The organism is Chelativorans sp. ZYF759, assembly GCF_012911015.1.
GTDB lineage: Bacteria > Pseudomonadota > Alphaproteobacteria > Rhizobiales > Rhizobiaceae > ZYF759.
On record NZ_WVVV01000003.1, the window covers coordinates 279202 to 331670 of the forward strand.

A 52469-nucleotide genomic window follows, 5' to 3' on the forward strand; every position below is an offset into this window, starting at 1 on the left:
GTGGGCCGCCTTGCGCCGGCGGTTGCCGAGGGCCGGTCGAAGCGGGAGGCCGAGCAGGCCGCCGCCGCCGCGCTGCTCAAGCGCGAAAAGGCCTGGAAAGGATGACGGCAATGAATGACGAACCGGCTGCTGTTTCAACGCGCTCGGGCTTCGTGGCGCTGATCGGTGCCCCCAATGCGGGCAAGTCGACCCTTCTCAACCAGCTGGTTGGCGCGAAGGTGTCGATCGTTACCCACAAGGTGCAGACGACGCGTGCCATCGTGCGCGGCATTGCCACGCATGACCAGACGCAGATCGTCTTCATCGACACGCCGGGCATCTTCCGGCCCAAGCGCCGGCTTGACCGCGCCATGGTGACGACCGCATGGGGCGGCGCCCGCGATGCCGATATCGTGCTGGTGCTGATCGACGCCGAGCGTGGGCTGAAGGGCGACGCGGGAGAGATCCTGGCGAGCTTGAAGGACGTTCGCCAGCCCAAGATCCTCGTCCTCAACAAGGTGGATCGGGTGAAACGCGAGATGCTTCTCGAACTCACCGCCAAGGCCAACGAGCAGGCCGAGTTCGCGCGAACCTTCATGGTCTCGGCGCTGACCGGTTCGGGCTGCGCGGACCTCCTGTCCTATCTGGCCGAGGCACTGCCGCACGGGCCCTGGTACTATCCCGAGGATCAGCTCTCCGATCTGCCCATGCGGCAACTGGCAGCCGAGATCACCCGCGAGAAGCTGTTTCTGCGGCTGCACCAGGAACTGCCCTATTCCTCCCATGTCGAGACGGAGAAGTGGGAGGAAAAGAAGGACGGCTCGGTGCGCATCGAGCAGGTCATCTATGTCGAGCGCGACAGCCAGAAGAAGATCGTGCTCGGCCACAAGGGCGAGACCATCCGCGCCATCGGCCAGGCGTCACGCGAGGAAATGGCCGGCATTCTCGAACAGAAGGTCCATCTCTTCCTGTTCGTGAAAGTGCGCGAGAACTGGGGCGACGACCCCGAGCGCTACCGCGAGATGGGGCTGGAATATCCGCGGTAACGACCTCGCCGCTGAATTTCGCCTAGCCCAGCATCTTCTCGTACCAAAAATCCGCATAGGGATTGTCATTGTAGCGGGCGATCCGGCGGTAGCCGGACTTCTCGTAGAGCGTCATGGCTTCGGTAAGCGAGCGGTTGGTGTCGAGCAGCAGCCGCTTCATGCCCGCGCCGCGCGCCTCGCTCTCCAGTGCGTCGAGAAGCCGCCGCGCAATGCCCAGCCCGCGCGTATGAGGCGCCACCCACATCCGCTTGATCTCGCCAGCGCTGGCATCGAAGTCGTAGAGCGCGCCACAGCCCACCGCACGTCCTTCGAGCCGGGCGATCAGGAAGAGGCGCGGGGGTTGCGAGGCGGGCCCTCGCGGCCGGCTTTTCGCTGCGTCGAAGCCGTTTTCGAAACGGCCTTCCAGTTCCCCCACGTAGCTGGCGAGGCAGGCTTTCGCTTCCGTGCTCTCCGGCGAGACCGGGTCAAGTTCGATGGAGGCGGCCGCGACGAGGCGTTCCACCTCGCGCATCGCGCCCACGAGCCGCTGGCGCCGGGCCGGATCGAGCGGGGCGAGGAGCGAGCGGGCAAAGCCGTCCGACAGCTCATCATAGGCGCGCCATTCGTCCAGCCCCGCCGCCGTCAACGTGGCCCGGCGCCGCCGCCCGTCCTCGGGATCGCTGTCGAGGTCGACCAGGCCGTGCTCCACCAGGAGCCCGACGAGCCGGCTCAGATAGCCTGAATCGAGGCCGATCCGATCGCGCAGGCTCTTGAGGTCGCAGCCATCCGGTCCGATCTCGAACAGCAGCCGCGCCTGCCCGAGCGGCCGGCCACGGCCGAGATAGCTCTCGTCCAGCGCCCCGATCCGCCGCGTGAGCGACCGGTTGAAGCGGCGTACATGAGCGATGTCTTCCTGATCCATATATCTGACTTAAGTCAGATAAATAGAGATGGCAACAACCTTCCCCCTTGCTCTTGCGAAGGTGGCGGCATCGGCTACAGATGGGCCATGGAATGGGCTGACGAGGCGATCATCCTGGGCACGCGCCGTCACGGCGAGACGAGTGCCATTGTCGAGACGATGACGCGCCGTCACGGCCGGCATATGGGCCTGGTGCGCGGCGGTCGATCGCGCCGCATGCAGCCGCTCCTGCAGCCGGGCAACAGGGTGCAGGTCACCTGGTGGGCGCGCCTGGACGAGCATCTGGGCACCTTCCAGATCGAGCCCCTCGAGCTCAATGCGGCGCGCCTGATGGGCAGCGCCTGCGCCGTCTATGGCTTGCAGGCGATCGCTGCTCATCTGCGGCTCCTGCCCGAACGTGACCCGCATGAAAGCCTCTACGAGACGCTTGGTCTCCTGATCGCTCATCTCGACGATCCGCAATCGACCGCCGAACTGCTCGTCCGTTTCGAACTGCTGGTTCTGGAGGAGCTGGGTTTCGGGCTCGACCTTGAACGCTGCGCAGCGACCGGCACTACCGAGGATCTCGCCTATGTCTCGCCCAAGAGCGGGCGTGCGGTGAGCCGCGCGGCGGGCCAGCCATGGCATGACCGCATGCTCGCGTTACCGGCCTTCCTGCGACCGGGCGCGGGCGTGCGCGGCAGCCCGGAAGCCATCGACGCCGCCTTCCGGCTCACCGGCTTCTTCATGCATCGTAATCTCTATGAGCCGCGCGGCATCGACGAACCAGCCGCACGGGCCAGCTTCATGGCCGCGCTCGCCCGGACGCGCACCCCATCCAACGGAGAAGACGCAGCATGAGCGAAGTGGAGCTCTATCCCGGCCAGGTCTCGCGGCTTGGGCTTGGAACAATTCCGGCCGCCGACCTCGCCCAGTATTCCGGCCTGGAGTTGCTGCATCGCATGATCGAAGGCCATTATCCGGCCCCGCCCATGGCAGGGCTGATGAATTTCGGCCTGGTGGAGGCGGAAGAGGGCAGGGCCGTCTTCAGGGGCGTGCCCGGCGCACAACACCTCAATCCTCTCGGCTCGGTGCATGGCGGCTGGGCGGCGACCATCATGGATTCGGCGCTGGGCTGCTGCGTGCAGACCGTGCTCGCCAAGGGCGAGGCCTACACGACCGCCGAGTTCAAGGTGAACCTGACCCGGCCGATCTCGCCGCAGACCGGCGAAGTGGTGTGCGAGGCCCGCCTCGTGCACAGGGGCCGCACGCTGGCGGTCTCCGAAGCCTCGCTCAAGGACGCCAGCGGCAAGCTCCTCGCCTTCGGCACGGAAACCTGCTCGATCTTTCCGATGGAGCGGATGGCACGGGGCTGACGGCCGCACGAGGCTGCGATGTCGAATGGTACGCGCCTGCCGTGTCGCTGCGGGACCCCGCCCGAGGGAACAACGCGCCCGCAGATGCGTTTCTCAACGCTGGTTCGAACGCAGCGGTGCGTTCACACCCGATGCGGCACGCCAATGCCGGATCCAGGCGCCGCCGCCGCTGATCGGAGCATCCCATGTCATTTTCGAAATTCGCCCTGCCGCTCGTGTTGCTGGGTGCGATAGGCGCCGGCCCTGCCATGGCCGATTGCAACATTTCCGATGCGCAGCTGGAGGAAGCGATCCTCAAGAAGCCGGAGTTCCAGGATCCGGCCAACCGCATGCTGGTGCGCGACCTGCGCACGCTCAGGGATGCGGCCTATCTGTTGTGGGCCTATGGGATGGAAGAAGACTGCGAGCGGGTGGTCGGCAATGTCCGGCAGCTCATTGCCGCGCCGGAAATGGGTCAGCTCGGGACGAACGACGAGGACGAGGCCGATCAGCAGCTGTCGGCCGCCGAGCCCCTGACGCACCGTCTTGGCCAGGTACAGGGGACCCGCGGCGCGCCGAACGAACGCCCGCTGATCAACATCAACGAGCTTGGTCCCGGGCTTCGGGTCGACGAGATACTGGGTGCCGAGGTGCGCAGTTCCGACGACCAGATCGTCGGTGAGGTGAGAAACGTCGTCATCGGGACGCAAGACAGGTGGGATTACGCCATCGTCGCAGCCAGCGGCTTCTTCATCGCGGGAACCGACAGCATAGTCGTTCCTCTTCGCTATCTGCAGATCAACCAGGAGCGCAGCAGCTTCTTCCTGCGCATTTCAAGCGCGGAGGTCAAAGCCGTGCCGCTCATGCCCGATCAGGAATATCTCTGGCTCGAGGACGACGACTGGCGTGCATCGAACGATGCCGTCTTCCGGAACCTGATTCCGGATGGCGTGCGCTGAGGCCTGCCACGCGCGGGATGGATGGCGCCCGGGAACGGTGGCGCGATAGGCGCGCGAGGCATCGCATCTGGACCCGCTACTCCGCCGCCACGAGCGGCCCGCGTTCCACCGGCGCCTCGCGTATCGGCCAGTGGACCGCCGCGGCGAACAGGCCGAGCGCCACGCCCAGCCACCACACCGGGTCGTAGGTCCCGAAGACATCGTAGAGATAGCCGCCCAGCCATACGCCCAGGAACGAGCCCATCTGGTGCGACAGGAAGACGATGCCGCCCAGCATGCCGAGATATCTGGTGCCGAACATGATGGCGACGAGACCGTTGGTCGGCGCCACCGTCGAAAGCCATAGAAGCCCCATGACGATCGAGAACACGATCACCGAAGTGGGCGTCTGCGGCAGCAGCAGGAAGGCGGTCACGGCGACGGAGCGGGCGAGGTAGATCCACACCAGCAGCATCGGCTTGGAATAGCTCTGCCCGATGAAGCCGGAGGCGAGCGACCCGATGATGTTGAAGAAGCCGATAAAGGCGATGGCCAGCACCGCATAGACGGGCGCGATGCCGAGATCGCCGATATAGGCCGGGAAGTGGGCGGTGATGAAGGCCACCTGGAAACCGCACACGAAGAAGCCGGAAATCAAGAGCACATAGCTCTTGTGGGCGAAGGCTTCGCGCAGTGCCGCGCCCATCGACTGGTCGAACTCGACCTGCGAGACGGTGCCCGATTTCGAGTTGCCGGCGAGCGGGATCGCCAGCACCGGAATGAGCAGCATCAGGATGCCGAGCCAGACCAGCGCATCCGACCAGCCGAGGGCGGAGATGAGCCCCTGGCTGATGGGCGCGAAGAAGAACATGCCGGCCGAGCCCGCCGCCGTGCCGATGCCGAAGACGATCGAGCGCTTGTCGGGCGGGGTGTTGCGGGCAAAGGCGGCCAGCACGATCGAGAACGAGCTGCCGGCCACCGCAATGCCGACCAGAACGCCGCCGCCCAGATGCAGCATGGTCGGCGTCTGCGCCGTCGCCATCATGATCATGCCGATGGCATAGAGGACTGCCGAGAGGCTCAACACACGCCACGTTCCGTACCGGTCCGCCAGTGCGCCGAAGACCGGCTGGCCGAAACCCCACAGCAGGTTCTGGATCGCCATGGCAAGCGCGAAGGTCGTCCGGTCCCAGCCCCGCTCGGCCAGCATCGGAAGCTGAAAGAAGCCCATCGCCGAGCGCGGTCCGAAGTTGAGCGCCGCGATCAGGCAACCGCAGGTGATGATGATCCACAGCGCATAGCGGCGCGCGGGCATGGTCTTGGCGGGGGCGTGCGACATCGGCTGTCCTCGGAGGCGGGCAGCCGGCACATTAGGCCCGTCAGCCGAGCGGAGGAAATGATTTGCGTTGGGCCAAACCATCAAGCCTGTTGATGGATCAGAAGGGCTCCAGGATCGACGGCATGTGGCCGATCAGCGGGCGCTGGATCGCGGGTCCCGTAACGGGTGCCTCCTGCCGGGGAACCCGGACCGTCACTCCCGGCGATGGCGAGATCGACGGCTGGACGCTCACCTGGGACCTGCCATGGCCGAGCTGCGGCGAGGGCAGAGGGCGAGGTGGAACCTGCACCACCTGGCCTGCCCTGATGGTCCGATCGTTCAGCCCGGGGTTGAACTGGCGTAGCGCCTGGGCGTTGACCCCGCATCGCGCGGCCACCTGGGCCACCGTCTCGCCGGAGACGATTGTGCGCCCGCCCTCGCAGGCGACCGCCGGTGGAGCCAGCACAAGCAGGGCAAGGATTCCGGCGATCGGCAGGGCAGCATGGAGCTTCATGCATGCATGATCGCGCGCGCGAATGGCAGGATCAAGACGCCTGGGTTCAGGCCGCGCCGTCCGTGGTGCCGACCGGGCCAGCGCCGCCGCCGATGACGCGCACCTCGCGTTGCGGGAAGGGTATCGAGATGCCGTTCTCCTCCAGCGCCGCCTTGATCGCCTTGCGGAAATGCAGCTTGGTGGCGAACCAGTCTCCCCCCGTGGTCCAGTAGCGTGCCGTGATCACGACCGAACTGTCGCCGAGTTCGGCCACGAACACGCTGGGGGGCGGATCGGCCAGCACGCGGGCATCGGCCGAGACCAGCTCCCGTACGACTTTCAGCGCCAGATCGAGATCGTCTCCGTAGCCGATGCCGGTCGAGATGTCGGTGCTGCGGGTGGGATTGCGCGAGAAATTGGTGACGGCCGTGTTCCAGAGCTGGCTGTTGGGAACCAGCACATAGATGCCATCGAAGGTCTTCAGTTCGGTGGCGAACAGCCCCACTTCCTGCACGCCGCCCGAAACGCTGCCGGCCGTGATGAACTCGCCCACCCGGAATGGCCTCAACACCAGGATCATGATGCCGGCGGCGATATTCTGCAGCGTGCCCTGGAGAGCGAGGCCGATCGCCAGGCCTGCCGCACCCAGCGCGGCGATGATGCTCGCCGTCTGCACTCCGAACTGCGCGAGGACCGTGACCCCAACGAAGACGAGCACGGCATAGCGGACGGCCTTGGAAAAGAAGCGCTTCAGCGTTTCGTCGAAACCGCTGATCCGGCCCATCGCCGCATAGGCCGACCGCTCGGCCACGCCGGCGACCAGATAGCCCGCCACCAAGAGCACAATGGCACCGAGCACGGAGAACGAATAGGCGACTGCCAGCTGTGCCAGCTGGATGAGCGCCATTTCGACAGCGCCCCAAAGGGTGGTCGTGCGTGCGGTGATATTCTCCATTCCGCCTGCATATCTGATTCGCCGGGACAGTTCGAAACACGCCGCAATTCCGCCTCAATGGAGGCGCCTTGGCAAAATCAGGCTTGCGCGGAAGAAGGCCACCCGCAGGCTCCTCTGAGGATGGAGTTTGGCGCGCCTTCGCACAGCTTTGCATCCCCCATGGCGATTTCCGTGCGTCCGGCGCTTGAAGCTGATATCGACCGGCTGGTTGATATCGAGAACGCGGTCTTTGCCGGTGATCGCCTCTCGCGGCGGTCGCTCAGGCGGCTGGTCGCCTCACCGAGCGCGGTGATCATTCTGGCCGAAATCGACGGCAATACGATCGGCTACGCGGTTGTCCTGTTGCGGCGCGGAACATTGGCCGCTCGGCTGTATTCGATCGCCGTGGCCCCCGAACTCGCGGGCAGGCGGGTCGGTGCCGGGCTGCTGGAGGCGGCCGAGAATATCGCGCGCTCGCAGGGTCGCGCGCTGATGCGGCTGGAAGTCAGGACCGACAACGGCCCGGCAATCGGCCTCTACCAGGGGGCGGGCTACCGGATCTTCGGGCGCAAGCCCGGCTATTACCAGGATGGGGAGGATGCGCTGCGAATGGAAAAGATGCTTGCCGAGGCCGTCCGATGAGCTGGGTGATCCTGACCGGCCGCAAGAGCGACCTCGACGAATTCGCCACACCGCACAAGATCATCTCCAGCCGGGATTATCTGTCGCATCCGGCGCTCTTTTCCGGCCAGCGCCCCAAGATCATCAACCTGTCAAACAGCTTCGCCTATCAAAGCCGCGGCTACTACGCATCGCTTCTGGCAGGCTCGCGCGGTCACCGCGTCATCCCGTCGGTCGAGACCATGATCGATCTGACCGAGAAGAAGCTCTACGAGAACGCATTGCCGGAACTCGAGCAGGAGCTGAACAAGGCCCGTGCCCGGCTGGGCGGCACATTTCCAGCCCGCGTGGCGATCTTCTTCGGGGCCGGCCCCGAGGCCGCCTGGGACCGCTTTTCCCGGCTTCTGTTCGACTGGTTCCGTGCGCCTGCCCTGGAGGTCACGATCAAGGACAATGGCCAGTGGGCCGCGATTGCCCGGATCGGCTTTCTGCCGCTTACCCGGCTCAAGGCGGACGACAAGCAGCGCTTCGTGGCGAGCCTTGCGGCCTATACCGGCCGCGAATGGCGCGACACCAAGCTGCGCACGCCGGCACGGTGGTCCTTCGCCACGCTGGTGGATGCCGGCGAGGAACTGGCGCCGTCGAGCATCGCCTCACTGAGGCACTGGTCTCGCGTGGCGGCGCGCATGGGTGTGGAGGTGGAGCCCATCGGCAAGCGCGACCTTGCCAGGCTTGCAAACTACGATGCGCTCTTCATCCGCCAGACGACATCGATCTCCAACCACACCTATCGTTTCGCGCGCCGTGCCGAACAGGAGGGAATGCCGGTCATTGACGATCCCATGTCGATGATCCGTTGCACCAACAAGGTCTATCTCAACGAGCTGATGATCAAGAACAAGGTGCCCGTGCCCCGCAGCGTCATGATCGCGGGCCCTGGCGACCTTCAGCGTGCCGCCGAGACGCTCGGCTTTCCGCTGGTGCTCAAGATCCCCGACAGTTCCTTCTCCCGGGGCGTCAGGCGGGCGAAGGATTTCGAGGAGCTGAAGAAGCTCGCCAGCGAGTGGCTGGAGGAGTCCGACCTGCTCATCGCCCAGGAATATCTGCCGACCGATTTCGACTGGCGTATCGGCGTGCTCGGCGGCGAGCCGCTCTTCGCCGTGCAGTATCTGATGGTCAAGAAGCACTGGCAGATCGTCCAGCACGACCGGCGTGGCGGGCCGGTTCAGGGCGGCTTCCGCTCCTTCCGGCTTGCCGACACGTCGGCGGAGGTCGTTGCCACCGCGGTCAGGGCCGCAAGCTGTATCGGCCAGGGGCTCTACGGCGTCGATCTCAAGGAGACGCCCAACGGCGTGGCCGTCATCGAGATCAACGACAACCCCAATCTCGATCATGGCTGCGAGGATGCCGGTGAGGGCGAAGCCGTCTGGAAACGGCTCACCCAGTGGTTCCTGGACCGGCTGGAGAGGTAGAAAACGCCACCGCCAGCTAGCGCCGCAATTCGTCGATTTGCCCGAACCGCTCCAGGAAAGCCTTCTGCACGGCGATCGCAGGCATCGGCTCCAGCGGGAAAGCGTCGCCGCTGATCCCTCGCGGGCGGCCGAAGAAGCGGGCGGCCTCCGCATCGGCAAATCCCGCCAGCCGCGTGGCCTCCCAGAAGGCTGCAATAGCGTCGGCGCGCTTGATGAAGGCGGTGAGGGCCTTGGGCCGCTCTACGGGCAGCGAGAAGCGCAGATGGATCGCGCCCTGCAGACGCGCTTCCACGCTCTTGTAGCCACCGCCGACCACCGCCTTGAAGGGCGAGATCATGTCGCCGATCACGTATTCGGGGGCATCGTGCAGCAGCCCCGCCAGACGCCAATCAGGGCTGAGGGCCGGCTGCAGCCGCGTCATGATCTCCTCCACCAGCAGGGAATGCTGGGCAACGGAAAAGGCGTGATCACCCCGTGTCTGGCCGTTCCAGCGGGCCACGCGCGCAAGTCCGTGCGCGATATCTGCGATCTCGATGTCGAGCGGGGAGGGGTCGAGCAGATCGAGCCTTCGCCCGGACAGCATCCGTTGCCATGCGCGGGCCGGCTCGCTCGCCCGGCGGCTCATTCGTCAGCGCCGCCCTGCGGCCCGCCGTCGGGGAAGGCAAAGCCTGCCCAGGCCGGGATGGACAGGGCCAGTGCCACGCCCTCCGCCTCGATCGGCGTTCCGGCATCCATCGCAGCCTTGACCCGGTCTATGCGCGCGATGGCGAGCCCTTCGCGGCCGATCACCGTCCCCAACGTGCCGATGCCGCGGCCGCCCGCCTTGATCTCCGTCCCGTAGGCAGGAAGATCCGCGGCCGCCGAAACGATGAGGACGCGGCGCCGCGCGGTACCACGATGCTGCATGCGCGAGACGACCTCCTGGCCGACATAGCACCCCTTGCGCATGCCCACCCCGCCATTCTGGTCGAGCAGGACGTCATGGGGAAAGGCGTCCCCGAGCACATAGTCGGACCCGCTCTCGGCAACGCCGTGCCGGACGCGCAGAACGTCCCAGGCTTCCCGTTCCGCCGTCGCCGGTGGGGTCACGCCGGCTCCGCGCATGACTGTCAATTCGGCAAAACGCATGTCGCGCCGGCCTGTTGAATCTGTTTGGGAGCCGTCGGAATCACCTTCCCAGGCGATCGCTACAGAAGCTTGTTCTTCCACGGAAATTTCGACCTTGGCACGAAGCTTGTAAAGCATCAGCCGTCTTTGGAGATCGCTCGCGATATCGGCCCGGCAATCGATCAGGAACACGTCCGGCGCGTCGTGCGCGACCAGAAAATCGAACATGATCTTGCCCTGCGGCGTGAGCAGCGCGCCAGGCTTCCATATATCCGACGCCATGCCGGCCAGGTCGGTCGTCACGAGGTTCTGCAGGAAATGTTCTGCCTCGGACCCCGCGACCCTGATCATGGCGCGGTCGGCGAGATGAATGACGGGCATGGACTTTGACCCCTTTTCGACCGCCCGCATCTAGGCCGACCGGACGGTCCAGGCAATAGGCCATCGCCGGTTGATCAATGGCCGGCGATGAAGAACGTCCAGTGACCATCGGCCGTTATCCCCGCCCGATAGAACAGGTAGCCGCCATAGGCGCGCATGTCTTCATAGTCGCCCGCCGTCACCAGCTTGAAGAGCTCGACGCGTTGGCGTGCATCGAGTTCCTCGAGCGGCATGACGTAGAAATAGGGCCAGACATAGATGTCCTCTTCGTCGCCGTTCTGGAGGCGCACGAAGCCGGCGGCGAGGACCTCGTAGAGGATGGCGAGTATCTCGTGCCCTTCCGGATCGCCGGAGATCGAGCGCAGATAGGCCACAGGGTCTTCCGCGGCCGGTCCAAGCGAAAGCTGGGTGGCATCGCTGCCCTCGGCGATCAAAGGGCGAAGGCCTTCTATCTCGCCTGCCCGCGCAACCTCCATCAGCGCATCGCGCATGGCGCGCACCGGCTCGGGCAGGAGGGCCGGATCGTAGAAGACTTCCGGCAAGGGCAGGTCTTTGATTTCGGGTTCGCCGAAGCGGGTGTCCTCGACATCGAAGAGCGGCCTGATGGGGTCGGGAAGCGGGACGGTGAAATCGGGCGGCGGCGGCAGGGGTGCGCGTTCGATCACCTCTTCGGTGTCCGGCGCAGGCTCGAGCGGTTCATGCGTGAATTCGGAGAGCGCCTCTGCCGGTCCGACAAGCCAGAGTCCGACAAGGAGACCGCCAAGCCATGCGCGAGGGAGGCGAAGGTGCCTGTCCGATTCGACTGTTCTTGCAGCGTCCCGGCCGGCCATTGCCGCGCTCCAGCGTGCCCTCAGTGGTCGCGACGTTCAGGGTGGAATTCACCGGCGAGCGTCTGGTCGCGGATGCGCTCCAGAAGCGCGACCGCGCTGTCTTCCCCGGAGGTCTTGACGAGTTCGGCCACGGCTGTCGCCAGGGCGGCTTCGGCGATGATCTCCGGCTCGATGCCTGCCAGGATGGCGTCGGCCCAGGCTTCGCCATGATTCTCGGCAGCCTCGAGCCGCTTCTCCTCGCGGATCATCGCGTCGATGTCGACCATGCCATGTTCCATTGATCTACCCGTCTCCCGCCGCGATACCGACAGCTTTAGTCAAAATATTAAGGTCCCTTTAACGCCTTTTAGCACAGTGGCGGGAAGATGCACGCCGCCTTGGCCGCAAAAGTAAATGCTTCGTTAATTGCCGAAGCGCCCTACCACGTCCCGCGTCAGCGTCTCGCCCTCGCTCATGTACCGTCTGATGGCCTCGATCGCGGCCTCGGTGCAGACCGTGTAGTTCTGCTCGAACGCAGCATACCCGTGGTTGAAGCGTCCCACCATACGGGCCCGTCGCGCTTGTTCCGGATTTTCCGATTGCAGCAGCGCGTCCATCTGGCGCCGCCAGCCATCATCCGTCTCGCCGCAGAGATTGCGCAGGAAGTGAAGCGACCCCAGGATCTCGGCCAGACGCAGGAGTTGAGGCTCGTAGGGGGCCTCCGCCGCCCGTGACGGAACCGGCGAAACGATCAGCGAACAGCCGATCGACAGTGCCGCCAGGGTGGATGACGTTCTCATTTCGTCTGGTTTAGCGACAATTCGGGCACAAGCAAGACCGCTGTCATCGCGATCTGCCGCCGGGTTCGGCGACCTGCCGGGCGATGTCCAGTGTCGATTCGGTAATCGGCAGGGCTTCCATTTCGGCCAGCTCATACCACGCGGCCTCAGCCGCATCGTCACCGGCCCGCAGCATGCCGCTGGCCGCGCGCGACAGGAAGACCGACAGCTCGAACGTGGCTTCGGGGCCGGCAAGCAGGATGTCGCTGAAGAGGACGGGATCTTCGACGAGAAGTCCGGTTTCCTCGAAGACTTCCCGAATGGCGGCCTCGACTGCGGTCTCTCCAATCTCCACGCGTCCGCCCGGGAAGGCGTAGAGGCCCTGTGCCGGCGGCCGCGCCCGGCGCACAAGCAGGAAGCGACCTTCCTGCCATACCGCCACCGAAACGGCCCGTATGGGCGATGGAACTGTCACGGCGTCTCCGCGTGTAGCCTTTCGGGAAACCCGATTGACGTTGGGGTAGATTTGGTTGCATGAGCTCCGATAGTCTGCAACTGTTGTTGCTTCACTTCTACTACATTCTCGGGGGCGGGTATGGATGGACTTGTGCGTTTCGGACTGCGGGCAGGTGTGCTCGCCGCCGGTTTGTTGGCGCTGAATGCGTGCGCGACCTTGAACGAGGATCAGTGTCGCGAGGTCAGCTGGCAGCAACTGGGTTATGACGACGGCCAGGCCGGGCGCCATTCTTCCCATGTCGATCTGCACCGCCAGGCCTGCCAGCGCTACAACATCACGGTCGACGCGACGCAATGGCGCGACGGCTGGGAGAGCGGCATCCGGCGCTACTGCACCCCCCAGAATGGCCTGAACGAGGGGCGTGCCGGCCGGTCATATGCCAATTCCTGCCCCGCCGAAGTGCGCGCCGGCTTCGAGGATGCCTACCGGGTCGCCAAGGCGGTGCATGATGCCCGGGCCGCTGTCGAGCGGGAGAACCGCGAGATGGACGACCTCTTGCGCAAGCTGCGGGAAGCAAAGGACCGCGACCAGATCAACCGCCTGCAGACGGAGATCTCGGTGAAACGCGATTCCGTGAGGAACGCCGAGTTCCGGCTGCGCGACGCAGAGCGCAACTACGATTTCTACGTTTACGAAACGCGCGTGCGCGGCTAATTCTGGCGGCCATGTGTGGCCGCTTTGTCCTGACGAGTTCGCCCCAGATGGTCGAGGCCCTGTTCGGCATCGACCATCTGGAACCGCCGCCGCCGCCGCGATACAACATCGCGCCGACGCAGCCGATCCTGATCGTTACGCCCGGACCAACGGCCGCCCCCGGCAGCAACGCGCCGCCGCGTCGCGCCATGCTGGTACGCTGGGGCTTCCTGCCCGGCTGGGTGAAGGACCCCAAGGACTTTCCCCTGCTCATCAACGCGCGTTCGGAGACCGCAGCGTCGAAAAATTCCTTTCGGGCGGCCATGCGCCACAGGCGGGTGCTCATCCCGGCCTCGGGATTCTTCGAGTGGCGGCGGTCAGAGGGACGGAAGTCGCAGGCATATTTCATTCGCCCGCGTGACGGCGGCATCGTGGCATTCGGCGGCCTGCTGGAAACCTATGCCGATGCCGGCGGTTCGGAAATCGACACGGCGGCGATCCTGACCACAGCTGCCAATCGGGCGATCGCCCATATCCATGACCGGATGCCCGTCATCATCCAGCCGGACGACTTTTCGCGCTGGCTGGATTGCATCTCAAACGAACCGGCGGATGTCGCCGACCTGATGCGGCCGGCGCCCGATGATCTGATGGAGGCGATCCCGATTTCCGACAAGGTCAACAAGGTCGCCAATGCGGGCCCCGACATTCTTGAACCGGTTGCCGCCGCGCAGGAGCCCTCGTCCGAAGAGCGCCGCGAGGACGGTCGTGGCGAGCAACTGCCGCTTTTCTGAAACCTGATGGAACCACTGTGGCCGCACACCGTTTCCCATGCTGATATTCTGACAGGGGTTTGACATGAGGCGTTCCACTTCCAGCTACGAAGATATGCGCGACGAGCTGCAGTCCCAGATTGCGGATCTCGGCAGCGAATTGCGCGCCTTGCGCAAGTCTGTGGGTGCGCGCTCGGCGGACCGTTACGAGGAGGTCCGCGATAGCGCCGGTGATCTCTTCGACGATATCTGGACGGGAATCCAGGACTTCATTCCGTCCAAGAAGGAAGTCCGTCGCCACGCGCGCTACGCCAACAAGACGATGCACGACCACCCCGGAACCACGGCCGCCACGGCGGTGGTCGGTGTCGCGGTCATCGGTCTGCTGGCGCTGTTGCTGACCCGGCGCTAGGCCGTCCTTCAATCGCTAAGGGTTCGCCGGACGGCCTCGCGCCATCCGGCGATCTTCTTTTTGCGCGTCGCCGCGTCCATGGTCGGCTCGAACCGGTGCTCGAGCTTCCACGACTTCGCGAAATCCGCCATGCCGGGCCACACGCCCGCCCTTGAGCCCGCCAGCCAGGCGGCGCCCAGCGCCGTCGTCTCGAGAATGGTTGGCCGGTCGACGGGTGCTTCTAGGAAATCGGCCAGCCGCTGCATGGTCCAGTCGGAGGCGACCATGCCGCCATCCACCCTCAGCACCGTTCCCGCCGCCTTGCTCTTCCAGTCCTTGCGCATCGCGTCGAGGAGATCGCGTGTCTGGAAGGCGACCGATTCGAGCGCGGCCTGTGCGAATTCGGCGGGACCGGAATTGCGCGTCAGGCCGAAGATCGCACCGCGCGCCTCCGCGTCCCAGTGCGGCGCCCCGAGCCCCACGAAGGCTGGCACCAGATAGACATTCTGGCTCTCGTCCGCCTGCGCGGCCAGTTCCCCGCTCTCGGCCGCCTTGCCGATCACCTTGATGCCGTCACGCAACCACTGCACCGCCGCGCCGGCCACGAAGATCGAGCCCTCCAGTGCGTAGGTGGTCTTGCCGTCGAGCCGGTAGGCAATGGTCGACAGAAGCCGGTTCTTGGAGCGCACCAGCTTGTCGCCCGTGTTGAGCACGGCAAAACACCCCGTGCCGTAGGTCGATTTCATCATGCCGGGCTCGAAGCAGGCCTGGCCGATCGTGGCGGCCTGCTGGTCGCCGGCGACACCGAGAATGGGGATCTCGGCGCCGAACAGCTTCTTCTCCGTCACGCCGAAATCGTCGGCACTGTCCTTCACCTCCGGAAGCATGGCTTCGGGGATGCCGAGAATGCCGAGCAGTTTGTCGTCCCAGCGATGCGACGAGATGTCGAAGAGGAGCGTGCGCGAGGCGTTGGTCGCGTCGGTGACGTGCTGCTTGCCGCCCGTCAGCCGCCAGATCAGGAAGCTGTCGACGGTGCCCGCCAGCAATTCGCCCTTCTCGGCGCGTCGGCGCGCGCCTTTCACCTTGTCGAGCATCCATGCGAATTTGGTACCGGAAAAATAGGGGTCGAGCAGGAGCCCCGTGGTCTTGGCGAAGAGGGGTTCGTGTCCCGCTTTCTTCAGCTTCTCGCACATGGGGGCGGTACGCCGGTCCTGCCAGACGATGGCGTTGTGGATCGGCTTGCCCGTATCCTTTTCCCAGATCAGGGCGGTCTCGCGCTGATTGGTGATGCCGATGGCGGCGATGTCGCCGGCCTCGAGCTTTGCCTTGCGCAGCGCCGTGCGCACGGTCGAGACGACGCTTTTCCAGATGTCCTCCGGATCGTGCTCGACCCAGCCCGATGCCGGATAGTGTTGCGGAAACTCCTTCTGGCCGACCGCGACGACCTGCATCGTCTTGTCGAAGATGATCGCCCGGCTGGACGTGGTGCCCTGGTCGATGGCCAGAATGTAGCCGCTCATTCGTTCCTCCCTGGGGAATCGTCTCGCAGGAGCCTAAGCTGTCATGCCCCGCGCTTGCCAGCCATGTAGGCGTCGAGCGCCTCGATCTCTTCCGCGCTGAAGCGAAGGCCAAGCTTGGTTCGCCGCCACAGCACGTCCCGCGCATCCCGGGCCCATTCGCACCGCATCAGGAAATCCACTTCAGCCGTGTACAGATCCGCGCCGAAGCGATGTCCGAGGTCGGCCGCGGAGCGGGCGCGGGCGAGCAGTGTCCGCGCGCGCGTTCCGTAGAGCCGGATGAGGCGACGGGCATGGTTTCGTTCGAGAAAGAGATGATCGGACTGCAACATATCGATCTGTCGATCGACTTCGTCGACGCCGAAATCGCCCCCCGGCAGCGGCGCTTCGCCAGTCCAGGGTTTGCCCTTTGGACGGAGCTGCCGTTCGATCTTCTCGAGTGCCGCCTCCGCCAGGCGCCGATAGGTCGTGATCTTGCCGCCGAATATGTTCATCAGCGGCGCGCCGTTCCGGGCGTCGACCTTCAGCACGTAATCGCGGGTGGCCTCCTGCGCGGCACTTGCCCCGTCGTCGAAGAGCGGCCGCACGCCTGCATAGGTCCACACGATGTCCTCACGGCGCACGGGCTCGGCGAAATAGGCGCTGGCCGACTGGCACAGATAGTCGATCTCGGCATCGGAGATCGCCGCGGCGGCCGGATCACCCGGAAAATCCTCGTCGGTGGTGCCGATCAGCGTGAAATCGTCTTCATAGGGGATTGCGAAGAAGATGCGTCCGTCCGAATTCTGGAAGAAGAACGAACGCGTGTCTTCGTACTTGCGGCGGATGACGATGTGACTGCCCTTCACGAGCCGCACATTGTGCGCGTCGTTGCGCCCGAGCGTCTGGCCGAGCACGCGGTCGATCCAGGGGCCGGCCGCGTTGATCAGCATCCGCGCCTGGATTTCCTCGCGGGCACCGGTGGCGAGATCCTCGACCTCCACCACCCAGTGGTCGCCGTCGCGCCGGGCCGCCACGGCCTTGGTGCGCGTGCGGATCTCCGCACCCCTGTCGGCCGCGTCGCGGGCGTTGAGCACCACCAGGCGGGCATCGTCGACCCAGCAATCGGAAAACTCGAAGGCCCGCGCGAAATCGGGCTTCAGCGCCTTGCCCGCCGGGTCGGAGCGAAGATCGATGCTGCGTGTGGTGGGCAGCGATCTGCGGCCGCCTATGTGGTCGTAGAGAAACAGGCCGAGCCTCAGCAGCCAGGCGGGGCGAAGACCCTTGTGGTGCGGCAGGATCAGCCTGAGCGGCCAGATGATGTGCGGCGCGCATTTCCACAGCCGCTCGCGCTCCATCAGCGCCTCGCGCACCAGGCGGAACTCGTAATGCTCCAGATAGCGTAGGCCGCCATGGATGAGTTTCGTCGAACCGGAGGAGGTGCCCTGCGCCAGATCGCCCATCTCCGCCAGATAGACCGAATAACCGCGCCCCGCGGCATCGCGGGCAATGCCGCAGCCATTGATGCCGCCGCCGATGATGAAGATGTCGCGCATGGCCAAAATCCGATGAGGAGGCTTCTCCTACCGCATTTCAGCCGGAGACGAAAGATGATTTGGCCAATATCGAAAGGAAACGAACACTAAACGAAACAGTCATGTCCGTGCCCGCCCTGACGCGCCGGCGCTTTGCGTCGGCCGCCAATCCATGTACATGCTTTCCGCAAGATGGAGGGAAGGGGAAGCCATGTTTCTGTCGCCGCGTCACGCCGAGATCGTCGGAATGGCGAAGGAGCACGGCCGCGTCACGGTCGAGGATCTGTCAACGCATTTTGGTGTCTCGCCCCAGACCATCCGCAAGGACCTCAACGATCTCTGTGCCCAGCGCCAGCTGACCCGCATTCACGGCGGCGCGCTGTTTCCGTCTGGCATCGAAAACCTGGAATACGAGGCAAGGCGCAAGATCGCGGCCGATGAGAAATCGGCCATCGGGCGCGCCGCGGCGCGTATCATCCCCGACGGGGCCTCGCTTTTCATCAACATCGGCACGACCACGGAAGCCGTCGGCGAGGCATTGCTCGATCATGACGGGCTGATGGTCATCACCAACAACATCAATGTCGCCAACCGGCTGCGTATCTATCCCTCGATCGAGGTCGTGATCGCGGGCGGCGTCGTGCGCGGCACCGATGGCGGCATCGTCGGCGAGGCGGCGGTCGACTTCATCCGCCAGTTCAAGGTGGATTTCGCCGTGATCGGCGTCTCCGCGATCGACGATGACGGGGCGCTGCTCGATTTCGATTTCCGGGAGGTCAAGGTGGCGCAGGCCATCATCGCTAATGCGCGCAAGGTGATTCTCGTGGCCGATTCCACCAAGCTGGAGCGCACCGCTCCGGTGCGTATCGGTCATCTCTCGCAGGTCCACTGCTTCGTAACCGACCGCTGTCCGAGCCGCGAAATCAAGCGTATCTGCCAGGAGCACGAGGTCGAACTGGTGGAGACAGCCTGAGCCGCGTCAATCGCGCAGGATCAGCCGCTCGCCGCGCATGTCGAACCCCGACAGCGTGTTGATGAAGTTCATGCCGAGCAGGCTGCGGTCGAGCCGGCCGGGCTCGGCGACCAACGTCGGCAGGTTGAGGCGCGAGATTTCGCCCACCCTGATTTCGTCGGCGGTGACGCGTGCCGCACGCGCCTGCCCGTTGGCGGTCATGACCGCCACATTGTAGTCGAGCGTGGCGGGGTCTATCCCCGCGCGCCCGGCATCTGCAGCGCTCAGCACCGTTGCCGTGGCCCCGGTGTCGACGAGCAGCGTGACGGGCGCGCCGTTGATTTCCGCCCGCACCTCGAAATGTCCGCTCGACATGCGCTCCAGCATGACCGCGGCGCGTCCGTCATCGTCGCGCATGGTGATCGGGCTGCCGGGAATGAGCCCGGCCGTCATCCGGCTGGCGACATCCTGCAGCTCGTAGCGATACTGGTAGCCTCCCATCAGCACGAGCACGATGGCGGCCCAGATCGCCATGCTCCTTATCGCCCGGCCGAAGCCGACGCCGGAGCCGAAGATCGCCACCGCAAAAACCATGGCGAGCACGCCCAGATAGACCATGCGTCCGAAATCGTCGGTCGCGAAACCGGCGACGCTGCCCGAATCGTGATTGGCGACGAGCAGGATCAGACCGCCGCCCAGCACCGCCATGATGATCCAGAAGAACCTGTTCATTGACCTCGTTTCGCCTCGCGGACCATGCGGGCCCGCCTTGTTTCGCGCCTCGGTTTGCGTTCGATCGTTTCCATGCGCGACGGCAGCTGATCCATGACCCAGCGCCGTGCGTCGGGGGACAGGGAAACCCATTCGGCGATCTCGTCGCGGGTGCGCCCGCAGCCGAAGCACAGACCCGACTTGTGGTCGATCGAGCAGACCAGGATGCAGGGGGATTCGATGGCGCTCATGTCTGACCCTGTCGTTGAAAGGCACATGGGTCTTTGCCATTCCGTTTGCAAGCCGGCAACCGGAGGAGCGACACGGCCTGTTGTGCTCGCGCCCGCGGAGCGCTAGAGCCAGCACCGTTCCACGGAGAAGATCATGGTCACAGGCCTGCCGCTCGACGATGTGCGTTCCCTTCTGAAGCGACTTCCAGGGGCGGACGCGACCGCTGCCGGTGAGGCCCGCAGCAAGGCCGAGGCGCTGGCCGTGTCCGGCTTCGCCGTCGCTGGCGCGGGCAGGCTGGGTGAATTCGTGGCAAGCTGGACCGGCCGGTTTCCCCCACGCCCCGGGCGTGCCGTGGTTTCGCTCTTTGCCGGCACTCATGAGATCGCGAGGCGGGACGTCTCGACACATCGGCCGGGCTTCGAACAGCGCTTCGTCGAACATGCCGCGGCGGGCGGGGCGCCCGTCAGCCAGATCTGCGGCACCCATGATCTCGGTCTCAAGATCTTCGACCTCGCACTCGACGTTCCCGTCGCCGACATCACCGAAGGCCCCGCGCTCGACGAGCGCGGCTGTGCGGCCACCATCGCCTTCGGCATGGAGGCGGTTGCCGGGGGTGCCGACCTGATGACCCTCGGCGGGCTGGGGGAGGGGGCCGAGGTCGCAAATGCCGCGCTTCTTTCGGCCCTCGTCGGCGGTTCGCCGGAAGAGTGGCTGGAACAGGCGGATGGGCCGCTCGCAGCGCGTCGTGCCGAACTTGCGCAAAAAGCGCTGGCGCTGCACGGCTCATCCCTGCGCGACCCGCTGGAGGCCATGCGCCGCCTGGGCGGACGCGAACTCGCCGCGATCCTCGGTGCCATACTCGCGGCACGGACCGAAAAGGTGCCGGTCGTGCTCGACGGGCTGACGGCGTTGACCGCAGCCGCCGTCCTGCATGCGGCCCGCCGCGGCAGCATCGACCATTGTATCCTCGCCGACGCAGCGAACCCCGTACAGGCGCGCGCCGCCGCCCATCTCGGCATCGAGACCGTGATGAACCTTGGAATGGGATCGGGCGACGGGACGGCGGGTGCCATGGCCATGGCCGTCATCCGTGATGCGTGCCTGGTGCTCGATCAGACCGTGCCGCTGCCAAAAGGCTAGCGCCGACCACCCGCAGCAGCAATTCTCTCGCTGGTAGGCCAGGCCGGAAGTTCTTCCATCACGCGCGTGGCGGGCAGGATGGCGATGGCCTCCGTTCCCTCACGCAGCCTGGAGTGCAGCTGGAACTCGCCGCCATGCAGGTTGACGAGACCCTGCACGATCGGCAGGCCCAGCCCGGTGCCCTGTTCCGCGCTCTTGATGGCGATGGAGCCCTGTCCGAAGGCCGACAGAACGACCTCGATCTCGTCTTCCGGGATGCCTGGTCCGTTGTCCTTGACCGAGATGTACTGTCCGCCGCCGGCCGTCCAGCCGACGCGCAGCCGAACCTCGCTGCCGCTCGGCGCGAATTTGATGGCGTTGGACAGCAGGTTGAGCGTGATCTGGCGCAGCGAGCGTTCATCGGCGAACATGCGCGGCAGTGCCGGCTCGAACTGCGTGACGAGCCTGATGTCCTTGTTGCGCGCCTTGAGTTCCATCAGGTGGCAGCACTCTTCGGCGACGTTCTCGAGATAGACCGGTTCTTCCTGCAGCTGGTAGCGGCCCGCCTCGATGCGCGAGAGGTCGAGAATCTCGTTGATGAGGTGAAGCAGATGCTGGCCCGACGCGTTGATGTCGCCGGCATAGTCGCGATAGGTCTCGTTGCCCATCGGCCCGAGCACTTCGTTCTTCATCACTTCGGAGAAGCCGAGAATGGCGTTGAGCGGCGTCCGCAATTCGTGGCTCATCGTGGCGAGGAACCGGGACTTGGCAAGGTTCGCCTCCTCGGCGCGCCGGCGCGCCTCGTCCGAGACCGCCTTTGCAGTCTCCAGTTCCGCGATCAGTCCATCCTTCTCCGAGCGGAAGGACAGAAGCATGACGGCCGAACGGTGCAGATGTCCCGCCACGAAGGTGAAGAAGGGCAGGGCCAGGAACAGGAGGGCGACCATGATCGCCTTGGCGAGGTCGAAATCGCGCACCGTCATGGCGGCATAGGTCAGCAGAGGCAGCGCGAAGGTTGCCGTCAGCGCACCGCGCAGGGCGGAGGCGATGATGGCGGTGGCCGCCATGGCCAGAAGCAGCACCGCGCCCTTCATCACCGGGAACTGGTCGATCTGGCAGGCAGCCTGGCATTCGAGGGCAGCGAAATAGGCCCAGCCAAGTCCGCTCGCCACGTGACCCAGCAGAAGCAGGCGATGCGCCGGGCCGGGCTCGATGTCGGCCGGATCGGTGCGGTCGACGCGCCGCGCCATAAGCGCCAGCCCGGCATAGCAGGTGACCGTGATCAGCGCCCAGACGAGGATGCTGGGTCCGATGCCGGCGAACATGCCCGTTGCCGCCAGGATCATCACAAGGACCGGGATGGCGAGTGCGGTGTTGAGAAGCGCGCGCGCGTGCAGCGACAGCATCTCGCGGTCGTAGACCGGATTTCCGGCACGCTGCGAGAGCCGGTCACGCGTGCGCCGCACGGCACGCGCCACGTCGCTGTTGCGATGCGGTTTCGTGCGGTCGACGATATTCTTGTCGGCCGTGGCCGAGGCTCTGGGCGCCATGGAACTTTCGCGATTGCCGGCAGCTTCTTTAGCGCCCTGACGCTAGCGTCGAATGATTAAGAGACCCTTCCCGCCGCGCGGGGCAGAAGCCAAGGGCGCGGCGATTGTCTTCATTAAGCCAGTGGGATAGGTCCAGATGGGAGAACGTCGAACGGGAGGAAGCTCGGGATGAAGCTCTATGATGGCGGGCGCGCGCCCAATCCGCGGCGGGTGAGGGTTTTCCTGGCCGAGAAGGGCATCGAGGTGCCACTCGTGCCGGTCGATATGGGTGCGCTGGCTCACAAGTCGGATGAGGTCACGGCACGCAACCCCTTGCAAAGACTCCCGATCCTGGAACTGGACGACGGCACCGTACTCACGGAAACCGTCGCCATCTGTCGCTATTTCGAGGAACTCTACCCAGAGCCGGCCCTCTTCGGCAGTGATGCGCTTGGCAAGGCGCGGGTGGAGATGTGGCAAAGGCGCATGGAGTTTCACCTGTTGATGCCGGTTGCCCAGGCCTTCCGTCACATCCACCCGGCGATGAAGGAATGGGAAGTGCCGCAGGTCGCCGCGTGGGGCGAGGCCAACAAGCCGAAGGCGGTCGACTTCCTGCGCCTGCTTGACGAGCATCTTGCCGACAGCGAATTTGCCGTGGGCGACAGCCTGTCGATTGCCGACATCACCGGCATGATCGCCATCGACTTCATGAAGCCGGCCCGCATCGAACTGCCGGGGGAATTGGCCAATGTGCGGCGCTGGTATGCGGCCATGAAGGCACGACCCAGCGCGGACGCCTGAGCCACGGCATGGAGGAAGGGCTCGCACGGCTTGCGGACACGATCCGGGCCTGCCGCATCTGCCGCGACGCGCCGCTGGGCCGGCCGTTGCCTCACGAGCCGCGGCCGGTCCTCTCGCCCTCATCCAGCGCACGCATCCTGATCGCGGGCCAGGCGCCCGGCACGCGGGTCCACGCTTCGGGCCTCTCCTTCACCGATCCCTCCGGCGACCGGCTGCGCGGCTGGCTGGGCGTCGATCAGGAGACCTTCTACGACCCGGACCGCTTTGCCATCGCCGCGATGGGGTTCTGTTTTCCCGGCCTCGACGACAAGGGCGGAGACCTGCCGCCCAGGCGGGAATGCGCGCCGGCCTGGCGTGCGCTTCTGATGGCCGAGATGCCGCAGATCGAGATCGTGCTCGCCATCGGCCTTCACGCCCAGCGCTGGCATCTGGGACCCGATTGCGGGAAGAACCTCACCGAAACGGTGAGCGACTGGCGCGCCATCGTGGCCCGCCCCCGGCGACCGAAGGTCTTCCCGCTGCCGCATCCCTCCTGGCGCAACACGGGCTGGCTGAAACGTCATCCCTGGTTCGAGGCGGAACTCGTTCCCGCGCTGCGCCAGGAAATAGGCTCTCGCATCTGACCCTCCAGCAGAACAGAATCCCCGCATCGGCCACTTCCGTGAGAACCAGTTTCTTGCGCCCCGCGCGTCTCGGTGAAATAGTGGCAAAAATTTGCGTGAAGGACTCGAGAAATGGACCGACTGGACAGGAAGATCCTGCGCCTCCTGCAGGAAAACTCCACCCTGGCCGTGGCCGACATCGCCAAGAAGGTCGGCCTGTCGACGACGCCGTGCTGGCGGCGCATCCAGAAGCTCGAGGAAGAGGGCGTCATCCGCAAGCGCGTCGCGCTGCTCGATCCCGTCAAGATCAACGCCCGCGTCACCGTCTTCGTCTCGATCCGCACCAATTCGCACAGCCATGAATGGCTGCGCCGCTTCTCGGAAGTCATTCAGGAATTTCCCGAGGTCGTCGAATTCTACCGCATGAGCGGCGACATCGATTACCTCTTGCGCGTGGTCGTGCCCGACATCGCCGCCTATGACGCCTTCTACAAGCGGCTGATCGCCAAGATCGAGATCCGCGACGTGTCCTCCTCCTTCGCCATGGAGCAGATCAAATACACGACCGAGATGCCGCTCGATTATCTCGTGCTCGATAAGGGGGGCGAGGAAAAGGCGGCGTGATCAGTGCCCGCGGCGCGACCTTCTGCGCGCCGCCATCTCGTCGCGCTTCGCCACCATCGCGAGCGTCTTTTCCGCGCCGAGTTCACGGGCCGCATCCTTGCCGATCCAGCGCGCGGTCTTGTCATCGCTTTCGGCCAGCTTTCGCGCCAGTGCGAGCGCTATGGCATGCAGGCTCGTCGAATTCTTGCCGGTCTGTCGCAGCGCCCAATTGACCGCCTTCTTGACGAAATTGCGCGGGTCGGTGGCATGGCGTTCGATCAGCGGGAAGAAGGTCATCAACACCGCCTCCGACACCTTCTTCCTCGGCACATTGGCCCAGGCCATCATGGCAAAGGCGGCGCGGCGCACGAATTCGCGCTCGTCGTCGGCGAACTGATCGATCAGTTCCAGCCAATAGGGCGTGTCGACGAAGATATCGCCGACCGTGTCGACAATGTCCCAGGAATCGAAATCGTCGGCCCAGCGTCGCGCCTGTTCCCGCGTGAGTTTCTTGGGTTCGGCCGTCAGCGCGGCAAGGACGCGCGCTTCCCGCCAGCCGGACTCCCACAGCTGAATCGCCCTGTCATGGTTTTTCTTCAGGAGCTTGGAAAGCTTGCGCAAATCGGCCTGGGAGATACCGAAGGCATGGTCGGCCTTGATGCCGTAGCGTGCCATGCCGGCCCGGTTTTCCGCCGAGCCGATGGCGCGCAGATGGTCGACGATCTCTTCTGCCGTGGAGGACGGCCCGAGACCGGACACGGCCTATCTCTCCAGCCGTGCCAGCAGGGAAGAGGTGTCCCAGCGCTTGCCGCCCATCTCCTGCACTTCCTTGTAGAACTGGTCGACCAGGGCGACGATCGGCAACTTCGCGCCGTTATTGTCCGCTTCCTCCAGGCAGATGCCGAGGTCCTTGCGCATCCAGTCGACGGCAAAGCCGAAATCGTATTTGCCGTCATTCATCGTCTGGTAGCGGTTCTCCATCTGCCAGGAACCGGCGGCGCCCTTGGAGATGACGTCGATCACCTTGCCGATATCGAGGCCGGCCTTCTTGCCGAAGTGGATGCCCTCCGACAGGCCCTGAAGCAGGCCGGCGATACAGATCTGGTTGACCATCTTGGTAAGCTGTCCCGCACCGGCAGGCCCCATCAGCCCGACCATGCGCGCATAGGAATCGATGATCGGCCTTGCCTTGTCGAAGGTCGCTTGGTCGCCGCCGCACATCACCGTCAGCACGCCGTTCTCCGCGCCCGCCTGGCCGCCCGACACCGGGGCATCGATAAAACCGAAACCCGCCGCCTTCGCGGCCGCGTCCAGTTCGCGCGCGACCTCAGCCGAGGCCGTTGTGTTGTCGATGAAGACAGCGTCCTTCTTCATGGCGGAGAACGCGCCCTCCGGGCCGAGCGTGACGGCGCGCAGATCGTCGTCATTGCCTACGCAGGCGAAAACGAAATCCTTGTCGGCGGCAGCTTCCGCCGGCGTGGCGGCGAAGCCTCCGCCATGCTCAGCCGCCCATTTCTCCGCCTTTGCGGTGGTCCGGTTGTAGACGGTGACCTCGTGGCCGCCCTTGTTCTTCAGGTGACCGGCCATCGGATAGCCCATCACGCCCAGACCCAAAAACGCCACTCTCGCCATCACTGCCTCCTATCCCGCCTTGGGGCGCACCCTATCGGCCCCGCGCACAGGGCCCATTTTGCCCATGTGGGGACGGGCTGCAACCCGCCAGCCTCGACTCCGCCGATTCGCGGCATGCACACGGCCGCGGAGCACGCCCGGACCTGGGTCAGTCGCGGCTCGATATGCGCGGCCTGGTCAGAACGTGATGCTCGTCAGAACCACGAAGAGTATGGCAAGGCCGATGCCGCCCATCATCAGCAGGAGCAGCCAGAGCGATGGGTCGGTCCTGATGCGGTCTCTGTATCTCATCGAGTCTAGCCTTTGCATTCGCAGCGGTTGGGATCAGACCAGACGGTCTTCTTGGGCCGCCTTGCGGCGCAGCGCTGCATCGGCGTCGGACGCCTTGTGCTGCTCCTTCGCGGTCTTGCGAATCTGCTCGAAGCGGTTGTCCTGCCCTTTGCTGGGCTCTTGCGCGGGCGCGGTCTTTTTCGTGAAGGTGATCACCGGTCGAACTCCTGTCGGTAGAAGGGACGCTGCCGGGAAATGCCGGGCTGCATCCATTGAGAACGGTTGCCCATCAGGCCGCGAGTGCGACCGCGCAGCTTTCAGCACCGCGCCTGTCCGGTCGCGCTTCTCCCGGCATCGTGGCCCATCCTCCGGCTTCGATGAACTGGCGTCTTGCCGAGACACTGGTGATGGCCTGAAATTCGGCCTGGCGGGCCGCGGAACCTGGGGCTGCCTGGAACCGCTCGACGCAGATATTGCTCGCCAGTTCGCTGTGCGCCGTAGATCCTGCCGTGGACGCAAGATCACGTGATGTGCCGCCGGTTACCCAGCCGCCCCACGTGAACCCGATGAACATTGTGGCGACGGCGGCGCCGACGCATGCCCAGGCAAGGAGGGATTTTGTCGGCTGATAGTCGTCCCAGCGCTGTTTCAGCGACGTCTTGCTGCTGTTCTGTACGGCCATGAATAGGCTCCTGCCTGATTGGACGACGATCGAGTGACATTGGTGTCACGCGGAAGTTTGAGGCCCATCGGCGATTTCGGCTTGCATCTAGGGATGGGCGTCGTCTGGCCCGGATCTCCTGACGCATGCTCCGCGACGGATGATGACGCGACCGCATGGACGCGGACATTCGGGGCGTGCTCCAGATGCGGAGCGACTCTGTACTTGTAGCGCCTTTTCCACCTCAATGATAGGATTGCCACAAATAGTTGGGAAATTGCCTGAATGTTTTTCAGATCACGGAAAAGAGATTTTTGGCAGAAATGCAAAAACTGTTTTTTCACGCGATGTATCCGTTGGTGATCTTTTTTTGGCAATTTTATCTGCGTGGGCTAGACGACAAATAAAAAGCCGATGCGACTTGCCTTGAAAGGCTTGAAGGCTTATCTTCGATCAAAGATGGCCTTCCTGTTTGACGTCACACGTCGAAGATGGCCCGCCATTTGTCCTGAAATTTTCGACGGCGAGCATAGTGCCGGTACTGTGGCTCGATGGCTGTCCGAATCGTGAACGGTTCGGAGCCTGTTGCGCCGAGCGTGAATCGGGATGCCCGTCGGTAAAGGACGGGGAGAAGGCGGGGAGCAGTTTGACGGCTGCCAGCGGAGGTATCTGATCATGACAGTTCGCACGACACACACGGTGGCCCGCTTCACTTCGCCCTTCCTGCTCCCCGGTTTCGACGCGCCGCAGCCCGCCGGCGAATATCGCGTGGATCAGGATGAGGAATTGATCGAGACGGCGTCGCGCCTTGCATGGCGTCGCACCGGCTCTTTCGTCCACCTGCCGGCCTTGGGAACCGCCAGTCCGATCCACCAGATGGTGCCGGTCGTGCCGGCCGATCTCGACGCCGCTCTCCAGAAAGACAAGGAACAAGAATGACAACAGTATCGACAGGGCAGCGTAATGCCCGATCACTCCGCGAGGATGCCCCCCACGCCTTTGCCGTTGGACAGAGAGTGAGGTTCAAGGCCGGTTTTGGTTTGATGCCGACAAACATCTTCGAGATCACCGCGAAGCTGCCGGCGAGGGCCAATTCGCCCCAGTATCGCATCCGTAACGAAGAAGAGCGCCATGAGCGCGTGACGACCCAGGAAGATCTTGAGCTCGTCATCAATGCGCAAACGGATTCCTCATTGATGGAAAGGACTTTCGGCCGTGGCCAAGGGACAGAAACGAAGTAACAAAGAGATCAGGAAGCCGAAGCAGGAGAAGGGGGCTCCGCCACCCGAGACCACGTTCGCCAACCAGATCAAGACCGCGGCAAACGCCAATGCGCCGCGCGCAAAAGGCAAGCCCTGAGCGCCATCGTCTTTGCCGAGGACAGGCAAGCTTGATGAAGATCGTGATCGAATTCTACCGGACCCGTGATGCGGATGACGCGCACGCCATCGTGGGTCGGGAGATCACGGAGGCCGCCAATGTCGAAAGCGCCATCGAACTCGCCAGTCGCCTCGCACAGAGTCTCGACATGCCGCAGCGTCCTGATGCGATGACGATCATGGATACGGCAGGCGCGACGCTCTACGCCGGCGATATCGAAGGCTGAGCAATCGCCAGGCGGTCCCGGCGGGCGGCGTGCCGACTTTGCCGGTGCCGCCGACTTGCCGGTGCCCTTGAGTTCCAACAGAAAGAGCCCTGATCATGACCCTTCAGTTTCCCAATCCGAGCCGCAGCTTCGACGAGCAACGCAAGGGTGTGCGCTTCACCGGCCATGATGGCATGTTCGAGATTCCGTTCTTTGTCGAGGCGGCTGCGCTGGCCAAGCTGAAACAGGCTGTGCCGTCCGAACGCGATTTTCTTGCGGCCTTCGATGCGGCCCGGAAGACGATTCTTGATGTCGCGCGCGAAGCCTATTCGCACGGCCGCCGCAAATCCTACACCTTGACCGCTGGCGATTTCCGCTAGCCGATCCCGGACCTGGGTTGGGCCGCGGACATTCTATGTGTCGAGAGAGCTGGCCCGGCCCGAGGGGGCTGCCAAGCCACACGCCTTCTCGATGAAATCGGCAATCTTTCCAATATCGTCGAGATCAAAGACGGGCTGCCCCTCGCTCTGAAGGGGATGGTCGGACGCGATCGCCACGATGGTGGGATCGTCCGGCGCCAGCGGAGCCGTGTCGTGGGCATCGCGCCGGCGCACCTCGATCTTCTGGTGCCCCTCGCGCTTGTAGCCTTCCACGATGACGATGTCGCAGGGCGAAAGCCGGGCCAGGATCTCGTCGAGTCCGGGCTCGTCTTCCTCCTCACCGATCTCGTGCACGAGCGCCCAGCGCCGGCCCGAAACGATCGCCACTTCGCCAGCCCCCGCTGCCCGGTGGCGGAAGGAGTCGGTGCCCTCGTGGTCGATGTCGAAGGAATGATGCGCATGCTTGACCGTCGCCACGCTGTAGCCGCGCGCCGACAGAGTGCCCACCAGCCGCTCGACGAGTGTCGTCTTCCCGGAGTTCTTCCAGCCCGCCACCCCGATAATGCGCTGCGTCATTGCGTGTCCGCCTCCAGGATGCGGCGTGCCTCGTCCAACTCGTCCGGCGTGTTGACGTTGAAGAAGGGGTCTCGTCCGTCATCGATGGGAAAGTCAACGCCGCACATTCCGTGAGCTCTGGCGAAGGCCATCACGCTGCGGTCGCGGTCGTTTTCGAGATGGTTTGCGAGCGCCTCGCCCAGCGAGACCGGCCACAGCCCGAACACCGGATGCGTTCGCCCGCCCGATACGGCCAGCGCGATTGCTTGCGGCGAGGTCCCGGTACCCGCGGCAAGCCGGGCGACAAGATCGCGGGGCGTGAAGGGGGTGTCGGCAGCGACTGTGGCGAGATGTGAGGCGCCGGTGTCCGCTGCCCATTCCAGCCCCGCCAGAATGCCCGCCAGCGGCCCCAGCAGGCGCGGATCGCGATCGGCGAGGACAGGAAGGCCGAAATCGGAAAGACGCCCGGCGTCGCGATTGGCGCTGATGGCGAGCGCCCCCACCTGCGGCGCGAAGCGGTCGATCGCATGGGCGATCAACGGCCGCGCGGCGAGAGACACCAGCGCCTTGTTGGCGCCGCCCATGCGCCGCCCCGCGCCGCCCGCCAGAACCAGCCCTGCGATGTCGCGATCCTGCGTCACGGCGTGTTGGTCAAACCTCCCCGACCTTGCGGGCGACATGGACCACATAAAGCGTCGTCACCACCGACAGTACGGCCGAGATCGCCATCACCCACAAGAGGGGATCGGCGCCGCTTTCGCGCGTCAGCAGCGAGCCGGCCAGCGTGGCCAGCCCGGCACCGCCGCCGATCTGCAGCGCGCCGCCGAGCCCGGAGGCGCTGCCGGCCAGATGCGGTCGCACGCTGACAATGCCCGCATTCGCGCTGGGCAGCGTCATACCGTTGCCCAGACCCATCAGTGCCACCGGCATGAAGAAGGCGAGCGGATGCGTATAGCCGAAGGCGAACAGCATGATGCCGCCGGCCAGGCAGATCGAGGAAAACACGCCGCCCGCCACCATCATGCGGTTGACCCCGATCCTTCGCGCATAGCGGCCGGAGATGAAATTACCGATCAGATAACCGCCCGACAAAAGCCCGAAATAGAGCCCGTATTCGGCCGGCTGCAGTCCCAGGATCTCACTCGCCACGAAAGGCCCGCCGCCGAGAAACGCGAAAAAGGAGCCTGACGCAAAGGCCGCCGACAGCGAATAGCCCCAGAAACGGCGCGATGTCAGCAGCTCGGGATAGGCCTTCGCCTGGGCCAGCATGGAGGATGATCGCTGCGGGTTGGTCTCGCCGAGATCGAGCAGCACGATGATGAAACTCACCATGCCGAAGGCGAAGATCAGCAGGAAGGTGGAATGCCAGCCATAGAGCTGGTCCAGGACACCGCCGATCATCGGTGCCACCATCGGCGTAAGCGCCATGCCCATGGTGATATAGCCGATCTTGCTGGCCGCATCGTCGGGCCCGACCGTGTCGCGCGCGATGGCCCGCGACAGGACCAGGCCGGCGACCGAGAAGGCCTGCAGGAAGCGGCAGGCCAGGAAGAGTTCGATGGTGGGCGCATAGATCGCCGCAATCGTGCCGACGAGGAAGATCACGAAGCAGAACAGCATGACCGGTCGGCGGCCGAAGCGGTCCGATGCCGGGCCGATGACGAGTTGCAGGCAGGCCGTGGCAACGAGGTAGAGCGAGACGGCAAGCTGTGCGACGCGGTAGTCGGCCTCGTAGTAGCGGGCGATGCTGGGCAGCGACGGCAGGAATACGTTCATCGCGAGCGCGCCCACCGATGCGGCCATCACGAGGGTGACGATATGGGGCGGGGTGGCTGCCGTGAGGCGTCTGGGGGTCATGTTCATGCTTCAGGTTCCGTCCGGCGCCATGCGCGGCCCCGTCGTCTTGGCCGCGGGCTGCGCGCCAGCAACCTTGCGCTCGCGGTAGAGCGTGTAGAGCCCGGAGCACACGATGACCAGCGCGCCCACGATCATGGCGAAGTCGGGCACCTCGGCGAAGATCAGATAGCCGGCGACCATCGCCCAGATCAACGCGGTGTAGCGGAAGGGCGCAACGAACGAGATTTCGCCGCTCCGCATGGCCGTGATGATGAAATGGTAGCCGAACAGGAGCAGCACCGCCGCGCCGATCAGAAGTCCCGTCGTCTCCAAGGTCATGGGGCTCCAGCCGCCGAGCGGCATCATGAGCACGCCACCGACGAGCGTCACCGCCACGCTGGTCGCGGTGGAGATGAGGAGGGACGGGATGTGGTCGGGAATGCGGCGGGTGGCGATGTCACGGATGGCCGCGAAGACGACGGCCATGAGCGCCAGCAGCGAGAAGGCGTCGAAGCCCTCGAAGCCCGGGCGCACGATGATCATCACCCCGCCGAATCCGATCAGGATCGCCAGCCAGCGCCGCCAGCCCACCGGTTCGGCCAGGAAGAGCGCGGCGCCCATCGTGACCGCCAGCGGCAGGGCCTGCATGATGGCCGCGATATTGGCAAGCGGCAGATAGGCCAGCGCCACGATGAAGCAGAGTGTCGCACACACCTCGGCCCCCACGCGCAGCGCAACCATCGGATGCAGCATCTCGCGCGGCAGCCGCACCGCACCATGGTGCCACGCAAACACCCCAATCAACCCACTCGCAAAAATTCCGCGCACGAGCATGACCTGACCGAAGTTCATGTCGGCCAGGACGAGCTTTATAAGCGCGTCATTCAGCGTGTAGCCCGCCATCGAGATGGACATGAACAATGCGCCGCGCAGATTGGGCGAGAGAGGCAAGGCGTTTCCGGAAGTTTTCTTGATATGTGAAGTAACGGGTTTAGGGCGCGCGGCCTGACATATCAATCGGCACGTGCGTCGTAATGCTAGGCCAACGACGCCGCGGCCGGTCCGGTCGGCCAGAGCGCGCCGCAGGCTTCGAGAATATGCCTGGGGTCTACCCGCCCGTGACGCTCATGTGGCGGGAGACGGCGGGGCGCTTCGTGCGGCGGTCGATGACGAAGTCATGGCCTTTCGGCTTGCGCCCGATCGCCTCGTCGATGGCGTTGGACAGAAGTTCGTTGCCCTCCGAGGCACGCAACGAGTGGCGCAGATCGGCCGCGTCGTCCTGGCCGAGGCACATATACAGGGTGCCGGTGCAGGTCAGCCGCACGCGGTTGCAGCTCTCGCAGAAATTGTGTGTCATCGGCGTGATGAAGCCGAGCCGCCCGCCTGTCTCCGCGACCTCGACATAACGCGCCGGACCGCCCGTCTTGAAGGGAATGTCGGTCAGCGTATAGCGGCGCTCCAGTTCCGCCCGCAGCTGGGAAAGCGGCAGATACTGGTCTGTGCGGTCGGCGTCGATCTCGCCCATCGGCATGGTCTCGATCACCGTCATGTCCATACCCCGCCCATGTGCCCATTCGATCATCGAGGGTATTTCGGTGTCGTTGAAGCCTTTCAGCGCTACTGCGTTGATCTTGATCTTCAAGCCGGCGCGCTCGGCCGCCTCGATGCTCTCCATCACCCGTGAAAGGTCTCCCCAGCGGGTGATTGCGCGGAACTTGTCGGGGTCGAGCGTATCCATCGAGACGTTGATGCGGCGCACCCCGCAATCGGCGAGCTCGTCTGCGAAACGATAGAGCTGCGATCCGTTGGTGGTCAGCGTCAGCTCTTCCAGCGCGCCAGACGCGAGATGGCGCGAAAGCTGGCGGACGAGATGCATGATGTTCTTGCGCACGAGCGGTTCACCACCGGTCAGGCGCAGACGTCGGACGCCCTTTTCGACGAACACCGTGCACAGCCGGTCGAGTTCCTCGAGGCTGAGCAGATCCTTCTTGGGCAGGAAGGTCATGTCTTCCGCCATGCAATAGGTGCAGCGAAAGTCGCAACGGTCGGTGACCGACACGCGCAGATAGCTGACCGAGCGCCCGAACGGGTCGATCATGCTGGTCGGAATGGGCATTGGGGTCATGGGGTCTGGCCTGCTCCTCGTCCCCGATCTCGGTCCGCGCAGCGGCAATTTCAAGGGTCGCGGACAAACTAGCATCGGGGAGCGGCTCCGGCAAAGGGGTATCAGGGGCACGGTTGCCCCCGACGCCACATCTGCGGAAGGCACGGCTTCAACGCATCTTGATGAAATGCTCGAGCTTGCCGAGCGTCTGGTATCCCAGTTCCACGGCACCCATCTCCATGGCTTTCCGGCAATCGTCGGTCGTGCTGAACACCATGCCGAGCGTCACCCTTGTCGCCCCGTCCACATCTTCGAAACTCGCCCAGGCATCCGCATGTTTTGGACCGTTTTCGCCCCAAAGCAGCGAATAGGCGAGCCGCTGCTCGGGCCGCGCCTCGTGGTAGAGGTGGTGGTTCGGGAAGACAGTGCCGTCGGGGCCGATCATGTCGAAGACCCACTCGCCGCCCGCGCGCAGGTCGATCCTTTGCGTGCGGCAGGAGAAGCCGTCCGGTCCCCACCACCGCGGCAGCGTCTCGGCGTTCATCCAGGCGCCCCACACGACCGATCTGGGTGCCTGTATGACCCGTTGCAGGATCATGGTTCTCTCCGCAACGCCCGCGAGATTGGCGAGCCCCGCGCCGAAACCCTGGCGGTAACCTTCCTCCATGTCTTCGGCCAGCGAGGAGAGTTGTACCGTCACGATCAGGCGGCTGCTTTCAGCCGTGCCCGACATATTCGCGGTCACCAGGGCAACCGATTGCGTCACGCCTTCGCAGGAGATCATCTCGTAATTCACGCTGCGCTTTTCCGGCTGCAGCACCAGCCAGCCATTCTCGCATCTGATGTCGGGCTGGCCCTCAACCTTGCACAGCGAGATCTCGCGCCCGCCCACCTTGGTGTCGGCCTCGATGAACTCGACGGTGACCGCGGGCGTTGGCGCGGCCCAGACGGCCCGCGCCGCGGGATCGGTCCAGGCATGCCACAAAGTGGATACCGGCGCGGTTATCTCGCGTTCGAAAGTCAGAGTCGCAAAGCGGGTCATTTCATACTCGTTCGCCGCATCAACCGCGCGGCTGTCAGCCGTAGCCTGTGTCATTTGTCGCTTTCCTTCATCACGTCCATCACGAATGCATCCAGCCGATCCAGCCTGGCCTCCCAGATGGCCCGCTGCTCGTCGAGCCATGTCCGCATAGGGTCCAGTGCCTCCGGCACGAGGGCGCAGGTGCGTATGCGCCCGTCCTTCGACGTGCTTATCAAGCCCGCCTCCTCAAGGACGGAGAGATGCCGCATCACTGTTGGCAGTTTCAGCCCTGTTGGGCCCGCCAAATCCGTCACCCGCGCTGCTTTCTCGGCAAGACTCGTCAGGATCGACCGGCGGGTCGGGTCTGCGAGCGCGTGAAAGAGCAGCGAGAGTTCGTGATAATGCTTAGCCATATAGCTAACTATCATCGGATTTGACGGCGGTGCAAGCGAAAACTTCACCAAGTGGCTAAGTATTTTCGGTGACAGCACGCATGGCAGGAGAGACGGGAAGCCGCCGTTGACAGTCGCGGGGTTCCGGATTCAGCTTGCGCCTGACAATTCGCCGAGGGAAAAAACATGGCTGACGGCATCAAGGGACCCGCTTCGTATTTCCCCTCGATCGAGGCGAAATACGGGCGTCCGATCACCGAATGGAAGGCCCTGATCCGATCCGCACCGGTGACGAAGCACATGGAACTGGTCACCTGGCTGAAGCAGGAACACGGGCTGGGTCACGGACACGCGAATGCGCTGGTGGCCGACACGCTGCGTGAAGACAGGCGCTAGGGGGGCAGGCGATGGCGCGCAGGGATTTCGACCCCGAAACAGTGAGGCCCGATGGCAGGAAGGCCGCCAAGGCAACATTGTTCGATCCGTCCAGGGAAGGGGCGTGGCGCGGTTCGCTCGCCGGGGAGGCGATCGGCGGGACGGTGACGGTGCTCGCCTACGGCAACGACACACCGGGCGAAGGTCCGCGGCTCCACGTCCACCCCTATGACGAGACGTTTGTTGTCATTGCGGGACGCGCAAGATTTTTCGTCGGCGACGAGGTTGTCGAGGCCGGCGCCGGCGAAGCGGTTCTCGGGCCCGCAGGCGTTCCCCACCGCTTCGAGAATATGGGACCCGGGCGGCTGCAGACGATCGACATCCATCATTCGCCCCGCTGGATACAGACCGATCTCGATTGAGGCCGAGCGTCTGTGGTTCGGCAGCGGGCGCGTGAGCCGTTGCCACCTGCGCGCGGCTCGGATACCAACGGCGACAATCCGAAGCCATGGCGAGCATGATGAGCACACCCAAGGAACTGCGCGTCTCCAAGGATCGCCGGACACTGACCGTCACTTTCGTGGCCGACGGCACGTTCGAACTGCCGGCCGAAATGCTACGCGTCATGTCGCCATCGGCCGAGGTGCAGGGGCATGCTCCCGAGGAACGCGTCACCGTGCCCGGCAAGCGCAACGTTGCGATCGCCGCACTGGAGCCCACGGGCAATTACGCGATCCGCGTTCGCTTCGATGATGGACACGACACCGGTATCTTCACCTGGGTCTATCTGCTCGAACTCGGCCGCGACAAGGACGCACGCTGGCAGGCCTATCTCGACGAGCTTGCTGCTGCAGGCCTCTCGCGAGACTGATCCGTTACCACATAGAGGCAGGCGCGGCATGCCGCGAAGCCGCGTTCGGCATGCCATCGGCAGGTCGCCCTGATCGAGCAGCGCGGGATATCGGTCGGTGCGATTTCGACCTGCCTGTCGAGATGGTCGAGAACCTTGGCAACGATCCCGCAGGAGCGGCCTGTCCATTGCTGGCACGCCCCTTCAACGCAGCTGTTCGAAAAGCGGAATCGCGCCTCGGGCGGCCCGTGACGGGAGGCTGACTCGACGAAATCCATATCGACGGGCAAAGGGCGGGCCAGTGGGTGAACCATCCCGTCGTCCCCGACGATACCGATCATGACGGCCCCCGGCGTGGCGGGAGCGCTCGGGCAGGAAAGGCCCGCGCTCTGCGGCGCGGGCATCGCGTTCTTGCTCATGGCCCTGTCTCAGAACCTGATCTGTTCCCGGATCTTCTTGTCGAGATCGGCGAGCGGACCGAAATCCGGATTGATGATCAGCCCCACCCATTCATGGGGAAAGCGGAGCCGGAAATCCGATTCAAGCCGAAGATCGGCAAGGGAGCCGATCACCGCCTTCTGGATGTTGGCTTCGATCTGCTTGCTCTGATCCTTGGTAAGCTTCACGCCTGTCAGGTCTACCACAAAGCGATTGGACATTGCCTTGATCCCTGCGTTCAAGCCCGTCCTCCAAAGTGACGATAGGCGTATTACGTTACGTCACATAGCGGCAGTCGGCGACGTGGTTAGCGGAACCTTAAGGCCGTTCGTCCCCCGGGATTAGACGCGCGACGGTGGACATCGAACTTGCGTTGCCGAACAATGCGGACGAACTCGAATCTCCAGACTCAAGGCATTTCAGATGACCGTCAGCCAGAGCAAGCGCGACAGGCTCTTCATCCATTTGAGGGTGCATTCGGCCTATTCGCTGCTGGAAGGCGCATTGCCGGCGGGAAAGGTGATCGCCCATGCCACGCAGGATGGCGCACCGGCCATCGCCATCACGGATACCAATAACCTCTTCGGAGCGCTGGAGTTCTCCCAATATGCCCTGAAGGCAGGGATCCAGCCCATAGTCGGCTGCCAGCTCGATGTCGCTTTCGAGGAAGTCCTGACGTCGGGCGGCCGCGGTGCCAGACGGCCTGGCGCCGGACTATCGCCGCTGGTCCTGATTGCTGCGACCGAAGCAGGCTATGCCAATCTCGTTCATCTGGTCAGCCAGGCCTACCTGGAGATCCCGGCGGGTGATCCGCCGCATGTCACGGAGGAATGGCTGAAGGGAAAGACGGATGGACTCATCTGCCTGACGGGAGGTCCGGGTGGCCCGATCGGGCGAGCCTTCGGCGAAGACCGCCCCGAGATCGCCGAGGCACGGCTTCTGCGCCTCAAGGCGCTCTTCGGCGACCGGCTCTATGTGGAGTTGCAGCGCCATCGCCGCTACAGCCAGTCGATCGAGGCGGCCACCGTCGAACTCGCCTATCGTCACGATTTGCCGCTGGTGGCCACCAACGAGGCCTTTTTCCCCACCGCCGCCGACTATGACGCCCATGACGCGCTGATGGCGATCGCGGAAGGCTCCGTGGTCGCCGTGGACGAGCGGCGCCGGCTGACGCCGGATCATCACCTCAAGAGCCAGGCCGAGATGGTGACGCTCTTTGCCGATCTGCCGGAGGCGATCGACAACACGGTGGAGATCGCGCGGCGCTGTTCCTTCTATGTCGGCACGCGCGACCCCATCCTGCCGCGCTTCGCCGGCGGCGAGACGGATGACGAGGAGGCGGCGCTCAAAGCCGAGGCGGAGGAGCTTTCCCGGCAGGCGCGCGAGGGGCTTGAGCGGAGGCTCGCCTCATACGGTCTTGCGAGCGGCCATACCGAGGACGAATACCGCGAGCGGCTGGAGCATGAGCTTGGTATCATCGTCGGGATGAAGTTTCCCGGCTACTTCCTGATCGTTGCCGACTTTATCAAATGGGCCAAGCAGCACGACATTCCGGTCGGGCCGGGCCGCGGTTCGGGTGCAGGTTCTCTGGTTGCCTATGCGCTCACCATCACCGACATCGACCCGCTGCGCTTCTCGCTGCTGTTCGAGCGCTTCCTCAATCCCGAGCGCGTCTCGATGCCGGATTTCGACATCGATTTCTGCCAGGAACGTCGCGAGGAGGTGATCCGCTACGTTCAGGAAAAATACGGCCGCGATCAGGTCGGCCAGATCATCACCTTCGGAACGCTGCAGGCGCGAGCGGTGCTGCGCGATGTCGGCCGCGTGCTGCAGATGCCCTATGGCCAGGTCGATCGGCTCTGCAAGATGGTGCCGGCCAACCCGGCCAATCCCGTCAAGCTCAAGGACGCCATCGAGGCCGAGCCGCGCTTTGCCGAAGAGGTGGAGAAGGAGCCGGTCGTCCAGACCCTGCTCGACATTGCACAGAAACTCGAAGGTCTCTATCGCCACGCCTCCACTCACGCCGCCGGCATCGTGATCGGCGACCGGCCGCTGTGGGAACTGGTTCCGATGTATCGAGACCCGCGCTCCGACATGCCGGTCACCCAGTTCAACATGAAATGGGTCGAGCAGGCGGGGCTGGTGAAGTTCGACTTCCTCGGCCTCAAGACGCTGTCCGTGCTGGAGAAGGCCGTACGCTTCATCCGTCGGCGCGGCATCGACATCGATCTCGCCCACGTGCCGCTCGATGACGCGGAAACCTACGCCATGTTGTCGCGCGGCGAGACGGTCGGCATCTTCCAGGTGGAATCGGCCGGCATGCGCAAGGCGCTGATCGGCATGAAGCCCGACTGCCTGGAGGACATCATCGCGCTGGTGGCGCTCTACCGCCCCGGTCCGATGGAGAACATCCCGACCTACAACGCCCGCAAGCATGGCGAGGAGGAGATCGCCTCCATCCATCCCAAGATCGACCATCTGGTGAAGGAGACGCAGGGCGTCATCGTTTACCAGGAGCAGGTGATGCAGATCGCGCAGGAACTGGCCGGCTATTCGCTCGGCGAAGCCGACCTTCTGCGCCGCGCCATGGGCAAGAAGATCCGCGCCGAGATGGACAAGCAGCGCGTGCGCTTCGTCGACGGGGCGGTGGAACGCGGCGTGGCCAAGCCGCAGGCGAATTTCATCTTCGACCTTTTGGCGAAGTTCGCCGATTACGGCTTCAACAAGTCGCACGCGGCGGCCTATGCGCTGGTGTCCTACCACACCGCCTATCTGAAGGCGCACTATCCGACCGAGTTCCTGGCCGCCTCGATGACGTTCGACATGTCGAACACCGACAAGCTGAACGATTTTCGCTCGGACGCCCTGCGTCTCGACATCGCCGTCGAGGCGCCATCAGTGCTGACCGGCCATCGCGATTTTGAGGTCGACGACAAGCGCATCTTCTATTCGCTGGCAGCCCTCAAGGGTGTCGGCGAGGCAGCCGTCGATCATATCGTGGCGGTGCGCAAGGAACGACAGTTCGAGAGCCTGGAGGATTTCTGCTCGCGCATCGACCCGCGAATCGTGGGCAAGCGGGTGTTCGAGAGCCTGATTGCCGCGGGCGCCTTCGACTGCTTCGGCCACGCGCGGGCGACGCTGATGGCCGGTCTCGACCGGATGATGGGCATGGCAAGCCGGGCCCAGGACAATGCCGCCAGTGGCCAGTCAGACATCTTCGGTGCCGCCCTCGGCGCCGAACCCGAGAAGCTTTACCTGCCCAATGTCGAGCCGTGGCTTCCCGCCGAGACGCTGCATCGCGAGTTCCAGGCGATCGGCTTCTATCTCTCCGCCCACCCGCTCGATGAATACCGCGCCACATTGCAGAAGATGCGCGTCCAGGGATGGGGCGAGTTCCAGCTCGCGGTGAAGCGCGGTGCCTCGGCCGGCCGGCTGGCCGGCACCATCACCTCGCGCCAGGAGCGCAAGACGCGAACCGGCAACAAGATGTGCGTGCTGCAACTGTCGGACTCGTCCGGCCAGTACGAGGCGGTGATGTTTTCAGAGACTCTGGCTCAGTACCGCCACCTTCTGGAGGTCGGCACCGCGGTCGTCGTCACCGTCGCTGCCGAGGACCGGCCGGAAGGTGTCAATCTCCGCATCCAGACTGTCCAGTCGCTGGAAGAGGAGGCCAGCCGCGTGCAGCAGGCGCTGCGCATCTATCTGCGTGATCCGCAGCCCGTACCGGCGCTGTCGACCCGGCTTGGCCAGCGCGGCGAAGGGCAGGTCAGTCTGGTCGTCATCAAGGAAGGCGGGCATGGCGAGGTAGAGATCGAACTGCCGGACCGCTACCGCCTCACGCCGGAGATCGCGTCCGCGTTGCGCGCGGTCCCCGGCGTGGTCGAAGTCGAACTGGTGTAGGCGCGGTTTACCACCCGAACTGGAAGGTCGCGCCAGTGCCGCCATTGCCGTTCTGCACGACGTGGCCATTGGTCCCGCGGCCGAACTGGAACAGGCCGTAGCGGTTGTTGTTGCCGTTCTGCTGGACGGTGCCGTTGTGGCCGCGCCCTTCCTGGTGGACGATGGCGCCATTGTTGCGCCCGTGCTGGGCAATGCCGGCGCTGTTGTTGGCGCCGTGCTGGCGGATCTGCGAGGCGCTGCGCACGCCCTGAACCAGGGAATAGATGCCCAGACCCGCACGCATGAGGCGCTCTTCCTCGGCGTTGGTGGGATTGATGGAGATCGAAAACGAGCCGCGGCTGCTGGCTTCGGCCGCGCCGGTGAGGGCGGGCATAGCGCCGAGGGCGATCAGGCTGGCGGCGATGGCGGCGGAGAGCTTGCGATTCATGATGGCGATCCCTTGCTGCGTCTATGTGTTGCTTCTGCAAACGGTTATGCCTCAGGCCGCTTGAACCGATGCGGAACGGCACGTTTAGCCGTCATTCATCTTGCGCGCCTGGAACGAAGAAGGGGCTCCGGTCTGCACCGAAGCCCCTTGGCAAGCATTTCATGGCTGAGGGTTCAGCCGCGTCGCTCGCAACCGACGTTGCGGCCATCGGCGACCAGTTCCAGCTTGGCATTGTAGGAGCCGCCGAAGGATGCCGAGCCGAGCGTCGAGGATCGCCCGGGACCGGCTTCGAACTCGCCGCCCTGCTGGATCGTCGAGCTACCCGATGCGCCGCCGCTGGCTACGCGGAAGGTGTAGCGGCCATGCACCGCCTTGTCGGCATGGGCGACGGCTTCCAGGCGCGTCGAGCCGCCAGCGGACTTCGCGACGATCTCGCAGCGCAGCGGCTCGGCGCTCGCGCTTCCCGAACCCGCCACCGCGCTGCAGCCGGCGAGCGCGAGCCCGAGGGCAGCAGGTAGGAGCGCCGCGCGCCCCAGGCCAATTGCGTTCATCATCTCACTTCCCCTTTGTTCGGTTGCGGCTGGGGGAGGGGCGTACCCTCCCCACGAGGTGCCTGGAGATCAGTTGCAGGTCTGGACGAAGGCGGCGACGTTGCCCCGGCCGGACTGCGAGACGAAGCCGTCGCAATTGCGTCCGACCTGCACGCCGGCGGCGATGTTGCCGTTGCCGTCCTGGACGATCATGCCCTGGTGCTGGGAACCGAACTGCGCCAGGCCGGCAGCGTTGTGGCGACCCGTCTGGATCGTGGTGGCGGCGTTGCGGCGCCCGTCCTGGCCGATCGCGGCGACGTTGCTGCGGCCGTTCTGGTGGGCTGTGGCGCTGTTGCGGCGGCCGTCCTGGTGGATGCCGATCCGGTTGCGCCAGCCATTCTGCTCGCCGCCGGACGAATGCGCCCAACCATACTGACGGATGTTGATGTCGTTGGCGAAAGCGGGGACCGAAGTGAAGGCGACGAGGCCTGCGAGAGCGGCGCTGATGAGGGCGGTGCGGTTCATGTTTCTCTCTCCTTGTGTGCGGGCGGCCCGCGATGTCGATGTCCGCTTTCTAGGCCCCTGATCCGGAACGGTGACTGAACCCCGCATTCACCCGGCATTCATGCGACCGGTGCCGGCAGATAACGGGAGGTTTCAGCCTGTCTGCGAACGTGCGCCAGCCGACGGCACGCCTGCCGCCTTCCCGTGTTGAGTTGGGAAGAGTTCCATCTGACCGGAGTGACCATGAAACGAATGATCCCCCTCTGCGCCGCCGCTGCCCTTGTCTTGACAGCCCACTCATCCCTTCACGCGAGCGAGGCCGCGTTCCTGGAGAGCTTTTCCGGCAGTTGGTCGGGCGGCGGACAGGTACGCCTTTCACCTGAAGACGATCCCGTGAACGTGACGTGTCGTCTGGACGGAACTTCGGGAGAGAATTCAGCCTCCCTGGATGGGAGCTGCACCGGCATGATCCTGTTCACCCGTGAGGTGGCTGCGGAACTGGCGGTGGTCGAGGGCGGCTATGCGGGCACCTATGTCGGCTCGCGGCGCGGGCCCGGCCAGCTTCAGGGCGCGCGCAGCGGAACAGGCCTCGAGCTCACGCTCGAATGGCGAGGCCATCCCCCCGCCAGCATGTCGCTCGCCAACGCGGGCGATGGCCGCATGACCCTGACGACAATCGAGCCCCACCCCGACACGGGCGAACCCGTCGTGACAGCGGCACTGGAACTGGAAAGACAGTGACGCCTCAGGCGTCCTCGTCGCGCTGCGGCCGCGTCTGCCGGCCGAAGGTGTAACCCGTCTCCAGCGCGGACTGCCCGAATTTTTCGCGCACGCGGTCGAAGGCGCCCTCCGCCAGGGCGCGCTTCCTCGCCTGGATGTCCACGAGGTCGGGCGGATCGGCCGTCTCCGAATCGACCAGATCGCCGACGCCAATGCCCAGCAGCCTGTAGCGGGTCCCGTCCGTCTCGCGCTTCAGGAGATCGAGCCCGGTGCGGAAGATGCGGTCAGCGAGCATCGTCGCATCGCCCAACTGGCGGTTGCGTGTGCGAATGCGGAAATCCGCCGATTTCAGTTTCAGGACGACCGTCCGCCCCGCCAGGCCGGACTTCTTCAGTCGCCGCGACACCTTCTCCGAGAGTGCCCGCAGGATCGACGTCAGTTCCGTGAGGTCGGAAATGTCCGTGTTGAAGGTGGTTTCCGCCGAAACGCTCTTGGCCTCGTGATCGGGCTTGACCAGCCGCGTGTCGATGCCGCGAGACAGGTGGTAGAGACGGCTGCCCATGGTTCCGTAGGCGCGCATGAGTTCGCCGAGTTCGAGCCGCTGCAATTGTCCGATCGTCCGGATGCCGTCGCGCTCCAGCGTAGCCGCAAAGGCCTTGCCGATTCCCCAGATCAGCGTGACCGGCTTCGGCGCCAGAAATTCGACCGCCTCCGATATGCCTATGACGGAAAACCCCCGCGGCTTGTTCATGTCCGAGGCGATCTTTGCGAGGAACTTGCAGTAGGACAGGCCGACGGAGACGGTGATGCCTATCTCGCTCTCCACCCGCGCGGCGAAGCGCGCCAATACCTTGGCCGGCGGCGCACCATGCAGGCGCTCCGTCCCGGTGAGGTCGAGAAACGCCTCATCGATCGAGATCGGTTCGACCAGCGGCGTCAGCGCCAGCATCATCTCGCGCACCTCGCGGCCGACGGCGGCATATTTTTCCATGTTCGGCTTGATGATGATGGCTTCGGGACAGGCTGCCAACGCCTTGAACATCGGCATGGCGGAGCGCACGCCGTTGATGCGCGCAATGTAGCACGCCGTCGAAACCACGCCGCGCCGACCGCCGCCGATGATGACAGGCTTGTCCTTGAGCGCGGGATTGTCACGTTTCTCGATCGCCGCGTAGAAAGCATCGCAGTCGACGTGACCGATGGACAGCTGTCCGACCTCGCCATGCCTAACCAGACGCGGGCTGCCGCAAGCCGTGCAACGGCGAGCATCGGCCGCCTGACTGGTCAGGCAGTCCCGACAGAATGCGGCAACCGGGGGCTCGGCAGGCATGGTATCTGGCCTGAACAATACAGGAACGTCGCTGATCGTAGCGAGTGATCCCCGCCTTCACAAGCAGGCGAGACCCTAAACGGAAGTCTCGAAATATGCCTCGCCGCCAGGCAGGCGGCGGCGCGCCGCCGCGACCGAGGCGGGGTCGCGCGCGCTTTCCGCGCAGAAGGCCATCAAGGTCGGTTCATGCGCGAGGATGAAGTCGAGGACACCGGCAAGGAAACCGGGCTCTTGGGCCGCCTCTCGTATCCCTGACGCCTCGATCCCCGTGATGGACAGGAAGCGTGGCAGGAGCTTTTCGTCGGAAGCGATGAAGACCAGCGCCGCAATCGCGAGGGACTCGGCAGCCTCGGTCGGGGCTTTGTTGCGTGTCATCAGGAATGTCCCGTTCAGTTTCTGCCGTCGTGCCGCGAAATATCACCCGCGTCATAGCCGCAGCTCTTGCCTGACGCCAGTCTCCGGCCGGCGGAGCCCTTGTCCGGACCCGTCTTCGGGGGTTTGCGTTTCGTCAATCAAATACGGCTACTATGTTATACGAGTGCAATGGGTGGTTGAGTTTGCGTGCCCGAACAATTTCCGGCAGCGCAGGCGAACAGGGTGGAAGCATGCCGAAGAAGGTCATGATCGTCGAGGACAACGAGCTCAACATGAAGCTCTTTCGCGACTTGATCGAGGCCAGCGGCTACGAGACCATTCGCACCCGCAATGGGCTGGAGGTGCTGGATCTGGCGCGCTCCAACAAGCCGGACCTGATCCTGATGGACATCCAGCTGCCGGAGGTCTCGGGGCTGGAAGTCACCAAATGGCTGAAGGACGATGACGAGCTCCACACCATTCCGGTTATCGCCGTTACTGCCTTTGCCATGAAAGGAGACGAGGAACGCATTCGCCAGGGTGGTTGCGAAGCCTATATCTCCAAGCCGATCTCGGTCGGCAAGTTCATCGAGACCATCAAGTCCTATCTGGGGGACGCATGATGAACCGTCTCGCCCAACGCAGGAGCCCGCACCCGAGATGACCGCGCGCATCCTTGTCGTCGATGACATTCCCGCCAATGTGAAGCTGCTCGAAGTGCGGCTGCTGGCCGAGTATTACGAGGTTCTCACCGCCTCCAGCGGTAAGGATGCGCTCGAAATCTGCGAAAGCGGCCGCGTCGACGTGGTGCTTCTCGACGTGATGATGCCGGAAATGGATGGCTTCGAGGTCTGCAGACGTCTCAAGGCCGACCAGGCAACCGCGCATATACCCGTGGTCATGGTCACCGCCCTCGACCAGGTGCAGGATCGCGTCCGCGGGCTCGAGGCCGGCGCGGACGATTTCCTGACCAAGCCCGTGAACGACCTGCAGCTCCTGACTCGGGTCAAGAGCCTCGTCAGGCTCAAGATGCTGACCGACGAGCTCCGCCTGCGGGCTTCCACCACGCGCAATATAGGCATTGAGGAACTGCTGTCGCGCCGCAGCGCGGTCGACGAGGGGACGCCAAAGGTTCTGCTGATCGACGATCAGGAATCGTCGAGCAGCCAGATCGCCCGCATGCTGCGGGAAGCCTGTGATTTGAACATCGCCAAGGATCCCCAGTCGGGCTTCTTCGAGGCGGCCGAGGCCGAGCATGAATGCGTTCTCATCTCGACGCGCCTGGCCGAGTTCGATCCCCTGCGCCTTTGCGCGCAGTTGCGCACGCTTGACCGCACCCGCTTCGTTCCGATCGTGCTCTTGGCCGACGAGGGTGAGGAGGACCGCCTGTTGCGCGGCCTGGAGCTCGGCATCAACGATTACGTGATCCGACCGATCGACCGCCAGGAACTGCTCGCGCGCCTGCGCACGCAGATTCGCCGCAAGCGCTACAACGAACATCTGCGCCAGAGTGTCACCCAGACGATCGAAATGGCGGTCACCGATGGCCTTACGGGGCTCCACAACCGCCGCTACCTCGACAGCCACCTGAAGACGCTGTTCGACAGGGCCATGAACCGCCGCCGACCGCTATCGCTGATGATCACGGACATCGACCGCTTCAAAGGGATCAACGATACCCACGGCCACGACGCGGGCGACGAGATTCTGCGGGAATTCGCTGCCAGGCTGCGCAAGAACGTGCGCGGCATCGATCTCGCATGCCGCTTCGGCGGGGAAGAATTCGTGGTGGTCATGCCGGACACCGATCCCGAACTGGCCAATATCGTGGCCGAGCGGATCCGCGCCCAGATCGCCGACAAGCCGTTCGTGGTCTCCTCTCTGGCAGAACCGCTGTCGGTCACCATCAGCATCGGCGTCTCCGGCATCAAGCATTCCGGCGATTCCGTCGAGGCGCTCATGAAGCGGGCCGACAAGGCGCTCTACGAGGCGAAGAACTCGGGCCGCAACCGGGTGGTTGCCGACGCCGCTTGAGACCTGCAACCCATGACTGAAGTATTGGGAACAATGTCGCGCGGCCGCTTAGCTTGGCCGGCATGGTTAAATTTACCTTAACCGCAGGCTTCCATCCGTTCTGGTTAAGAAACGGTTGATTTTGTCCGGGCCTTGCGCGAGTGTCCGTCCACGGATCGCTGAGGTTCCTTTAGCGATCAGCAAGATACCCCATGATGCTCAGGTCCGCCGCATCTCCTGGGTCCGTGGGGTCGGTCGGTCGGCGCTGGCACTAGTGGCCTCCTCGTACCGCGGCCAGTCGCCGACCGGCCCCCATTTTCCCGAGCTTTTCCGCACGTCAAAGATGAAGCCGCAACGCGATGGCGGGCGCGCCAAACGAAAACGCCGCCCGAAGGCGGCGCCGCGCAATTCGACCGAAGGTCGAAATTACTTGATCTTGGCTTCCTTGAACTCGACGTGCTTGCGCACGACCGGGTCATATTTGCGCTGGGTCAGCTTCTCGGTCATGGTGCGGCTGTTCTTCTTGGTCACGTAGAAGAAGCCGGTGTCGGCAGTCGAGAGAAGCTTGATCTTGATCGTCGTAGCCTTGGCCATGGGACTTATCCGTCATGTATCTGGAAAACGTACCGCTGGTGGCGGGTGGTTGTCCCAGCCGCGGAATTCGCCGCGACAGATAAACGATGCGTGCCGAATGTCAAGTCCGCCAGCCGGGCTCGGACTCACCATGTCACCCGAATATTAACCGCCTCCCGCGTAATTGGGGGTCAGGTGCCTAGGCGTGGCAAGAGGGGAAGCGGCATGGCTCAGATTTTTGCACTGGAACCCGGCTGGCTGCTGGGCGTCTTTCTGCTGTTCGGCCTGCTGACCCAGGCGGTGGCGTTGGTCGCGCTGGCCTTCTTCTCGCGCAATGGACCGATTCCCGCCAGCTGGCTTCCCGTGCCCAATTTTGCCGCCACCATCACGACGGCCTGGGCCCTGGCGCTCGGCTTCGCCGCAGCCGACATCTGGACGGCCAATTCGCAGGCGCGCCATGCCGCTGCCGAGGAACGGTCGGCGATCGCCCGCATCGCGGGTATCGCGGGGCCTGCCATGCTCGGCCAGCCGGAACTCATGATCAGCCTGAGCGCCTACAAGGACGCGGTGAGAGACCGCGAATGGGGCAGGGATCGCAATGCACGGCCCGACAGGGATGCCGACCTGGCCATAGAGGCGATCAGGACGCAGATCGTGCGCATGGCGCTCCAAGGCACGCCGGATGCGCTCGTGGCCAAGATGAGCGACGATTTCGACCAGTTGCAGGATGCGCGCAGCGCGCGCCTTGCACTGGGGTTGGGGCCACGCACCGACTACAAATGGTATCTGGTGTTCTTCCTGACGTTTCTCTCGCAGATCGCGCTGGCCGCCGTCCACGCCGACCGACCTCGCGGCGGCCGCCGCGCCGTCACGATCTTCAGCGTGGCGGCAGCCGTCAGCCTCTTTATCCTGGCGCTTCATGCCAATCCCTATGTGGGCGCGGCTCGAATCGATTTCGAGGAGGTGCGCAGCCTGCCGCTCACCGACGCTGCGGACTTCCTACCCGCCGCTGCGCTTTAGGCGCGAGGCTGCCACCGCGATGAAGCCCACGAAGAACACCGCCAGCACATGGGCAAAGCCGTGGGTGCCGAACAGGTCCATGCCGAGCCCGATCGCCTGCGGGCCGGCCAGCATGCCGACGCCATAGCAGAACACGAAGGCCGCATTGGCCGAGGCGAGGTCGCGGCCGGTCAGCCGGGACCCCAGATGGGCGAGTCCCACCGTGTAGAGCCCAGCCACCACGCCGCCCCAGATGAAGAGCAGCGCGGCCGTGCCGTACCAGCTCGCCGCGGTGAAGGGCAGAATCAGCATTCCCACGAGGCCGATAGCCGCGCACGCCATCAGCAGATGCCGGCGGTCGCGCATGCGGTCGCTGAGAAGACCGAGCGGTATCTGCAGGAGGACGTTGCCGAGTCCGATGGCCGTCAGCAGCAGCGCTGCGTCCGCTTCCGTATAGCCGAGCCTGGACCCGTAGATGGGAAAGAGCGCGAAGCCCCCTGTTTCAACCGCGCCGAAGACGAAGACGGCCGCCGTCGCGGTGGGTACCAGGAAGATGTAGCTCGAAAAGCGCGCGCTGGGCTTGGAGGCGCGTATGTCCGGACTCTCGCGCCAGGCGGCCGCGACCGGCGGCGCGGCCAGGAGGGCCATGCCGGCCGCCACCAGGAATGGCAGGATGCCTGAGCTGCCGAGCTGCGAGAAGAGCCAGGGGCCGACGGCAAAGCCCAGCGACAGGACGGTCGCATAGACGCCCAGCACCAACCCGCGTTTTGCCGGCGGAGCCGTTGCCGTGATCCAGAATTCCGACAGCACGAAGAGAACGGTGATCGCGAAATGCAGGACCAGCCTGAGCGGAAACCACATCCAGAATTCATCCGCCGCATAGAAGCCCACGAAGGCGACGGACGCCGCCAGGGACATGGCAAGCATGGTCGCCGCCACGCCGAAGCGGCTGGCGAGCGGTGCCGCGAAGGGCGCCGCGATGATGGAGGCGACGCCGGCGAAGGCCGTGTTGAGACCGATCATGGTGGCCGAATGGCCGCGGCTTTCGAGCACGACGCTCAGCAGCGGGATGCCGAGCCCCAGCGCCATGCCGACAACGCTGATAGAGGCGATGGCCGCGCCGATCGAGAGCCATCGTATTCTGTCGGGGCTGTCTTTGTCGGGAAGCGTGGGTGCCGCCGTCACGATACGGCGCCTAGAGGAGGTCGCGGTGGAAGCGGTTGCGGCGCAGATAGTAGAACGGAACCTCGCCGCCGGGGGCGAGCTCGGGGTCGACGGCCAGCCGCGCTTTCAAATCGCCCAGTACCGTGCGCGTGATGGTCGGCACCTCCGCCTCGCGCGCTTCGTCGATCGGCAGCCAGCAGAGCTCTTCCAGCTCCTGGGTCGGTCCGCCATCGGGCAGGGCGACCGCCACGTCATCGCGCCAGGCGGCCAGGAACCGCGTATCGAACCGGCGCACGCGTCCGGGCGGGGTGATCGCGCGGGCCACGAAACGCAGCGCGTCGAGGCCCGGCTCCACGCCGTGCTCGCAGAAGGCCTGCCAGCCTTCCTGCCGCGCCGTGAAATCGGCCCGGCGGCCGATCAGAAGTCCGGCTTCCTCATAGGTCTCGCGGATGGCCGAAAGCGCGATGGCGCGCGCGCGCGCGCTGGTGGCGCGGGTCCCGCGGGCGATCATCTTGGCCTCTTCCTGAGGATGCAGCCCGCGCGCGACCGGTACGCGACTGTCGGCAGGGTCGGTGCGTCCGCCGGGAAAAACGAACCGTCCCGGCATGAAGGCGTGCTTGCGGCTGCGGCGGCCCAGAAGGACACGAATATCGCCACCCTGGCGATCGAGGAGAATGAGTGTCGCGGCATCGCGCGGGCGCTTGGGCCCGCTGCCGAGAGCAAAGTCCTTGTTCTCGGCCTTGTCGATCTCCGCCCGCGTCATCCCCTCCATCTGGTTCATTCGCGCCCGTCTCCAGTGGCCTCGGCGGCCTTCGGACGATAGAAATGATCGTCGGTATCCCCGCCGAAACCATGCAGCCTGTTGGCCCATTGCAGGCCGACGACCGCGCCCTTGACGGGCTGCAGCAGCGCCACCGACACGACCACCGTCAGTGATCCCCAGATCGCCATCTGGGTCCAGATCGAGACGTCCATCGCCGCCTCCAGGAGCACGAACTTCGAAACGATGAGATGTCCAACGATGACGATCACGATGTAGGCGGGCAGATCGTCCGCGCGGTGGTGATGGTATTCCTCGCCACAATTCTCGCATCGGTCGTTTACCTTCAGGAAGGCGCGAAACAACTTGCCCTCGCCGCAGTGCGGACACCGGCCCATGAAGCCGCGGCCCATGGCCCGCCACACCGAGCGTGCATTCTGTTCTCCACCGCCCAATCGTATTTCTTCCATCATTTTCTCCTGCCGGCGCGTTGTCCGGGCCGGCGCTTCTGTCCGACACGCCCCTTGCCCTTCGCCTTGTGGAAGGAAAGCTTGGTGCCGGGCAGGGGCTTCGGTTCCGTCAGCATCTCGAAGCGCATCGAACCGGCAAGCGGCACGACTTCAGCCAGCCTTATCTCGACCGGATCGGCGAGACGATAGCCACGGCCCGATCTTTCACCGGCCAGCGCCTGCGAGGCTTCGTCGTAGATATAGTAGTCGTCCCCCAAAGTCGAAACCGGCACGAAGCCGTCGGCGGCGTAATCGGGCAGCTTGACGAAGAGTCCGGCCTTGGTGACGCCGGCCACGCGCCCTTCGAAAACCTCGCCGATCCGGCCGGAAAGGTGGGCTGCGACCAGCCTGTCGACCGTGTCGCGCTCCGCTGCCATGGCGCGGCGTTCGGCCGCGGAGATCAATGCCGCGACCTCCGCCATCCGATCTTCTTCGGCCTGCGTGATGCCGCCCTTGCCGAGCCCGAGTGCCGCAATCAGCGCCCGATGGACGATCAGGTCGGCATAACGGCGTATGGGGGAGGTGAAATGGGCGTAGCGATGCAGATTGAGGCCGAAATGTCCGATGTTGTCGGTCTCGTAGGCGGCCTGGCTCTGGGAGCGCAGGACAACTTCGTTGACCAGCACGTCATTCTCCGTGCCCTCGACGCGCTCCAGGATCGCGTTGAAGGCCTTGGGCCGCAACTGTGCGCCGCGGGCGAGCGAGATACCGATCGTCTGCAGGAATTCGCGCAGCGCCTCCTGCTTGGCCAGCGAGGGCGAATCGTGAATGCGGTAGACGAGTTTCTGTCGCTTCGCCTCCAGCGTTTCGGCCGCCGCGACATTTGCCTGGATCATGCATTCCTCGATGAGCTTGTGGGCATCGAGGCGTTCGGGGACGAACACGCGATCGACCGTGCCGTCTTCCTTCAGGAGGATGCGGCGCTCGGGAAGGTCGAGTTCCAGCGGCTGGCGGGATTCGCGGCCACGCTTGAGGATGCGGTAGCCCTCCCACAGAGGCTTCAAGACAGTCTCCAGATGCGGCTTGGCGATCTCGTCCGGCGCGCCGTCGATCGCCGTTTGCGCCTGCGAGTAGGATAGTTTGGCCGCGGACCGCATCACGATGCGGTGGAAGGTATGCCTGAGCTTTCGCCCGTCGGCGGCGAAGACCATGCGCACCGCCAGGGCCGGTCGATCCTCGCCTTCGCGCAGCGAGCACAGATCGTTGGAGATGCGCTCGGGAAGCATGGGAACCACCCTGTCGGGGAAGTAGACCGAGTTGCCCCGCTTCTGCGCCTCGCGGTCCATGGCCGAGTCCGGTCGCACATAGGCCGCCACGTCGGCGATGGCGACGGTGACGATCACGCCCCCGGGATTCCGCTCATCCTCGTCCGGCTCGGCATGCACGGCATCGTCATGGTCGCGCGCGTCCGAGGGGTCGATGGTGATGAGCGGCAGGTTCCGCCAGTCTTCGCGCGGACCGGTGTCGAAACCGGCGGCTGTCTCGGCTTCCTCCAGGACGGATTCGGGAAAGATGTGCGGAATCTCGTGCGCATGGATCGCGATCAGGGAGGCCGACTTTTCGTCCCCCATCCGGCCCAGCGCCCGCGTTACCTTCGCGCGCGGCAGCCCGTAGCGGCCCGCCGAAATGGGCTCGGCCTCCACCAGATCGCCGGGGGAGGCATCGCCGCGATGGTCGGCGTCAATCGCATATTCGGCCTGGCGCCGTTCCACCGGCTCGAGACGCCAGGATCCGTCTGCGATCACACGCACCACGCCGAGAACGCTCTCGCGGCGCTTGTCGATGATCTTGAGAACGCGGGCCGTATAGGCTGGCCCCTGCGCGTCTTCGACGGGAAAAACCTTGGCCAGGACCCGCTCGCCGACACCCGGTGCGCGACCTTTTGCACCGCGCGGCATGCGGATCGCCACCAGCGGCGCGGGGCCGTTGTCGTCGCGTGTCTCGGAAGGTCGGGCCAGCAACTCCCCATCACTGCCGCGCCCGAAGATGTCGAGAACCACGACATGAGGAAGTCCGCCCGGACGGACGAGCTTCTTTGCCTTGCGCTCGAGCAGGCCTTCGTCCTCGAGCGCGCGCAAAGTGTCCTTCAGCCAGACCCTGTCCGGCCCCTTCAGACCGAAGGCACGCGCGATCTCGCGCTTACCGGCCTGGTCTGGATTTTCGTTGATGAAGGCAAGCAGCTGCTCGCGGCTGGGACGAAAATCGCTGGCGACGGGGCCGCTCTTGTCGTGGCCTTTCTTGGAGCGCCCTGAAATCCGCCTGGCCAATTCTATTCCTTCGATGCCTTGCCGGCCGCCTTCTTGGCAGCTGGCTTTTTCGCCGCGGCCTTCTTGGCGGGGGCTTTCTTTGCCGGGGCCTTCTTGGCTGCGGGCTTCGCCTTGCCCTTGCCGCCCTTGGCCGCCTTGGCCGCAATCAGTTCCAGCGCCTCTTCGACCGTGACGGATTGGGGCTCCTTGCCGTTGGGCAGGGTGGCGTTGACCTTGCCCCAGTTGACATAGGGGCCGTAGCGTCCATCGCGGACCGTGATCGCGCCGCCGTCGGGATGTTCGCCCAGTTCCTTGAGCGCGGCGGCTGTGCGCCCT

At 64.7% G+C, this 52469-nt stretch carries 65 protein-coding genes (2 of these 65 only partly in view); 27 read left to right on the forward strand and 38 right to left on the reverse strand.

The genetic code is table 11. From position 1 onward, the window contains the following. Together rnc and era are read left to right on the forward strand one after the other, a co-directional pair. Window positions 1-105: the final stretch of a ribonuclease III gene (rnc, locus tag GRZ55_RS07465; protein ID WP_169286270.1), read on the forward strand. The gene continues 597 nt to the left of window position 1, outside the view; the window shows 105 of its 702 coding nt (coding positions 598-702); the start codon falls outside the window, past its left edge; the stop codon is at window positions 103-105. Further along, entirely contained in the window at window positions 102-1025 is a 924-nt protein-coding gene (era, locus tag GRZ55_RS07470) for a GTPase Era (protein ID WP_169286271.1), read from the forward strand. The genes rnc and era overlap by 4 nt, the downstream gene beginning before the upstream one ends. 22 nt (window positions 1026-1047) lie before the next feature. Here era and GRZ55_RS07475 read toward each other — a convergent pair whose 3' ends face one another. After that, window positions 1048-1926 (reverse strand): helix-turn-helix domain-containing GNAT family N-acetyltransferase, encoded by an 879-nt coding sequence (locus GRZ55_RS07475; protein WP_169286272.1) that lies wholly within the window; start codon window positions 1924-1926, stop codon window positions 1048-1050. Between the two features lie 87 nt (window positions 1927-2013). On the opposite strand from GRZ55_RS07475, the gene recO reads away from it, so the two are divergent. The 3 genes from recO to GRZ55_RS07490 all read left to right on the forward strand — a co-directional run bounded on the left by recO (window position 2014) and on the right by GRZ55_RS07490 (window position 4219). Continuing rightward, a complete protein-coding gene (gene recO, locus GRZ55_RS07480) occupies window positions 2014-2766 on the forward strand; it encodes a DNA repair protein RecO (protein WP_169286273.1) in 753 nt (250 codons plus the stop codon). Then, window positions 2763-3281, forward strand: a complete 519-nt coding sequence (locus GRZ55_RS07485) for a PaaI family thioesterase (RefSeq protein ID WP_169286274.1) — start codon at window positions 2763-2765, stop codon at window positions 3279-3281. Before recO ends, GRZ55_RS07485 begins: the two co-directional genes overlap by 4 nt. A gap of 185 nt (window positions 3282-3466) precedes the next feature. Continuing rightward, a complete protein-coding gene (locus tag GRZ55_RS07490; protein WP_169286275.1) occupies window positions 3467-4219 on the forward strand; it encodes a PRC-barrel domain-containing protein in 753 nt (250 codons plus the stop codon). Window positions 4220-4295: 76 nt separating this feature from the next. On the opposite strand, the gene GRZ55_RS07495 is transcribed toward GRZ55_RS07490, so the two are convergent. From GRZ55_RS07495 to GRZ55_RS07505, 3 genes are all read right to left on the reverse strand, one after another. Then, window positions 4296-5537, reverse strand: a complete 1242-nt coding sequence (locus tag GRZ55_RS07495) for an MFS transporter (protein ID WP_169286276.1) — start codon at window positions 5535-5537, stop codon at window positions 4296-4298. A 97-nt stretch (window positions 5538-5634) separates the two neighbouring features. Beyond that, window positions 5635-6030: a LysM domain-containing protein gene (locus tag GRZ55_RS07500; protein ID WP_169286277.1), complete on the reverse strand. Its 396-nt coding sequence runs from the start codon at window positions 6028-6030 to the stop codon at window positions 5635-5637. A 46-nt stretch (window positions 6031-6076) separates the two neighbouring features. After that, entirely contained in the window at window positions 6077-6964 is an 888-nt protein-coding gene (locus tag GRZ55_RS07505; RefSeq protein ID WP_169286278.1) for a mechanosensitive ion channel family protein, read from the reverse strand. A gap of 159 nt (window positions 6965-7123) precedes the next feature. On the opposite strand from GRZ55_RS07505, the gene GRZ55_RS07510 reads away from it, so the two are divergent. Both GRZ55_RS07510 and GRZ55_RS07515 read left to right on the forward strand, forming a co-directional pair. After that, window positions 7124-7585: an N-acetyltransferase gene (locus tag GRZ55_RS07510; protein WP_169286279.1), complete on the forward strand. Its 462-nt coding sequence runs from the start codon at window positions 7124-7126 to the stop codon at window positions 7583-7585. Beyond that, on the forward strand, window positions 7582-9036 hold the full coding sequence (locus tag GRZ55_RS07515; RefSeq protein WP_169286280.1) for a RimK family protein: 1455 nt from the start codon (window positions 7582-7584) through the stop codon (window positions 9034-9036). Before GRZ55_RS07510 ends, GRZ55_RS07515 begins: the two co-directional genes overlap by 4 nt. Window positions 9037-9052: 16 nt before the next feature. On the opposite strand, the gene GRZ55_RS07520 is transcribed toward GRZ55_RS07515, so the two are convergent. The 6 genes from GRZ55_RS07520 to GRZ55_RS23760 form a co-directional block, all read right to left on the reverse strand. Then, the gene (locus GRZ55_RS07520; protein ID WP_169286281.1) at window positions 9053-9661 is read right to left on the reverse strand and encodes an HD domain-containing protein; all 609 of its coding nucleotides are present in this window, start codon (window positions 9659-9661) and stop codon (window positions 9053-9055) included. After that, complete coding sequence (locus tag GRZ55_RS07525; protein ID WP_169286282.1) at window positions 9658-10524, reverse strand: folate-binding protein YgfZ; 867 nt, start codon at window positions 10522-10524, stop codon at window positions 9658-9660. The genes GRZ55_RS07520 and GRZ55_RS07525 overlap by 4 nt, the downstream gene beginning before the upstream one ends. A 74-nt stretch (window positions 10525-10598) precedes the next feature. Beyond that, window positions 10599-11354 (reverse strand): hypothetical protein, encoded by a 756-nt coding sequence (locus GRZ55_RS07530; protein WP_169286283.1) that lies wholly within the window; start codon window positions 11352-11354, stop codon window positions 10599-10601. A 20-nt stretch (window positions 11355-11374) separates the two neighbouring features. Next, a complete protein-coding gene (locus GRZ55_RS07535; RefSeq protein ID WP_169286284.1) occupies window positions 11375-11632 on the reverse strand; it encodes a hypothetical protein in 258 nt (85 codons plus the stop codon). 123 nt (window positions 11633-11755) lie between these two features. After that, entirely contained in the window at window positions 11756-12133 is a 378-nt protein-coding gene (locus tag GRZ55_RS07540) for a TIGR02301 family protein (protein WP_169286285.1), read from the reverse strand. A 43-nt stretch (window positions 12134-12176) separates the two neighbouring features. After that, window positions 12177-12587, reverse strand: coding sequence for an NUDIX domain-containing protein (locus tag GRZ55_RS23760; RefSeq protein ID WP_169286033.1), 411 nt, complete (start codon window positions 12585-12587; stop codon window positions 12177-12179). Between the two features lie 120 nt (window positions 12588-12707). Between GRZ55_RS23760 and GRZ55_RS07550 the strand changes: the two genes are divergently transcribed. From GRZ55_RS07550 to GRZ55_RS07560, 3 genes are all read left to right on the forward strand, one after another. After that, entirely contained in the window at window positions 12708-13283 is a 576-nt protein-coding gene (locus GRZ55_RS07550) for a DUF2799 domain-containing protein (protein WP_169286286.1), read from the forward strand. An 11-nt stretch (window positions 13284-13294) separates the two neighbouring features. Continuing rightward, the gene (locus GRZ55_RS07555; RefSeq protein ID WP_169286287.1) at window positions 13295-14056 is read left to right on the forward strand and encodes an SOS response-associated peptidase; all 762 of its coding nucleotides are present in this window, start codon (window positions 13295-13297) and stop codon (window positions 14054-14056) included. A gap of 64 nt (window positions 14057-14120) precedes the next feature. Further along, entirely contained in the window at window positions 14121-14447 is a 327-nt protein-coding gene (locus GRZ55_RS07560; RefSeq protein ID WP_169286288.1) for a hypothetical protein, read from the forward strand. 8 nt (window positions 14448-14455) lie between these two features. On the opposite strand, the gene glpK is transcribed toward GRZ55_RS07560, so the two are convergent. Further along, window positions 14456-15946: a glycerol kinase GlpK gene (gene glpK, locus GRZ55_RS07565; RefSeq protein WP_169286289.1), complete on the reverse strand. Its 1491-nt coding sequence runs from the start codon at window positions 15944-15946 to the stop codon at window positions 14456-14458. 41 nt (window positions 15947-15987) lie between these two features. Next, complete coding sequence (glpD, locus tag GRZ55_RS07570; protein WP_169286290.1) at window positions 15988-17478, reverse strand: glycerol-3-phosphate dehydrogenase; 1491 nt, start codon at window positions 17476-17478, stop codon at window positions 15988-15990. A 190-nt stretch (window positions 17479-17668) separates the two neighbouring features. Between glpD and GRZ55_RS07575 the strand changes: the two genes are divergently transcribed. Then, complete coding sequence (locus GRZ55_RS07575; protein WP_169286291.1) at window positions 17669-18430, forward strand: DeoR/GlpR family DNA-binding transcription regulator; 762 nt, start codon at window positions 17669-17671, stop codon at window positions 18428-18430. 6 nt (window positions 18431-18436) lie between these two features. Here the strand turns inward: GRZ55_RS07575 and GRZ55_RS07580 are convergent, their stop codons facing one another. Further along, window positions 18437-19141 carry a TIGR02281 family clan AA aspartic protease gene (locus GRZ55_RS07580; RefSeq protein ID WP_169286292.1) on the reverse strand — a complete coding sequence of 235 codons (705 nt, stop codon included), beginning with the start codon at window positions 19139-19141 and terminating at the stop codon, window positions 18437-18439. Beyond that, on the reverse strand, window positions 19138-19371 hold the full coding sequence (locus GRZ55_RS07585) for a DUF1289 domain-containing protein (protein WP_169286293.1): 234 nt from the start codon (window positions 19369-19371) through the stop codon (window positions 19138-19140). The genes GRZ55_RS07580 and GRZ55_RS07585 overlap by 4 nt, the downstream gene beginning before the upstream one ends. Before the next feature lie 133 nt (window positions 19372-19504). On the opposite strand from GRZ55_RS07585, the gene GRZ55_RS07590 reads away from it, so the two are divergent. Further along, entirely contained in the window at window positions 19505-20491 is a 987-nt protein-coding gene (locus GRZ55_RS07590) for a nicotinate-nucleotide--dimethylbenzimidazole phosphoribosyltransferase (RefSeq protein WP_169286294.1), read from the forward strand. Here the strand turns inward: GRZ55_RS07590 and GRZ55_RS07595 are convergent. After that, window positions 20488-22020, reverse strand: a complete 1533-nt coding sequence (locus GRZ55_RS07595; protein WP_169286295.1) for a sensor histidine kinase KdpD — start codon at window positions 22018-22020, stop codon at window positions 20488-20490. The two genes, GRZ55_RS07590 and GRZ55_RS07595, sit on opposite strands and share 4 nt — an antisense overlap. Window positions 22021-22188: 168 nt before the next feature. On the opposite strand from GRZ55_RS07595, the gene GRZ55_RS07600 reads away from it, so the two are divergent. The 3 genes from GRZ55_RS07600 to GRZ55_RS07610 all read left to right on the forward strand — a co-directional run bounded on the left by GRZ55_RS07600 (window position 22189) and on the right by GRZ55_RS07610 (window position 24026). Next, on the forward strand, window positions 22189-22800 hold the full coding sequence (locus tag GRZ55_RS07600) for a glutathione S-transferase (RefSeq protein ID WP_169286296.1): 612 nt from the start codon (window positions 22189-22191) through the stop codon (window positions 22798-22800). Window positions 22801-22808: 8 nt separating this feature from the next. Beyond that, the gene (locus tag GRZ55_RS07605) at window positions 22809-23423 is read left to right on the forward strand and encodes a uracil-DNA glycosylase family protein (protein WP_169286297.1); all 615 of its coding nucleotides are present in this window, start codon (window positions 22809-22811) and stop codon (window positions 23421-23423) included. Between the two features lie 111 nt (window positions 23424-23534). Continuing rightward, window positions 23535-24026, forward strand: coding sequence for an Lrp/AsnC family transcriptional regulator (locus GRZ55_RS07610; RefSeq protein WP_169286298.1), 492 nt, complete (start codon window positions 23535-23537; stop codon window positions 24024-24026). Here GRZ55_RS07610 and GRZ55_RS07615 read toward each other — a convergent pair whose 3' ends face one another. The 4 genes from GRZ55_RS07615 to GRZ55_RS07630 form a co-directional block, all read right to left on the reverse strand. Then, a complete protein-coding gene (locus GRZ55_RS07615; RefSeq protein ID WP_169286299.1) occupies window positions 24027-24764 on the reverse strand; it encodes a DNA alkylation repair protein in 738 nt (245 codons plus the stop codon). It abuts the gene before it with no gap. Between the two features lie 3 nt (window positions 24765-24767). Continuing rightward, on the reverse strand, window positions 24768-25637 hold the full coding sequence (locus tag GRZ55_RS07620) for an NAD(P)-dependent oxidoreductase (protein ID WP_169286300.1): 870 nt from the start codon (window positions 25635-25637) through the stop codon (window positions 24768-24770). Between the two features lie 324 nt (window positions 25638-25961). Further along, the gene (locus GRZ55_RS07625; RefSeq protein WP_169286301.1) at window positions 25962-26123 is read right to left on the reverse strand and encodes a hypothetical protein; all 162 of its coding nucleotides are present in this window, start codon (window positions 26121-26123) and stop codon (window positions 25962-25964) included. A gap of 73 nt (window positions 26124-26196) precedes the next feature. Continuing rightward, window positions 26197-26589, reverse strand: coding sequence for a hypothetical protein (locus GRZ55_RS07630; protein WP_169286302.1), 393 nt, complete (start codon window positions 26587-26589; stop codon window positions 26197-26199). 654 nt (window positions 26590-27243) lie between these two features. Between GRZ55_RS07630 and GRZ55_RS07635 the strand changes: the two genes are divergently transcribed. From GRZ55_RS07635 to GRZ55_RS07650, 4 genes are all read left to right on the forward strand, one after another. Next, window positions 27244-27507, forward strand: coding sequence for a hypothetical protein (locus GRZ55_RS07635; RefSeq protein WP_169286303.1), 264 nt, complete (start codon window positions 27244-27246; stop codon window positions 27505-27507). Further along, window positions 27504-27809, forward strand: a complete 306-nt coding sequence (locus GRZ55_RS07640) for a hypothetical protein (protein ID WP_169286304.1) — start codon at window positions 27504-27506, stop codon at window positions 27807-27809. The genes GRZ55_RS07635 and GRZ55_RS07640 overlap by 4 nt, the downstream gene beginning before the upstream one ends. Before the next feature lie 152 nt (window positions 27810-27961). Beyond that, window positions 27962-28174, forward strand: coding sequence for a hypothetical protein (locus tag GRZ55_RS07645; RefSeq protein ID WP_169286305.1), 213 nt, complete (start codon window positions 27962-27964; stop codon window positions 28172-28174). A gap of 95 nt (window positions 28175-28269) precedes the next feature. Next, window positions 28270-28533 carry a DUF1488 domain-containing protein gene (locus GRZ55_RS07650; protein ID WP_169286306.1) on the forward strand — a complete coding sequence of 88 codons (264 nt, stop codon included), beginning with the start codon at window positions 28270-28272 and terminating at the stop codon, window positions 28531-28533. Window positions 28534-28566: 33 nt separating this feature from the next. On the opposite strand, the gene mobB is transcribed toward GRZ55_RS07650, so the two are convergent. The 7 genes from mobB to GRZ55_RS07685 all read right to left on the reverse strand — a co-directional run bounded on the left by mobB (window position 28567) and on the right by GRZ55_RS07685 (window position 34462). Beyond that, window positions 28567-29109, reverse strand: a complete 543-nt coding sequence (gene mobB, locus GRZ55_RS07655) for a molybdopterin-guanine dinucleotide biosynthesis protein B (RefSeq protein WP_169286307.1) — start codon at window positions 29107-29109, stop codon at window positions 28567-28569. Then, the gene (gene mobA / locus GRZ55_RS07660) at window positions 29106-29729 is read right to left on the reverse strand and encodes a molybdenum cofactor guanylyltransferase MobA (RefSeq protein WP_368856593.1); all 624 of its coding nucleotides are present in this window, start codon (window positions 29727-29729) and stop codon (window positions 29106-29108) included. The genes mobB and mobA overlap by 4 nt, the downstream gene beginning before the upstream one ends. A 10-nt stretch (window positions 29730-29739) precedes the next feature. Then, window positions 29740-30951 carry a multidrug effflux MFS transporter gene (locus GRZ55_RS07665; RefSeq protein WP_169286309.1) on the reverse strand — a complete coding sequence of 404 codons (1212 nt, stop codon included), beginning with the start codon at window positions 30949-30951 and terminating at the stop codon, window positions 29740-29742. Window positions 30952-30954: 3 nt separating this feature from the next. Beyond that, entirely contained in the window at window positions 30955-31875 is a 921-nt protein-coding gene (locus GRZ55_RS07670; RefSeq protein WP_169286310.1) for a DMT family transporter, read from the reverse strand. A 157-nt stretch (window positions 31876-32032) separates the two neighbouring features. Next, the gene (gene moaA, locus GRZ55_RS07675; protein WP_169286368.1) at window positions 32033-33040 is read right to left on the reverse strand and encodes a GTP 3',8-cyclase MoaA; all 1008 of its coding nucleotides are present in this window, start codon (window positions 33038-33040) and stop codon (window positions 32033-32035) included. Window positions 33041-33197: 157 nt separating this feature from the next. After that, window positions 33198-34124 (reverse strand): SRPBCC domain-containing protein, encoded by a 927-nt coding sequence (locus tag GRZ55_RS07680; protein ID WP_169286311.1) that lies wholly within the window; start codon window positions 34122-34124, stop codon window positions 33198-33200. Next, complete coding sequence (locus GRZ55_RS07685) at window positions 34121-34462, reverse strand: helix-turn-helix transcriptional regulator (protein WP_210257256.1); 342 nt, start codon at window positions 34460-34462, stop codon at window positions 34121-34123. The genes GRZ55_RS07680 and GRZ55_RS07685 overlap by 4 nt, the downstream gene beginning before the upstream one ends. A gap of 165 nt (window positions 34463-34627) precedes the next feature. Between GRZ55_RS07685 and GRZ55_RS07690 the strand changes: the two genes are divergently transcribed. The 3 genes from GRZ55_RS07690 (at window position 34628) to GRZ55_RS07700 (ending at window position 35687) form a co-directional block, all read left to right on the forward strand. Beyond that, complete coding sequence (locus GRZ55_RS07690) at window positions 34628-34837, forward strand: DUF4287 domain-containing protein (protein ID WP_169286312.1); 210 nt, start codon at window positions 34628-34630, stop codon at window positions 34835-34837. 11 nt (window positions 34838-34848) lie between these two features. Continuing rightward, window positions 34849-35238, forward strand: coding sequence for a cupin domain-containing protein (locus GRZ55_RS07695; RefSeq protein ID WP_169286313.1), 390 nt, complete (start codon window positions 34849-34851; stop codon window positions 35236-35238). 98 nt (window positions 35239-35336) lie between these two features. Continuing rightward, window positions 35337-35687 carry a gamma-butyrobetaine hydroxylase-like domain-containing protein gene (locus GRZ55_RS07700; RefSeq protein WP_169286314.1) on the forward strand — a complete coding sequence of 117 codons (351 nt, stop codon included), beginning with the start codon at window positions 35337-35339 and terminating at the stop codon, window positions 35685-35687. Between the two features lie 407 nt (window positions 35688-36094). Here the strand turns inward: GRZ55_RS07700 and GRZ55_RS07705 are convergent, their stop codons facing one another. After that, on the reverse strand, window positions 36095-36325 hold the full coding sequence (locus GRZ55_RS07705; RefSeq protein WP_169286315.1) for a hypothetical protein: 231 nt from the start codon (window positions 36323-36325) through the stop codon (window positions 36095-36097). A gap of 202 nt (window positions 36326-36527) precedes the next feature. Between GRZ55_RS07705 and dnaE the strand changes: the two genes are divergently transcribed. Beyond that, window positions 36528-40004, forward strand: a complete 3477-nt coding sequence (gene dnaE, locus GRZ55_RS07710) for a DNA polymerase III subunit alpha (protein ID WP_169286316.1) — start codon at window positions 36528-36530, stop codon at window positions 40002-40004. A gap of 7 nt (window positions 40005-40011) precedes the next feature. Here the strand turns inward: dnaE and GRZ55_RS07715 are convergent, their stop codons facing one another. The 3 genes from GRZ55_RS07715 to GRZ55_RS07725 all read right to left on the reverse strand — a co-directional run bounded on the left by GRZ55_RS07715 (window position 40012) and on the right by GRZ55_RS07725 (window position 41486). Next, a complete protein-coding gene (locus tag GRZ55_RS07715) occupies window positions 40012-40431 on the reverse strand; it encodes a curlin (protein ID WP_169286317.1) in 420 nt (139 codons plus the stop codon). A 173-nt stretch (window positions 40432-40604) separates the two neighbouring features. Then, window positions 40605-40985 carry a curli-like amyloid fiber formation chaperone CsgH gene (gene csgH / locus GRZ55_RS07720; protein ID WP_210257257.1) on the reverse strand — a complete coding sequence of 127 codons (381 nt, stop codon included), beginning with the start codon at window positions 40983-40985 and terminating at the stop codon, window positions 40605-40607. Between the two features lie 66 nt (window positions 40986-41051). Beyond that, window positions 41052-41486: a curlin gene (locus tag GRZ55_RS07725; protein ID WP_169286319.1), complete on the reverse strand. Its 435-nt coding sequence runs from the start codon at window positions 41484-41486 to the stop codon at window positions 41052-41054. A gap of 222 nt (window positions 41487-41708) precedes the next feature. On the opposite strand from GRZ55_RS07725, the gene GRZ55_RS07730 reads away from it, so the two are divergent. After that, entirely contained in the window at window positions 41709-42206 is a 498-nt protein-coding gene (locus tag GRZ55_RS07730) for a hypothetical protein (protein WP_169286320.1), read from the forward strand. Between the two features lie 4 nt (window positions 42207-42210). Here the strand turns inward: GRZ55_RS07730 and GRZ55_RS07735 are convergent, their stop codons facing one another. Both GRZ55_RS07735 and GRZ55_RS07740 read right to left on the reverse strand, forming a co-directional pair. Beyond that, entirely contained in the window at window positions 42211-43515 is a 1305-nt protein-coding gene (locus GRZ55_RS07735) for a DNA polymerase IV (protein WP_169286321.1), read from the reverse strand. Window positions 43516-43590: 75 nt separating this feature from the next. Next, window positions 43591-43890, reverse strand: coding sequence for a DUF3572 domain-containing protein (locus GRZ55_RS07740; protein ID WP_169286322.1), 300 nt, complete (start codon window positions 43888-43890; stop codon window positions 43591-43593). 230 nt (window positions 43891-44120) lie between these two features. Between GRZ55_RS07740 and GRZ55_RS07745 the strand changes: the two genes are divergently transcribed. Continuing rightward, on the forward strand, window positions 44121-44492 hold the full coding sequence (locus GRZ55_RS07745; protein ID WP_169286323.1) for a response regulator: 372 nt from the start codon (window positions 44121-44123) through the stop codon (window positions 44490-44492). A gap of 37 nt (window positions 44493-44529) precedes the next feature. Next, complete coding sequence (locus GRZ55_RS07750) at window positions 44530-45903, forward strand: PleD family two-component system response regulator (RefSeq protein WP_169286324.1); 1374 nt, start codon at window positions 44530-44532, stop codon at window positions 45901-45903. Between the two features lie 405 nt (window positions 45904-46308). Here GRZ55_RS07750 and rpmG read toward each other — a convergent pair whose 3' ends face one another. Beyond that, window positions 46309-46476 carry a 50S ribosomal protein L33 gene (gene rpmG / locus GRZ55_RS07755; protein WP_169286325.1) on the reverse strand — a complete coding sequence of 56 codons (168 nt, stop codon included), beginning with the start codon at window positions 46474-46476 and terminating at the stop codon, window positions 46309-46311. Window positions 46477-46680: 204 nt separating this feature from the next. Here rpmG and GRZ55_RS07760 point away from each other — a divergent pair, with 204 nt between their 5' ends. Further along, on the forward strand, window positions 46681-47475 hold the full coding sequence (locus GRZ55_RS07760; RefSeq protein ID WP_169286326.1) for a hypothetical protein: 795 nt from the start codon (window positions 46681-46683) through the stop codon (window positions 47473-47475). Here GRZ55_RS07760 and GRZ55_RS07765 read toward each other — a convergent pair. The 5 genes in view from GRZ55_RS07765 to topA are tightly spaced (at most 14 nt apart) and all read right to left on the reverse strand, a layout consistent with a single transcriptional unit that may run on beyond the window. Beyond that, window positions 47455-48639 carry an MFS transporter gene (locus GRZ55_RS07765; RefSeq protein WP_368856594.1) on the reverse strand — a complete coding sequence of 395 codons (1185 nt, stop codon included), beginning with the start codon at window positions 48637-48639 and terminating at the stop codon, window positions 47455-47457. The genes GRZ55_RS07760 and GRZ55_RS07765 overlap by 21 nt on opposite strands. Window positions 48640-48649: 10 nt before the next feature. Then, window positions 48650-49390, reverse strand: coding sequence for an NUDIX hydrolase (locus GRZ55_RS07770; protein WP_169286371.1), 741 nt, complete (start codon window positions 49388-49390; stop codon window positions 48650-48652). A gap of 5 nt (window positions 49391-49395) precedes the next feature. Continuing rightward, window positions 49396-49851, reverse strand: coding sequence for a DUF983 domain-containing protein (locus GRZ55_RS07775; protein WP_169286327.1), 456 nt, complete (start codon window positions 49849-49851; stop codon window positions 49396-49398). Further along, entirely contained in the window at window positions 49848-52142 is a 2295-nt protein-coding gene (gene rnr / locus GRZ55_RS07780; protein WP_368856597.1) for a ribonuclease R, read from the reverse strand. Before rnr ends, GRZ55_RS07775 begins: the two co-directional genes overlap by 4 nt. Before the next feature lie 14 nt (window positions 52143-52156). Then, window positions 52157-52469, reverse strand: the 3' portion of a protein-coding gene (topA, locus tag GRZ55_RS07785) for a type I DNA topoisomerase (RefSeq protein ID WP_169286329.1). The gene runs 2312 nt beyond the window's last position; 313 of the gene's 2625 nt are visible here — the last part of the coding sequence; the start codon falls outside the window, past its right edge — the gene reads right to left on this strand; it ends in the stop codon at window positions 52157-52159.

Excerpts from the sequence above, each read along its gene's own strand:
- era (WP_169286271.1), top strand. The coding sequence starts at position 102 with ATGACGGCAATGAATGACGAACCGGCTGCTGTTTCAACGCGCTCGGGC.
- GRZ55_RS07475 (WP_169286272.1), bottom strand. The coding sequence starts at position 1,926 with ATGGATCAGGAAGACATCGCTCATGTACGCCGCTTCAACCGGTCGCTC.
- recO (WP_169286273.1), top strand. The coding sequence starts at position 2,014 with ATGGAATGGGCTGACGAGGCGATCATCCTGGGCACGCGCCGTCACGGC.
- GRZ55_RS07485 (WP_169286274.1), top strand. The coding sequence starts at position 2,763 with ATGAGCGAAGTGGAGCTCTATCCCGGCCAGGTCTCGCGGCTTGGGCTT.
- GRZ55_RS07490 (WP_169286275.1), top strand. The coding sequence starts at position 3,467 with ATGTCATTTTCGAAATTCGCCCTGCCGCTCGTGTTGCTGGGTGCGATA.
- GRZ55_RS07495 (WP_169286276.1), bottom strand. The coding sequence starts at position 5,537 with ATGTCGCACGCCCCCGCCAAGACCATGCCCGCGCGCCGCTATGCGCTG.
- GRZ55_RS07500 (WP_169286277.1), bottom strand. The coding sequence starts at position 6,030 with ATGAAGCTCCATGCTGCCCTGCCGATCGCCGGAATCCTTGCCCTGCTT.
- GRZ55_RS07505 (WP_169286278.1), bottom strand. The coding sequence starts at position 6,964 with ATGGAGAATATCACCGCACGCACGACCACCCTTTGGGGCGCTGTCGAA.
- GRZ55_RS07510 (WP_169286279.1), top strand. The coding sequence starts at position 7,124 with ATGGCGATTTCCGTGCGTCCGGCGCTTGAAGCTGATATCGACCGGCTG.
- GRZ55_RS07515 (WP_169286280.1), top strand. The coding sequence starts at position 7,582 with ATGAGCTGGGTGATCCTGACCGGCCGCAAGAGCGACCTCGACGAATTC.
- GRZ55_RS07520 (WP_169286281.1), bottom strand. The coding sequence starts at position 9,661 with ATGAGCCGCCGGGCGAGCGAGCCGGCCCGCGCATGGCAACGGATGCTG.
- GRZ55_RS07525 (WP_169286282.1), bottom strand. The coding sequence starts at position 10,524 with ATGCCCGTCATTCATCTCGCCGACCGCGCCATGATCAGGGTCGCGGGG.
- GRZ55_RS07530 (WP_169286283.1), bottom strand. The coding sequence starts at position 11,354 with ATGGCCGGCCGGGACGCTGCAAGAACAGTCGAATCGGACAGGCACCTT.
- GRZ55_RS07535 (WP_169286284.1), bottom strand. The coding sequence starts at position 11,632 with ATGGAACATGGCATGGTCGACATCGACGCGATGATCCGCGAGGAGAAG.
- GRZ55_RS07540 (WP_169286285.1), bottom strand. The coding sequence starts at position 12,133 with ATGAGAACGTCATCCACCCTGGCGGCACTGTCGATCGGCTGTTCGCTG.
- GRZ55_RS07550 (WP_169286286.1), top strand. The coding sequence starts at position 12,708 with ATGGATGGACTTGTGCGTTTCGGACTGCGGGCAGGTGTGCTCGCCGCC.
- GRZ55_RS07555 (WP_169286287.1), top strand. The coding sequence starts at position 13,295 with ATGTGTGGCCGCTTTGTCCTGACGAGTTCGCCCCAGATGGTCGAGGCC.
- GRZ55_RS07560 (WP_169286288.1), top strand. The coding sequence starts at position 14,121 with ATGAGGCGTTCCACTTCCAGCTACGAAGATATGCGCGACGAGCTGCAG.
- glpK (WP_169286289.1), bottom strand. The coding sequence starts at position 15,946 with ATGAGCGGCTACATTCTGGCCATCGACCAGGGCACCACGTCCAGCCGG.
- glpD (WP_169286290.1), bottom strand. The coding sequence starts at position 17,478 with ATGCGCGACATCTTCATCATCGGCGGCGGCATCAATGGCTGCGGCATT.
- GRZ55_RS07575 (WP_169286291.1), top strand. The coding sequence starts at position 17,669 with ATGTTTCTGTCGCCGCGTCACGCCGAGATCGTCGGAATGGCGAAGGAG.
- GRZ55_RS07580 (WP_169286292.1), bottom strand. The coding sequence starts at position 19,141 with ATGAACAGGTTCTTCTGGATCATCATGGCGGTGCTGGGCGGCGGTCTG.
- GRZ55_RS07585 (WP_169286293.1), bottom strand. The coding sequence starts at position 19,371 with ATGAGCGCCATCGAATCCCCCTGCATCCTGGTCTGCTCGATCGACCAC.
- GRZ55_RS07590 (WP_169286294.1), top strand. The coding sequence starts at position 19,505 with ATGGTCACAGGCCTGCCGCTCGACGATGTGCGTTCCCTTCTGAAGCGA.
- GRZ55_RS07595 (WP_169286295.1), bottom strand. The coding sequence starts at position 22,020 with ATGGCGCCCAGAGCCTCGGCCACGGCCGACAAGAATATCGTCGACCGC.
- GRZ55_RS07600 (WP_169286296.1), top strand. The coding sequence starts at position 22,189 with ATGAAGCTCTATGATGGCGGGCGCGCGCCCAATCCGCGGCGGGTGAGG.
- GRZ55_RS07605 (WP_169286297.1), top strand. The coding sequence starts at position 22,809 with ATGGAGGAAGGGCTCGCACGGCTTGCGGACACGATCCGGGCCTGCCGC.
- GRZ55_RS07610 (WP_169286298.1), top strand. The coding sequence starts at position 23,535 with ATGGACCGACTGGACAGGAAGATCCTGCGCCTCCTGCAGGAAAACTCC.
- GRZ55_RS07620 (WP_169286300.1), bottom strand. The coding sequence starts at position 25,637 with ATGGCGAGAGTGGCGTTTTTGGGTCTGGGCGTGATGGGCTATCCGATG.
- GRZ55_RS07630 (WP_169286302.1), bottom strand. The coding sequence starts at position 26,589 with ATGGCCGTACAGAACAGCAGCAAGACGTCGCTGAAACAGCGCTGGGAC.
- GRZ55_RS07635 (WP_169286303.1), top strand. The coding sequence starts at position 27,244 with ATGACAGTTCGCACGACACACACGGTGGCCCGCTTCACTTCGCCCTTC.
- GRZ55_RS07640 (WP_169286304.1), top strand. The coding sequence starts at position 27,504 with ATGACAACAGTATCGACAGGGCAGCGTAATGCCCGATCACTCCGCGAG.
- GRZ55_RS07645 (WP_169286305.1), top strand. The coding sequence starts at position 27,962 with ATGAAGATCGTGATCGAATTCTACCGGACCCGTGATGCGGATGACGCG.
- GRZ55_RS07650 (WP_169286306.1), top strand. The coding sequence starts at position 28,270 with ATGACCCTTCAGTTTCCCAATCCGAGCCGCAGCTTCGACGAGCAACGC.
- mobB (WP_169286307.1), bottom strand. The coding sequence starts at position 29,109 with ATGACGCAGCGCATTATCGGGGTGGCGGGCTGGAAGAACTCCGGGAAG.
- GRZ55_RS07665 (WP_169286309.1), bottom strand. The coding sequence starts at position 30,951 with ATGAACATGACCCCCAGACGCCTCACGGCAGCCACCCCGCCCCATATC.
- moaA (WP_169286368.1), bottom strand. The coding sequence starts at position 33,040 with ATGCCCATTCCGACCAGCATGATCGACCCGTTCGGGCGCTCGGTCAGC.
- GRZ55_RS07680 (WP_169286311.1), bottom strand. The coding sequence starts at position 34,124 with ATGACACAGGCTACGGCTGACAGCCGCGCGGTTGATGCGGCGAACGAG.
- GRZ55_RS07685 (WP_210257256.1), bottom strand. The coding sequence starts at position 34,462 with ATGGCTAAGCATTATCACGAACTCTCGCTGCTCTTTCACGCGCTCGCA.
- GRZ55_RS07690 (WP_169286312.1), top strand. The coding sequence starts at position 34,628 with ATGGCTGACGGCATCAAGGGACCCGCTTCGTATTTCCCCTCGATCGAG.
- GRZ55_RS07695 (WP_169286313.1), top strand. The coding sequence starts at position 34,849 with ATGGCGCGCAGGGATTTCGACCCCGAAACAGTGAGGCCCGATGGCAGG.
- GRZ55_RS07700 (WP_169286314.1), top strand. The coding sequence starts at position 35,337 with ATGAGCACACCCAAGGAACTGCGCGTCTCCAAGGATCGCCGGACACTG.
- GRZ55_RS07705 (WP_169286315.1), bottom strand. The coding sequence starts at position 36,325 with ATGTCCAATCGCTTTGTGGTAGACCTGACAGGCGTGAAGCTTACCAAG.
- dnaE (WP_169286316.1), top strand. The coding sequence starts at position 36,528 with ATGACCGTCAGCCAGAGCAAGCGCGACAGGCTCTTCATCCATTTGAGG.
- GRZ55_RS07715 (WP_169286317.1), bottom strand. The coding sequence starts at position 40,431 with ATGAATCGCAAGCTCTCCGCCGCCATCGCCGCCAGCCTGATCGCCCTC.
- csgH (WP_210257257.1), bottom strand. The coding sequence starts at position 40,985 with ATGATGAACGCAATTGGCCTGGGGCGCGCGGCGCTCCTACCTGCTGCC.
- GRZ55_RS07725 (WP_169286319.1), bottom strand. The coding sequence starts at position 41,486 with ATGAACCGCACCGCCCTCATCAGCGCCGCTCTCGCAGGCCTCGTCGCC.
- GRZ55_RS07730 (WP_169286320.1), top strand. The coding sequence starts at position 41,709 with ATGAAACGAATGATCCCCCTCTGCGCCGCCGCTGCCCTTGTCTTGACA.
- GRZ55_RS07735 (WP_169286321.1), bottom strand. The coding sequence starts at position 43,515 with ATGCCTGCCGAGCCCCCGGTTGCCGCATTCTGTCGGGACTGCCTGACC.
- GRZ55_RS07740 (WP_169286322.1), bottom strand. The coding sequence starts at position 43,890 with ATGACACGCAACAAAGCCCCGACCGAGGCTGCCGAGTCCCTCGCGATT.
- GRZ55_RS07745 (WP_169286323.1), top strand. The coding sequence starts at position 44,121 with ATGCCGAAGAAGGTCATGATCGTCGAGGACAACGAGCTCAACATGAAG.
- GRZ55_RS07750 (WP_169286324.1), top strand. The coding sequence starts at position 44,530 with ATGACCGCGCGCATCCTTGTCGTCGATGACATTCCCGCCAATGTGAAG.
- rpmG (WP_169286325.1), bottom strand. The coding sequence starts at position 46,476 with ATGGCCAAGGCTACGACGATCAAGATCAAGCTTCTCTCGACTGCCGAC.
- GRZ55_RS07760 (WP_169286326.1), top strand. The coding sequence starts at position 46,681 with ATGGCTCAGATTTTTGCACTGGAACCCGGCTGGCTGCTGGGCGTCTTT.
- GRZ55_RS07770 (WP_169286371.1), bottom strand. The coding sequence starts at position 49,390 with ATGGAGGGGATGACGCGGGCGGAGATCGACAAGGCCGAGAACAAGGAC.
- GRZ55_RS07775 (WP_169286327.1), bottom strand. The coding sequence starts at position 49,851 with ATGATGGAAGAAATACGATTGGGCGGTGGAGAACAGAATGCACGCTCG.